Annotated in this window: 31 protein-coding genes and 3 pseudogenes (1 of these 34 running past the window's edge); 22 read left to right on the forward strand and 12 right to left on the reverse strand. The window is 51.8% G+C overall.

Translation table 11 applies throughout. The annotated features are described in order from the left end of the window. From WFP70_RS18955 to WFP70_RS18970, 4 genes are all read left to right on the forward strand, one after another. Nucleotides 1–3,281, forward strand: the 3' portion of a protein-coding gene (locus WFP70_RS18955; RefSeq protein WP_337024071.1) for a non-ribosomal peptide synthetase. 2,134 nt of this gene lie to the left of the window's left edge; only the last 3,281 of its 5,415 coding nucleotides appear in the window; its start codon lies off the left edge, out of view; the stop codon is at nucleotides 3,279–3,281. Beyond that, complete coding sequence (locus tag WFP70_RS18960) at nucleotides 3,278–5,044, forward strand: ABC transporter ATP-binding protein (RefSeq protein WP_337024072.1); 1,767 nt, start codon at nucleotides 3,278–3,280, stop codon at nucleotides 5,042–5,044. Before WFP70_RS18955 ends, WFP70_RS18960 begins: the two co-directional genes overlap by 4 nt. Beyond that, nucleotides 5,041–6,771, forward strand: a complete 1,731-nt coding sequence (locus tag WFP70_RS18965) for an ABC transporter ATP-binding protein (protein WP_337024073.1) — start codon at nucleotides 5,041–5,043, stop codon at nucleotides 6,769–6,771. The genes WFP70_RS18960 and WFP70_RS18965 overlap by 4 nt, the downstream gene beginning before the upstream one ends. A 251-nt stretch (nucleotides 6,772–7,022) precedes the next feature. Continuing rightward, the gene (locus tag WFP70_RS18970) at nucleotides 7,023–9,176 is read left to right on the forward strand and encodes a TonB-dependent siderophore receptor (RefSeq protein ID WP_337024074.1); all 2,154 of its coding nucleotides are present in this window, start codon (nucleotides 7,023–7,025) and stop codon (nucleotides 9,174–9,176) included. A gap of 830 nt (nucleotides 9,177–10,006) precedes the next feature. Here the strand turns inward: WFP70_RS18970 and WFP70_RS18975 are convergent. From WFP70_RS18975 to WFP70_RS26815, 7 genes and pseudogenes are all read right to left on the reverse strand, one after another. Further along, entirely contained in the window at nucleotides 10,007–10,276 is a 270-nt protein-coding gene (locus WFP70_RS18975) for a hypothetical protein (RefSeq protein ID WP_337024075.1), read from the reverse strand. A gap of 147 nt (nucleotides 10,277–10,423) precedes the next feature. Then, on the reverse strand, nucleotides 10,424–10,777 hold the full coding sequence (locus tag WFP70_RS18980) for a hypothetical protein (RefSeq protein WP_337024076.1): 354 nt from the start codon (nucleotides 10,775–10,777) through the stop codon (nucleotides 10,424–10,426). Nucleotides 10,778–10,825: 48 nt separating this feature from the next. After that, complete coding sequence (gene cdiI / locus WFP70_RS18985; RefSeq protein WP_337024077.1) at nucleotides 10,826–11,209, reverse strand: ribonuclease toxin immunity protein CdiI; 384 nt, start codon at nucleotides 11,207–11,209, stop codon at nucleotides 10,826–10,828. 496 nt (nucleotides 11,210–11,705) lie between these two features. Beyond that, a complete protein-coding gene (locus WFP70_RS18990) occupies nucleotides 11,706–12,194 on the reverse strand; it encodes a type II toxin-antitoxin system YhaV family toxin (protein WP_337024078.1) in 489 nt (162 codons plus the stop codon). Nucleotides 12,195–12,211: 17 nt separating this feature from the next. Continuing rightward, entirely contained in the window at nucleotides 12,212–12,553 is a 342-nt protein-coding gene (locus tag WFP70_RS18995) for a type II toxin-antitoxin system PrlF family antitoxin (protein ID WP_337024079.1), read from the reverse strand. Nucleotides 12,554–12,940: 387 nt separating this feature from the next. Beyond that, on the reverse strand, nucleotides 12,941–14,296 hold the full coding sequence (locus tag WFP70_RS19000; RefSeq protein WP_337024080.1) for an amidohydrolase family protein: 1,356 nt from the start codon (nucleotides 14,294–14,296) through the stop codon (nucleotides 12,941–12,943). A 409-nt stretch (nucleotides 14,297–14,705) separates the two neighbouring features. Beyond that, nucleotides 14,706–14,834 (reverse strand): annotated as a pseudogene (locus tag WFP70_RS26815) (IS3 family transposase); the annotation flags it as partial. A gap of 264 nt (nucleotides 14,835–15,098) precedes the next feature. Between WFP70_RS26815 and WFP70_RS19005 the strand changes: the two are divergent. Then, nucleotides 15,099–16,160, forward strand: a complete 1,062-nt coding sequence (locus WFP70_RS19005; RefSeq protein ID WP_442956358.1) for a membrane-associated sensor domain-containing protein — start codon at nucleotides 15,099–15,101, stop codon at nucleotides 16,158–16,160. 403 nt (nucleotides 16,161–16,563) lie between these two features. Here WFP70_RS19005 and WFP70_RS19010 read toward each other — a convergent pair whose 3' ends face one another. Continuing rightward, nucleotides 16,564–16,767, reverse strand: coding sequence for a hypothetical protein (locus tag WFP70_RS19010; RefSeq protein WP_283227517.1), 204 nt, complete (start codon nucleotides 16,765–16,767; stop codon nucleotides 16,564–16,566). Between the two features lie 1,155 nt (nucleotides 16,768–17,922). Here WFP70_RS19010 and WFP70_RS19015 point away from each other — a divergent pair. From WFP70_RS19015 to WFP70_RS19085, 15 genes are all read left to right on the forward strand, one after another. Beyond that, a complete protein-coding gene (locus tag WFP70_RS19015; protein ID WP_283227518.1) occupies nucleotides 17,923–18,726 on the forward strand; it encodes a hypothetical protein in 804 nt (267 codons plus the stop codon). A 24-nt stretch (nucleotides 18,727–18,750) separates the two neighbouring features. Further along, on the forward strand, nucleotides 18,751–19,059 hold the full coding sequence (locus tag WFP70_RS19020) for a YicS family protein (protein WP_282996464.1): 309 nt from the start codon (nucleotides 18,751–18,753) through the stop codon (nucleotides 19,057–19,059). A 45-nt stretch (nucleotides 19,060–19,104) separates the two neighbouring features. Next, the gene (locus WFP70_RS19025; RefSeq protein WP_282996465.1) at nucleotides 19,105–20,295 is read left to right on the forward strand and encodes an OmpP1/FadL family transporter; all 1,191 of its coding nucleotides are present in this window, start codon (nucleotides 19,105–19,107) and stop codon (nucleotides 20,293–20,295) included. A 101-nt stretch (nucleotides 20,296–20,396) separates the two neighbouring features. Next, complete coding sequence (locus tag WFP70_RS19030; RefSeq protein ID WP_282996466.1) at nucleotides 20,397–21,980, forward strand: arylsulfatase; 1,584 nt, start codon at nucleotides 20,397–20,399, stop codon at nucleotides 21,978–21,980. Between the two features lie 50 nt (nucleotides 21,981–22,030). After that, complete coding sequence (locus tag WFP70_RS19035) at nucleotides 22,031–23,326, forward strand: anaerobic sulfatase maturase (protein ID WP_282996467.1); 1,296 nt, start codon at nucleotides 22,031–22,033, stop codon at nucleotides 23,324–23,326. After that, nucleotides 23,323–24,324, forward strand: coding sequence for an AAA family ATPase (locus tag WFP70_RS19040; protein ID WP_282996468.1), 1,002 nt, complete (start codon nucleotides 23,323–23,325; stop codon nucleotides 24,322–24,324). Before WFP70_RS19035 ends, WFP70_RS19040 begins: the two co-directional genes overlap by 4 nt. Then, complete coding sequence (locus WFP70_RS19045; protein WP_282996469.1) at nucleotides 24,324–25,250, forward strand: DUF58 domain-containing protein; 927 nt, start codon at nucleotides 24,324–24,326, stop codon at nucleotides 25,248–25,250. Before WFP70_RS19040 ends, WFP70_RS19045 begins: the two co-directional genes overlap by 1 nt. Continuing rightward, on the forward strand, nucleotides 25,231–25,671 hold the full coding sequence (locus WFP70_RS19050; RefSeq protein ID WP_282996470.1) for a DUF4381 family protein: 441 nt from the start codon (nucleotides 25,231–25,233) through the stop codon (nucleotides 25,669–25,671). The genes WFP70_RS19045 and WFP70_RS19050 overlap by 20 nt, the downstream gene beginning before the upstream one ends. After that, on the forward strand, nucleotides 25,664–26,641 hold the full coding sequence (locus WFP70_RS19055) for a VWA domain-containing protein (RefSeq protein ID WP_282996471.1): 978 nt from the start codon (nucleotides 25,664–25,666) through the stop codon (nucleotides 26,639–26,641). The genes WFP70_RS19050 and WFP70_RS19055 overlap by 8 nt, the downstream gene beginning before the upstream one ends. Continuing rightward, a complete protein-coding gene (locus tag WFP70_RS19060) occupies nucleotides 26,638–28,158 on the forward strand; it encodes a VWA domain-containing protein (RefSeq protein ID WP_282996472.1) in 1,521 nt (506 codons plus the stop codon). Before WFP70_RS19055 ends, WFP70_RS19060 begins: the two co-directional genes overlap by 4 nt. Further along, nucleotides 28,155–29,171, forward strand: coding sequence for an oxygen tolerance domain protein (locus tag WFP70_RS19065; protein WP_283227519.1), 1,017 nt, complete (start codon nucleotides 28,155–28,157; stop codon nucleotides 29,169–29,171). Before WFP70_RS19060 ends, WFP70_RS19065 begins: the two co-directional genes overlap by 4 nt. Then, nucleotides 29,168–30,175, forward strand: a complete 1,008-nt coding sequence (locus WFP70_RS19070) for an HAD family hydrolase (protein ID WP_282996476.1) — start codon at nucleotides 29,168–29,170, stop codon at nucleotides 30,173–30,175. The genes WFP70_RS19065 and WFP70_RS19070 overlap by 4 nt, the downstream gene beginning before the upstream one ends. A gap of 96 nt (nucleotides 30,176–30,271) precedes the next feature. After that, entirely contained in the window at nucleotides 30,272–31,057 is a 786-nt protein-coding gene (locus WFP70_RS19075; RefSeq protein ID WP_282996474.1) for a hypothetical protein, read from the forward strand. 52 nt (nucleotides 31,058–31,109) lie between these two features. Further along, entirely contained in the window at nucleotides 31,110–32,711 is a 1,602-nt protein-coding gene (locus WFP70_RS19080; protein WP_282996477.1) for a mechanosensitive ion channel family protein, read from the forward strand. Nucleotides 32,712–33,291: 580 nt separating this feature from the next. Then, nucleotides 33,292–33,558, forward strand: a complete 267-nt coding sequence (locus tag WFP70_RS19085) for a hypothetical protein (RefSeq protein WP_283227520.1) — start codon at nucleotides 33,292–33,294, stop codon at nucleotides 33,556–33,558. Between the two features lie 180 nt (nucleotides 33,559–33,738). Here the strand turns inward: WFP70_RS19085 and WFP70_RS19090 are convergent, their stop codons facing one another. The 3 genes and pseudogenes from WFP70_RS19090 to WFP70_RS26820 form a co-directional block, all read right to left on the reverse strand. After that, entirely contained in the window at nucleotides 33,739–34,608 is an 870-nt protein-coding gene (locus WFP70_RS19090; protein WP_283227521.1) for a hypothetical protein, read from the reverse strand. 85 nt (nucleotides 34,609–34,693) lie between these two features. Further along, nucleotides 34,694–43,897: an autotransporter-associated beta strand repeat-containing protein gene (locus WFP70_RS19095; RefSeq protein ID WP_442956359.1), complete on the reverse strand. Its 9,204-nt coding sequence runs from the start codon at nucleotides 43,895–43,897 to the stop codon at nucleotides 34,694–34,696. 282 nt (nucleotides 43,898–44,179) lie between these two features. Continuing rightward, nucleotides 44,180–44,269 (reverse strand): annotated as a pseudogene (locus WFP70_RS26820) (ESPR-type extended signal peptide-containing protein); the annotation flags it as partial. A 507-nt stretch (nucleotides 44,270–44,776) separates the two neighbouring features. Here WFP70_RS26820 and WFP70_RS19100 point away from each other — a divergent pair. Next, complete coding sequence (locus tag WFP70_RS19100) at nucleotides 44,777–45,043, forward strand: YdgH/BhsA/McbA-like domain containing protein (protein ID WP_283227523.1); 267 nt, start codon at nucleotides 44,777–44,779, stop codon at nucleotides 45,041–45,043. Nucleotides 45,044–45,093: 50 nt separating this feature from the next. On the opposite strand, the gene WFP70_RS19105 is transcribed toward WFP70_RS19100, so the two are convergent. Then, the gene (locus WFP70_RS19105) at nucleotides 45,094–46,116 is read right to left on the reverse strand and encodes a DUF481 domain-containing protein (RefSeq protein ID WP_337024082.1); all 1,023 of its coding nucleotides are present in this window, start codon (nucleotides 46,114–46,116) and stop codon (nucleotides 45,094–45,096) included. A 258-nt stretch (nucleotides 46,117–46,374) separates the two neighbouring features. Between WFP70_RS19105 and WFP70_RS19110 the strand changes: the two are divergent. Further along, nucleotides 46,375–46,579, forward strand: a pseudogene (locus WFP70_RS19110) (MipA/OmpV family protein); the annotation flags it as partial.

The raw sequence follows: 46,579 nt of genomic DNA on the forward strand, positions 1-46,579 counted from the left end.
AGCTTGGCTTTGACCTCGCGGTCTATGATCTCTTTGGCCCGCTGAGTGTAGGCGGCGCGGTGGTCTATCCCGATGCGGCGCGCGCCACCGATCCCTCGCACTGGATTGAACGCATCGAAACCCAGCAGGTGACGCTATGGAACAGCGTACCGGCATTGATGCAGATGCTGGAAAGTGCATTACAGCAGCAACCGCTGAATAGTCTGCGGCTGGCCTTGCTTTCAGGTGACTGGATCCCGCTGACGCTACCAGAAACCCTCGCTGAACGCCTGCCGAAAATGCAGCTGGTGGCGCTGGGCGGCGCGACCGAAGCGGCGATTTGGTCTAACTATCACCTTTGGCAGGGGCGCGATCCGGCATGGCGCAGCGTACCTTACGGCGTGCCGCTGACGAATCAGGGCTTCCGCGTGCTGGATGAGAACATGCAGGACTGTCCGGTCTGGCTGCCAGGTCATCTCTACATCAGCGGAGCAGGACTGGCACAAGGCTACCTGAATGATGCAGCTAAAACCGCGCAGCACTTTATCCATCATCCGGTCGATCAACAGCGACTCTACTGGACCGGCGACCGCGCCTGCTATCTGCCCAACGGCGAACTGGCGTTTTTAGGGCGCGCCGATAATCAGCTTAAAATCAAAGGACACCGTATTGAGCCGGGTGAAATCGAAGCGGCGCTGACCGCCTTACCGGGCGTAGACAACGCCTGCGTGGTGCCACATGGCGAAGGCAATCAACGCCAGCTGCTGGCGCTGGTGACGTCACAACAGCAGGCGGCTGTCAGCGCAGACTTTGCCCGACTCAGTGATGTGATTGATACCACCACGGTTGGGCTGACGCACCACATCACCGCCGAACAGGTCCAGCAGGCGATGAATGCGCTGGATAGCGTTGTGCTGCAACGTATGCGCGACACACTCCAGCATTACGGCTTGCACGCGGAGTCGGATGAAGCCGAATTAGCGGAATCCGCTGTCGATGCCCGCTTCTACTGGCTGGTGCGCCGCTGGCAGTCGATGGTGGAGCAGAATGCATTACCGGAATGCGACTGGCTGCAGGTGGAAGCATTATGGCAACCGCTGCTCGATCGCCCGGCCTTCCTGAATTACATTCGCAGTAACCTCGATAACCTTACGGGCCTGCTGGAAGGACGCGTCGAGGCGCAGAAGCTGCTGTTCCCGCAGGGCGCGTTAACCTGTGTGCAGGCGCTGTATCGTGAAAACCTGATGGCGAAGTATCTGAATCAGGCGGTCAGCACCTTGATCGGCCAGATTGCGCAGCAGCATGGCACGCAGCGACCAGTGAGGATTCTGGAAGTGGGTGCGGGGACCGGGGGCACCACCGCCGATGTGCTGGCCGCATTGGCTGACCGGGCGATTGAATATCACTTTACCGATGTAGCGACGTTCTTCCTGCCCGAAGCGCGTGCCCGCTATGGCGATCGTGTCGGGATGCAGTTTGGTGTACTGAATATTGATGAAGATATTCGCGCGCAGGGTTACGCGCCGGAGAGTTTCGATATTGTGCTGGCCGCAGGGGTACTGGAGAACGCGCGCGATCAGAAACGTGCGCTGGAAAACCTGCGCCTGTTAACTGCGCCTCAGGGATGGATGATTCTGACCGAACCGACGCGGGAATGTCCGTGGATCATGGCCTCGCAGGCGTTCATGATGACGCCGCCAGAAGATCACGCGCGCCAGCAGGAGAGCTACCTTGACCAGTACGAATGGCAAACGCTGATGCAATCGGTGAACGACGATCCGGTGCTGTGTCTGCCGCAGACGGGCCATGTATTGCAGCAGCAGGGATTCCACCTACTGGCGCAGCAAATCAAACGCGATCGGGTGCCGCTCTGGCCGCAGGAAATGCTCGCCGCGCTCGGGAAAAAGTTACCGCGTCACATGATACCGGCGCAAATTCAGTCAGTGCCCGCGTTACCGTTAACCGCAAACGGCAAACTGGATCGTAAAACCGTTGCTGACTGTTGGGTGGAAGCGGTTGAGAGTCATGCCGCCCAGGCAACTTCACAGCCAGTCGGTGATGAACTGGAGCAATTATTGAGCCAGTACTGGGCGGAAGCGTTGGGGATTAAGCATATCGGGCTGGATCAGGATGTGTATAACCTCGGCGCCGATTCGCTGATCATGGCGCGTATGGCGGGCAAACTGCGTCAGGTGCTGGCAGAAACACCGTGGCAGATGGGGGATATCCCGTTTGATGCCCTGCTGCGCCATATGCTCAATGGCCCAACGGTACGGATTTTAGCGCAGGCGATTCGTAGCCAGCATGCGCCACAGCCAGTGGAGCCCGTTGCCGCCACCCGACAAAACCAGCCAGAAGGGCAGCAAGACGGCAGAGCCGCAGGCAGCAATGGCATTCTGATGCCGTTCGGCGGCGGCAGTGAAGGCCCGCTGCGCGTGGTATTCCATGCCGGTCTCGGCACCATGGACTGCTTCCGCCCGATGCTGGCGGAGCTGGAAAACGATCCGCTGGGGCCGGTCATCGGTATTGTGATTGCTGATACCGCCCAATACTGCGCTCTGTCACCGCAGCAGGCAGTGGAACAAATGGCGGATGACTATGCGCAGCGATTGCTGGCGACCGGGCATCGCCGTTTCCAACTGATTGGCTACTGCCTTGGCGGGCTGTTTGCGGTGGAAGTGGCACGTCGTCTGAGTGAGCAAGGCGCAGACATTGCCGATCTGGTGCTGATCAGCAGCCATCCGGTGCTGTTTGAAGTGCAGGATGACCTGATGATTGAGTCGCTGTTTATTCCCAATTTGCACATCAGTCTGGCGCAGGCGGGCTTTGGCGAAGTCGACGGCGATGCGCTGGTGAACGGCTTTATGCAGGTGATCGAGCAACATCAGGGCTGCATTCCGCCAGGTGCGCTGGCGCAACTGCCAGGGAGTGCGGGGGAATTCTTCCAGCAGATGCAAGCATTGCCGATTGAGCAGCGTTTTGCCCGTTATGTGGCGGGTGTGGAGCAGGTGACCGGACAACAGATGCCGGCTGAGATGGCGCTGGGGCTGTTCCGTGTGTTCCGCCAGAGTTTCCATGCGGCGCATTTTACTCCCAGCGCGTATGTCGGAGATATCCGCTTCCTGTTGCCGAACCAGGGGTCGGGTTTCGCACCGGGCATGGACGACAATACGTTGAATTTCTGGCGTGACGTCTGCCTGGGTGACCTGCAAGTTACCTCAATTAACGGCAACCACTTCAGCTGCATTGATACACCGAACGCACAGGCCGTGGCTCGTCTGGTGAATGAGGGACTTAAATGAAACTGCTGGGTGAACCCGGCCAGTTAGTTGCGCGCGTGCCCAGGGTGGCACGCGCGCTGCGTCTGGCCCTTGGCTGTGGCAGCCTCGCGGGATTACTGAATGTCAGCGGCATGGCGCTGCTGGCGTGGGCGATCACGCCGTTGCTGCACTCATCACAACTCTCATCATCAACGATCATCGCGCTGGCAGGCAGCGCGCTGGCGATTGCGCTGGCGTTTTATCTGCGTTTGCAGGCGGATGAGCGGGCGCATGAAGCGAGCTATCAGCTGGAAGAAGCGTTGCGCGAGCAATTGGTGGAGCATCTGAGTCGCGTACCGCTCGGCGTGGTGCAGAGTTGGGGCAGCGGGCGACTGCGAAAAATCATCCAGGATGATGTGAAAGCGCTGCATATCGCCGTCGCTGACGCGGTGCCGTTTGTCGGTGCCAGCCTCAGCCAGCCGCTCGCGGCGCTGCTGCTGTTAGCCGTAGTGCAGTGGCGGTTGGCGCTGGTGGCGCTGCTGTTACTGCCTGTCAGCCTGATTTGTATGGCGCTGATGGCGCGGGAAAATCCGCAGCAACGTGCGCGTTACAATGAAGCCAGTGAAGCGGTGAATGCCGGGGTGATTGAGCTGGTGCAGGGCATGGCGGTGATGCGCACGTTTGATAACGGTGCGGCTGGCTGGCAGCGCTTTAGCGCGCGGCTACAGCAGTTCACTCAGGCAGTGGAGGCCTGGATGGCAGGCAGTAAACTGCCGTGGAAAATCAACCGTCTGGTGGGTGCCGCGTTGCCCACCGCCACAGTATTGATGGTGGCGGGGCTGGCGTTGTATGCAACGGGGCAGATTACGCTGGCGCAATGGTTGCTCGCCTTGATGGTGGGGACTTTGCCGGTTAAGGCGCTGGAACCGTTGGTGCATCTGGCGAACTATCTGAATGATGCCGGAGCCGCCTCGCGACGTATCAGCGACGTGCTGGCACAGCCGATATTACCCGAGCCACTGCAACCGCGGATGCCTGAGGGCCACACGCTGAGTCTTAAACATGTCAGCTTTAGCTACCCCGGCCAGTCACGGCCCGCCTTGTGGGATGTTACCTTAACGCTGACGCCCGGCACACATTGCGCCATTGTCGGTGCCTCTGGATCGGGGAAATCGACGCTGGCACGGCTGATCCCGCGCTTTTACGATGTTACTGACGGCGAGATTACGCTGGGCAGCTGCGATATCCGCCAGATGCGCAGTGACGTCCTGTTGCAGCAGATGGCGCTGGTGTTACAGGAGCCGTTTTTAATCAGCGGCACGCTGGAGGAGAACCTGCGGCTGGCCGCGCCGGATGCCAGTGAGGCAGCTTTACAGCGTGTGATGGCTGCGACCGGGGTAACAGAGATTGTCACCCGGTTGCCACAGGGACTTAACACGCCTATCGGCGAACGCGGCAGCACGCTATCCGGCGGTCAACGCCAGCGCGTTACCCTGGCGCGAGCGTTGCTTACCGATGCGCCGATTCTGGTGATGGATGAAGCGACGTCATATCTGGATGCGCATAATGAGCGGCGCATCCAACAGGCGCTGGCGCAGTTATCACCGAACTGCATTGTGATCACCATCGCCCATCGCCTGCAGAACGTGGTTGAAGCCGATGTGATTGTGGTGATGCATGAAGGCCAGGTGGTGGAACAGGGCAGTCATGCGGCGCTGTTAAGTCAAAACGGGCATTACGCCCGGCTGTGGCAGCACCATCAGCTTGCCAGCCAGTGGACCTTACAGCGTGAGGTGACGGCATGATTCGCACATATCACAACATGATTCTGGTTGCAGGCGATTACGCTGCACCTTTTCGCAGAACCCTGCTGTATGCCGTGACGGCGGCAATTTTACAGGCGGCAGGCTGGATAATTACTTTGCCGCTGTTTTCCCTGCTGCTTTCACCCGGCGCGCTACCGATCGGTGAGATAGCCCACTGGCTTCTGGTGCTCACGGCCCTGCTGGTTGTGGAAGGTATTGTGCGCTGGCATGAAATGGCGTTTGTGTATGACTACTGGCACCGGGTAACGGAAGCGCTGCGTCTGCGGCTAGCTGGCCGTTTACGTGGCATGCCACTGGAACGGCTGGCCCTGCGTAAAAGTGGCGATCTGGCAACGATCCTCGGTAATAACGTGACTTTTGCCGCCACCGCACTCTCCTCGCTGGCGACGCTTGCGATTCAGCTAATGGTGGTGCCTGCGGTGCTGTTGTTGCTGATTTTCACGCTCGACTGGCGTTTAGGTGCGCTGTTACTGGCGGGCTGTTTACTGGTATTTCCCATGATGCTGAGGGTGCGGCGCGAAGCCAGTCAGGATTTTCAGCGCGTTGACGAAGCCGATGCCGCTGCCAGCGCCGCCATCGTAGAATATGTGCAGGGGCAGGCGATGTTGCGCGCCAGCGGACGAGCGGGCGCTCAGGCTCCGTGTTTACGTCAGGTGTTTTCTCATCAGCATCAGGTGCAGCACCAGAGCAGCGGCACGGCACGGCTTATTGCCAAAGCTCAACTGATTATCCAGTTCACTTTAGTCGCGACGGTAGCGCTGGGGGTCTGGCTGTATGCCAGTCAGCAACTGCCGATGGCCTCGTTACTCTGCCTGGCGGTGTTGGTCGCGCAAATGGTTGAGCCGCTTACACTGGGACTTGCCATGGTTCGCCTGTTTGAACTGGCTGACGCCGCCCTGTTACGGGTGAATGCGCTGCTAGCGGAAGTTGAGCAGAAGACGCAACTGCCGGCACAGCAGCCAGGGCACTTCGCGATTGAACTGCAAAATCTGGGTTTCCACTATCATCAGCAGAGTCAGCCAGCAATCAAGGATTTGACGCTACACATCCCGGAGAAATCACTGACCGCGTTAGTCGGGCCTTCCGGCGGCGGGAAAACGACGCTGACCCGACTGATGAGCCGTTTTGCCGATCCGCAACAGGGCAGTATTCAACTGGGCGGCGCAGAGTTGCGCCATATTTCAGCTGAGCAACTACTGGCGCAGATCTCGGTGGTGTTTCAGGACGTGTGGCTGATGGATGATACGCTGTTCAATAATATTGCCCTTGGAAAACCGCACGCATCTGAGGAAGAGGTGATTCACGCTGCACGTAAGGCGCATATTCATCACGTCATCGAAAAATTGCCGCACGGTTATAGCACATGCGTGGGTGAGGCTGGCAGCGCGTTATCCGGCGGGGAGCGGCAGCGGGTGGCAATTGCGCGCGCCATTCTGAAAGATGCGCCAGTGGTGTTGCTGGATGAACCAACGTCCTCTCTCGATAGCGAATCGGAATATCAGGTGCAGCAGGCGATTAATGCGCTGGTGGCGGATAAGACCGTGGTGATTGTCGCACACCGCCTCTCAACCATACGCGCTGCCGATCAAATCGCTTATGTCGATCGGGGACGCTGTGTGGAGTTCGGCGATCATGCGACGCTGATGGCACTTGAAAACGGGCATTATCGCGCTTTAGTTCAGGCGCAGCAGGGTAGCGAGGTGTAACCCTCGCTACCCCAAGTAAGGTCAGCGATTGCAGGATTGTTCAGGCCGGAACCTGATATACCTCTGGGTTCCGGCTTAACCACACTGATTTTTTGTGCCGTAAGCCAAACCTTCCGTTTCACAACTCCTCTTCTAATCCCAATCTCCATTAATCAGAGCCAGAAAAGCGGAATTCATTATCGCGATTTAAATGTTATGTTATAACATATCTAAACAAGAATCATTTCACCTCTCAGGGAGTTTGGGACGTTATGCACAACAGTGTAAAAGGATTGCCAGCGCTGAAGCCACTCAGTCTGGCGTTAATGGCAATATTAATGGCAACACAGGCAAAGGCAGAAGAGACGCTCAGCGTGACTGCAGCGTCATCAGACAATAGCGGACTGGTGGCAACACGTAGCAAAAGTGCCACTAAAACCGATACGCCGCTGCTCGAAACGCCACAGTCGATCTCGGTGATTACACGCCAGCAAATGGATGCACAGAATGTGCGTTCCCTCAACGAAGCGCTTCGTTACACGCCAGGCGTAGCCGCTGAACAGTGGGGCGGCGTCAGCGCGTTTGACCAGTTCTCAATTCGTGGTTTTAACTACGGCTCCACCGGCTTTAACGATCAGTTTCTCGATGGCCTGCGTATGAACAACGGGCTGGTGTATGGCTTCCAGCAGGTCGATCCTTTCCTGCTGGAAAATATCAGCGTGGTCCGGGGGCCTGCCTCAGTGCTGTATGGTCTTGCCAGTCCTGGTGGGATTATTGCCATGCAGAGTAAGCTGCCGACGGCGGAAAGCATTCATCATGTTGAACTGGAAGCGGGTAATCATCAGTATCAGCGCGGTTCATTTGATCTCGGCGGTAAAGCCAATGATGAGGGCACTGTGCTGTATCGTATTGTCGGTACGGCCACCACCCGAGAAGGACAAGAGCGTGGCACGGAGATGCGACGCTGGGCGTTAGCGCCATCGGTGACGTTCCAGCCAGACTACTACAACCGCCTGACGCTGTACGCCCGCGTGCAGAACGACCCAAAAATGGGCGCGCAAACCTCGCTGCCGGTGGCCGGCACGGCACAATCAAATCCTAACGGTAAATTGCCGACAGATGCCTATCCGGGGGAACCTGATCACAACACCTTCTCACGTAAACAGGCGGCTGTTGGCTATAGTGCCGATCACTACTTTAATGATGACTGGTTTTTCAGCCTTAACGGGCGTTACAGCGAACAGACTTCAAACTACAATGCAGTGATTTTTGCTGGTCTGGAGCCGGATCAACGCACCATTAGTCGGACCATCGCAGCGTCAAATGAGCATTTCAATACGCTTAATCTGGATAATCAGCTGCACGGGCACTTCAGCACTGGCGACATCGATCACCAGTTGCTGCTAGGCATGAGCTGGGATCGCTTCACCGGGCACGCCAACTACGCCAATGGCACTGTCAGCCCACTGGATATCTTCGATCCCCATTACGGTCAGGCGGTTTATGGTAGGTTGCAGGATTATCAAAATACCCGGGTGATGAATACCCAGACTGGCCTTTATGCGCAGGATCAGCTGAGTTATCAGCAGTGGCGAGCCACCTTCGGCGTGCGCCATGACTGGTCGAGCATTCGCACCACCGATCTGATGGGATACAGCGACGATATTAAACAGCGCGATGAGGCGACCACCTGGCGAGCTGGGCTTAACTACCTGTTTGATAATGGTATCGCCCCTTACTTCACTTACGCGCAGTCCTTCCAGCCAACCACCTCGGTGGACAGCAGCGGCCAACCGTTTGATCCTTCGCACGGTGAACTGTATGAAGCGGGCATCAAATATCAGCCAAAATCCCTGCCTGCGCTGTTTTCTATCGCGGCGTTTAACCTTACTCAGGACAAAGTGCTGACCACCGATCCGGTTCATGCCGGTTATTCGGTGCAGGGTGGGAAAATTCGCTCGCGCGGACTGGAGTTAGAAGCGCGCGGTAACCTGACCGAACAGTTCAGTGTCATCGGGTCGATGACATGGCAGGATGTACAGTATGTGCAGGACAGCGACCCGGCTGTAATTGGCCGAACGCCGCTGCGTATTCCCACTCGTTTCGGCTCATTGTGGTTGAACTGGGAAGCACCTGCGACCAGCGTGGTTGCTGGACTAGGGGCTGGGGTCGGTGGACGCTTTAGTAACGGCACCAAAGGCGGCACCATGGATGATCAGTTCAACACTGCCGGGTATGGCGTGATGGATGCAGAGGTGCACTACGATCTCGGCCATCTGGCGCACAGCCTGCAAGGCGGTAAAGTGCAATTTACCGCGCAGAACCTGACCAATCGGCAGTACGTCACCAGTTGCTTCACCGCGTCACAAGGCTGTTTCTATGGTGCGGAGCGTGCGGTGATAGCGAAGCTGAGCTGGGATTTTTAAATTTGGTGGTGTTGCCGAGATGTTGGGTGCCGACGCGATATGTGTCGTCTCCAAACCCAACAAGCTCACTCAAGCTGTGTGTTGTCATAGGAACACACAGGCTTGATATGATTTAAAAACTTCCTGAGAAAGATCTTAATAAGAAATCGGGTTGCGAGCGCGATAAAAATTCTGCGGTTGATCGGGCAGAGAATATGGGTGCCAATCGCGATACAGCCAGGCTCGTCGGTAAAATGGTGGGCCTGGCTGTTCTCATTTCTTCTTGTTCCGGCAATTCGCGGTGTCATCATTGCTGTAATTTGTGCTGCCCGTATAAGTTTGGCAGATCGGTAAGCTCTGTCTGAAAAGGCATTGTCGGCCACTCTGCAGTGCTAAGTGATAACCGAAGTCAGATTGAAATGTAGGGCAAATACATACTGTCAGGATGCGGATAGTCGCTGAGCTTAGCGCGGAATACCAACATGAGTCGCATGCTTGATGTGGAATAGGATTCAATTTAATTATATAAATATCAGATAGATAATGAAATGCGCTAAATGTATCTTATGTTAAATTGGTTGTGCGGGCCTGCATTTTGTTCTTTACGATGCTGTCACCTGCTCACCACATTCATGACTGATGGCATCTAATCCTCCCTTGCCACTCTCCATTAGAAGCAGTCACCGGCTAACGGGGGTGCAGAGTGGTGCAAGATTTAAGATCACTAATTTTTATTTTTTAATTTCCAGAATTTCATTCAGTCAACGATCCAATATTGTCCAAAACCGTGAGCGAATAGTCCAAACATAATTTAAGACAACCCGGCATAAAAAGGGTTTTTTTAATTGTTTTTAAAGATACTCAATAGGGATATTCTTTAGCTGCTCATCTATCGACCAATCCTCCGGCCTCATTTTCAAGTTATTCCATTTGGCACCATTAGCTAGCCATTTATTCCTGTAGCGTTTTAATCCCTCCAAGGTCGCATCCTCATACCCAAATTCAGCACCACAACAATCACAGATATCAAAACTGGCATTTTTTCCATCATCTCCCCATGGAGGGCCTGATTGCTTAGCGCCACATATCCGGCATATGTAAAGATCGTTAATACTGTACATTAAAGTTCCAAGTTTATTTTGTAACCATGATCAGATGGGGCTGGTTTAAACATCTTTCTAGGGGCTCCATCTATCCTTTTGATTGCAAATTTATTATTAGTTAAAAACGAAAGACCCTTATAGTTGATTTTGGCCGGGCTATTCACACTAACGTCCCTGTTGATAACGTTCATCTTGTTGAAAAAGTGATCCTATCTCATCATCCCACATTCGTTTCTCATAAGATCGCCATTCAGTTGGTGCTTTTAGGCTATGGATACAGTTTTGAATCTCATTTACAGCTAAATTAAACTCTTCTTTATTCAACTCGCTAAAACTTATCTGATCTAAAGGCAAGTACTTCATGATTTTTTCATGTATATCAGGATGACGCTTCTGCAAGGCCTCATCGAACAATGCTTCTAAAGCATTGGAAGCTGTTCTGTTAAGTCCTACTGAAAGCCCCCTTTCGCCAGAGTTGTTGTTATATGGCTTACATCCTATATCAAAAAAAGAGCCCATAATCTCCTCATAATAATAATTTTATCTTGTTAATTTTTTTGGAATTTATTAGTTGGATGGGAGCCTATATAAACCTGAAAGCTTAGCTAATAAATCGTTCAACTTCCCAGCATTTTCAGGGTGGATTTTTAAATACCTTTCACATGCCATACGACAATATTGAAAACAAATCTCTTCGCTGACATTGATTGTATCCGCTTCTGCAGGGGGATATCCTACAGCAAATTCCACACCTTCAAAATGCTCACTTTCATCGTAACTATTCATATTAGGAAAAAAGCAATAGACGCCATCTCTTATGAATGATTGTTTTTTCATTATACTCTCTGCAGCATTTAAAAAAAGATCATCGTTATACATGAGATCAAAATAGCTTTTTATCACCAAATATTGGTCAGATTTTAAATAAGGTAAATCAAATAAAAATTTCATCTATTAAATCCTATTTCGGGTGAACGTTAGTGACTATACCTGTTTCTTTATCAAAATAGAACCTGAATGTCACATTGCTAGCCATAGCATCATATGCTATAGAATCCTTATAACCTACCATCGCTGCCAGCTGACCAAGATCTAGCATTACTTTATCAGTATCTACCTTTAGATAATATAGGGTTTTGTTTTTTTCCTTGTTAGATTGCCAGTTTTACCATAGTAGGTATTAAATAATTAACCTTTATAGTACTTTTAAAGCTAGTTGGTTTTTCGCTCACAATTTTCACATTGTATTGTTTCACTGCATCATAAAATGCATTCTCATTAAACCAAGGTCTATTGATAAAAGATCACGAAGTACTTATTATGTTAAATTACGAGGCGGTAACTGGTACACCTTGCTCTAAAGAACTTATGGTATCTTGCTACATTTTACAGAGCCCCTGTTTGAACCGAAATTTAAATAAGGCCCGATTAAACGAGCCGAGTCTAATTACTCTGCGAGAAAACCCGAAATTGACGATCCTTCAGTTGCAGATTTTGCCTGACGGAGAAGTTTATCCCAGTCATCCGGAGGATGGCCCGCATTGAGCATCCCGGTAAACACCTTATATGCATCCGTCTTAGAACCATAGGCACGTAGCGTGTCAAAGCCATTTACCCAGCCAATCACAATGGTTTTGTGTTCAGCACTGCAACGATAAAACAGGCGGAACTGCTGCAAAAATTTTGCACGGAACCAGTGTTTATACTCATTGCCCAGCGTACTTCCCTGACGGAACTGCGTGTGTAGAGGATCGACAACGATACGCTCTTCAATGACTTGCTCTATTGCTTTCAGGAGCTTTGTTTCTTTCTTCCGCTGATACTCATCCGGTTTGGCTGCCTTTAGCTCGGCCACAGTTTGCACAAGCTGACCAATTTGCTCTAGAAAGCAGTTGTGAAAGCATATTTTCCAGCCGTTAATCTCTAAAACATCCATGCAACCTCACTTACACTTTAGTCGTCTGTAAGCGGCGCATCTAAATCGACTTCAACTCCGGCAGTCAGAGCTTTAATGCCCGCCCAGAACGCTGTCGGCACCTGGTGAATATTCTGCGGATTTTTTCTCATGTCGCTTTCGAGAAAAGTGAGAAACTGTGAGATTACAGCATCGTCCTGCTCTTCTTCTTGCCGGGACATGATGACTTTTCCGCCAGCCAGGAGTGTATAGTGGATATACTCACCTGGCTTCAAATGCAGGGCATCGCGTATTGCTGCCGGGATCGTGGTCTGACTGCGTTCGGTGAGCCGTGACTCAGCGCGCAGTGATACGTCCGCCATATTTAAGTTAGTCGCCATCGTTGTACCTCTTTACTTCCATCCCTCAGCGTAAGGGGGCGAATATGCTTCGCCGGAAGATTTGTTCCATCGCTACCCAGCACACTATCTATGACAGTGCTTGGATTACCAGTCCGCTAGGATTTACACATTGTGAGTGATTTTATTTTCGAACAAGAGAAGAATAATGCACTTGCATTATGTAATGCAAGTGCATTGCATTAGAGATATGCGCAAATCAGGTGTGAGTCCACAAACAGGAAGGTCTGGCAACCGGAAAATCAGGTGTTGGTCAATCCGGCGGATCGTTTCATGCCGCCGGTGGCGTCACCAGAAAATGAGGGTTCACGTTAAATAGTGGTCACAAACTGCAATTTCAGCAGCCAATAAAGTGGATAACAGACCTCATTACATCTGTGGTTCACTTCGCTCCAATAGCTTTTTTGCAGAAGCATTCGCGGCTCTCATTTGCTGCTCCAGATTGATACCCTGCAGTTTTCCATCCGCTTTGATAATGCGGCCGTCGACAATGACCGTCTCCACATTTTCTGGCTGAGCCGAGTAGACGATGAGCGCAGCAGGGTCACCTCCGCCAAATGCTGCCATGTTTAGCGTATTGGGATTGATTATCTGAATATCTGCCCGCTTACCCTCTTCAAGCGAGCCAGTTAATGAACCCTGGCCTATTGATTCAGCAGAGCGGCGCGTGGCCAGCGTGAGAATTTCACGCGGGTCTGGCAGCGCTTCATCTTTAGCTTCACCGCTTTCAGTCAGCGCTGCGGTGCGAAGTGCTTCGAACATGTTAGCTCCGCCAGATAATGCATTGCCATCTATGCCCAGCCCCTGCCTTCCAACACTCTTAAAGTGACTGAGCAGCGTCAGTCCATAACCGACGCGTTGCTCGCTAACCGGTGTTAAAACCAGTCCCCCGCCCGCTTTCTGCAAAGCCTGCAACTGCTGCGGGAGCGCATCACTTGCGTGTACCACCGTCAACGATGGCGATAAATATTGACGGTCTATCAGTGCATCAAACATTGCGCGGGCATCGCCGCTGACATGCACCTGAATCGGCAATCGGTGCTGAACCGCAAACCTGTATTCTTTATCACGCATTGCCCAGTTCTGCTGGCTGGATAAATCCCGAGGGATTCGCCAGCCGAGCCCGAGCTGAACACGTTCGGTTGACTGCTTTTGGAGTTCAGCCAGGTGCGTCAAATCAATCGTGTTTTTCGTGGTTTTGTCAGGACCACCGTAATACATGATGGCGCGTATACCGCTCTTTTGCAGCGCCTTGAATCCAGCATCACCCCAGGCTGGACCGCGAATGTTATCGAAGAAGTCGCCCGTCGTAGTAACGCCAGACTGTAGCAGTTCAAGCGAACCAAAATACATGGCCTGCCAGGTGTCATCCGGCTGCATGGCCTTTGCTAACTTGTTACTCACAGGGAAAAATTTTCCCTGTTTGTTTCTGAACTGGCCACGCATGGTGGTGACCCATAAATGATTATGTGCATCGACGAACCCCGGCATTACATACTTGCCGCGGGCGTCTATGACCTTTGCATCCGAAGCGACGAGATTTTTACCAATCTTCACTATCCGGTTATTGCGGACCAGTATGTCGGTAGAAGGCTGGTCTTCTCCGTTGGTTGTCATGGGTAACAGGTAACCCTGGCGGATGAGCAAAGTGTTGTCAGGGGCGGCGCTAACCGAAGCAGAGAAACAACTGGCGGTAAACAATGCGACTCGAAGTTTACAGGACATACCTACTCCTTTGTGAGTTAATGGGAATAACTCAGAGTATAGGCGCAGCCATTATGATGATTAGATAGCGGTGAGTCTTAACGCCTGATTTCATTGGCAATGTGCGCATCTTGTCGAAGATTAAGTAGCAATCTCAGTTACTTGTCATTGAGCGAAAAACAACGCGGTTCTCTTACTGGATTAACGGCGATTAACTTTCTGATTGATAATCAGCCCTCCCGGCCGATTGCCTGGAATAAGTTCTAGCCTCACGTCTATATAAAAGCTTTATCTTTCAGTTTGTTAGATCAAAAATCGCGAAATCATAATTATGTTAAATATAGTTTTGGTTATGCATTTTGTACTGCGCTTTGCTGTTACCTGCTGCTGAGGTTTTTATCATTATCCTATGTTGTGCGCACCTTTAACCCAATTCGTCCTTCAGAATGGCCTTGTCGAGGCTCAGGTCGGCAACCAGTTTCTTAAGGCGATGGTTTTCTTTATCAACTTGCCGCATGTGCCTCAGTTCTGGAGGAATCCTGCGGTACTTTTTTCGCCAGATTTAAAACGCAGCGTCGGAGCTGCCCGGCTCCGGCAGACTTCGGGCTGACCTACCCATTTCAGCCTGCTTAGGGGCAAAGACTATCTGCGCTTCGGTAAAACGTATTTAGATATAACAGGCCAGATTTAATCGCCTCTGCTCACTTATCTGCCTGCAGTGATATATGCTCATTTTAATTCCGGATAAAACGAGGCGGCTATGAGCACTGGTATAGAACGCAGGCGGGTTAAGGGGCTGGAACCATGGACGACACGGGATGAAATGATAAGGCATGCATTCAGAAGGAGTCTGCCCTGGTTCGCCTTCGTCAACGTGAGCTTTGCGCTCATGGTGTTAATGAGAAGCAAACTGTTCGACACAATTCCCCAAACGCCCATGGAGCGTGAAACGCTGCTTTCATGGATTGACCTCTCGATGTCCCTCATTATCACCGCCTCTCTCGGGCTGCTTTCACTAATTTTTCTTTTACGTAAGCCGGTCAGACTGCTGGCAAAAGTGTTTCTGCTCGCTATCAGTGTGCTGTGGTCAGTGACCGCGTACTACTTTGTTGCCCATTGGCAGCTCCCGTTTGGCTGGCCACTTATCTGTGTGCTAATGTTATCCGGTCTTGCCGCGCTCTATTTTCATCTGTCCAGCCTGCTCTGCTATTTAATGCCGATGTGGCTCTCCATGCCAGTCATCAGCTTTGAGCTGAATCTCGGACTTATTCCACAGTTCATTGTACTGTGGCTCATTCTGACGGTAATTCTTGTATACGGACGGATAAACCTCAACCGGTGGTTCAGCGACGCCTGGCATCGTTTTGAATTGAATCAGCTACTGATTGGTCGACTGGACCTCATGGCAAGCCAGGACGCACTTACAGAAATTGCGAACCGCCGCACGCTGGAATCTTATCTGTCCCAGCTCTGTTCGCAGGGTGCGGCGTTTTCGCTCATCATGCTGGACGTGGACTACTTCAAGCGCTTTAACGATGCATACGGCCATCAGGCCGGAGATGACTGCTTGACCCGGGTAGCCCGTGTGCTGAAGTCTGCGGTACGCTCACCTGAGGATCTGGTCGCGCGCTACGGTGGTGAGGAGTTCACACTGGTTCTGACAAACGCAACAACGAAAGAGGCCATAATGGTGGCTGAACGCATACGTCAACAACTGGAACAGGCCGCCATAGCGCATTCCGCTTCGGATATCAGTTGCTGGGTCACGGTCAGCATGGGCATTGCTGAGACACGCGGCGGGCTGGCACCGGAACAGGTGATTACCCTGGCAGATGAGGCGCTATACCGTGCAAAGCATCAGGGTCGCAACCGCTGGGCGCATTAAACATTCGCAAATGTGGGCAGGATCTAAGCAAATCATGACATATCCGAGCAACGTATCTGAGAGAATTGCTGGCTGTAGTTTTCACGGCTTTTCATGCGTAAAGCATCTGCCGCAGCCCCCAACTTTGGTGATTTTCAGTTATCGCGAGGAAAGTGGAATTAATTTTCTCGTCAGATATCTGCTGCAGGATCCGGCACTGAGTGCGAAGGTCGTTAATCAGCAGTTGCTGCCCATTAAGTCTAGCAGTTGAGTATAGTAAGAAATAATGCCAAGACTGATGGGCTTCTTATCATCTTAAAGCCTCTTGAATAACCACGTGTTTAAAAAACACCTCAGCCTCTGCATCGGAGAGGAGTATGGCCTATTATTCTCCACCTAGTTGTTGCTTTTAAAAGGCTGGAGATCAACCGGAGGCACCTTTACGCATCCAGAAGAGCGCATCATCGATGATACGCGAGACAGAAGGAGCGCCGCATGCACGCTTTTTCTTTTCAAGCATAGTCACGATGCCTACGCTGTCGACAATTCTGCCACGATCAATTAACTCAAGTACAGCTTCCCCGATGACACCTGTTAGCAAAGGGGATGAAGTTACTTCTTCAGGCATGTGTCCCATTATCATTATCCACAATTAGAAAATTCTTAATTAAGTATTTATACTGATGTGACCTCTTACCTGCAATCAAACTTTGCATGAGTTCGACAGTTATACGAAATTTTCAGACAAATGCGAGAGTTTTGGAAAATCCCGAAGATTAAAGTTGGCCCACATTTTGCCTAACTGAGAAATTATTTAGTGCCAAATTTACGTAAGGAACTGGCTTACGTACCGATCCGATTAGTCGTGGCATAACATGCATAATTCAATGAAAAATCAGCCAAAGATTAGAGATAGGTTTAATAATAGATGCATGATTTTAACTTGAAACTCTTGGTTTTTTAGAAATCCTTCAAGAGTGACTGGAGTGGTACTCGATGAATGTGGCGATGAGTTTAGCCAATAACTTTTTTGACTGTGAAGACGATTTTTTATGTAAAATATATCTTATGCAGACAAAGCTTTTCGACTTGATTAAGTAACTCTCCTCCATTTACCCCAAAAACGTTATGCAGTTAACATTTTTTAACTTTTTATTCAATGCAATAGTGATAGGCCATTTATAATTTCATGGTGATAATTTAGCGCCAAATTAAACATAAGTGACAATAGCATATTGCATTGATTTGTAATGTTTTTTAAAGTAATTCGTGGTTTTTTATAAAGTCATGGAGCGTAATTATTAATTGGCGCTTTCCCCTTGCAAATGACTTTACCAATTCCAAGTAGAGATTGATTGGGTTTATATATTGCTTTTATTGTTATTTAATTATATTTCAGATAATTACAGTTTGAGCAACACTAAACTTAAGTGTTCCCTATTTTCATTGCCTGCATGTTTTGTGAGGAAAGTCTGATTTTTGAGAGGTTAAATCTACCTTTTTACTCAACCTTTTATCTAATTTATTTTATTATTTCAATGAGTTAAGTAAGCCCTGGGTTTTTTGTTGCTCAGGTTAGATTCTATTGTCTTTCCTACAGGGCAATATTACTGAGTATCGTCGAAATTTTTTTGAAATTTACTCTTGCGTCCGGGTACATTTGAAACTAAGGTTGTTTCAAAATATTAATATAATCAGTGCTTTCTACCTTTGAATTTCACCAGGTATAGCTTGTAATGGGGTTTAACTACTCCGTCCTTATTCCTAGAATATTGAGGGCGCTATGTTTATTGCGAAGGCTTGCTTTAATCGAGCACTGGTGATGGGTTTGTTATTTGTCCTGGCATTCAATGCTTCTTCAGCACAACCGCAGGGGGATTCCGCTCAGGCGAATAACCCCCTTGCCAATATGACTGCATTTAATATGCAGAATTATTATATTGGCGATGTAAGCGGAACTGATAAAGATGCTAACCAGTTCTGGCTGCGCTATGCACAACCTTTTTCTCTGAAGGAAAGCCACTGGCTGTTACGCGCCTCTCTCCCTGTAAATACCTATCCCGTTGGGCCGGGCGGCGGACATCAGACCGGCACCGGAGATTTGAACCTCTTCACCGCCTGGTTAATTGATACCGGCAATCCCTCGATCAGCTTTGGGTTTGGGCCGCAGCTTACTGCGCCTACAGCTTCTGAACATGCGCTAGGCAGCGAAAAATGGTCTGCAGGACTGGTTAACGTGCTGTTTAACGCCAGCTCGCCAGTATTTCAGTATGGCTATCTGGCTTCCTGGCAGCACAGCTTCGCCGGAGAGGGGAACCGCAGCGACGTCAATATCGGCGCCTTCCAGCCGTTCGCTTTTTATCAGCTGGGAGGTGGCACGTATCTCCGCTCCGCGCCCATCTGGAATTATAACTTCCAGAATGACAGTTACGGCATACCTCTTGGTCTTGGTGTGGGCCAGGTAATCAAGAGCGGCAAAACGGTTTATAACTTCTTTGTTGAGCCTCAGGGCAGCATTGCCGACCACGGTCCTGGTCAGGCGCGCTGGCAGATTTTCTTTGGGCTCAATCTGCAATTTCTTAACTAATTAAATTCACCTGGGAGCATAGCTATGCACCTATTTACAGATCCTAAATTTCGACGGTTTGCTTCGGCAGTGCTTGTTTTCATCTCTGCCGCCGGTTATGCAGCCCCCTATGACAGCGTTGGTTTTGCGCTGCGCCAGCAGGCGATGATTAATGATTTAAGGACCCATTGCCGCATAAGCCTACAAGTGTCGGATGAAAAAATCCGCAGCACCTTTATGGCCGATCCTGAAAACCATCAGACGCTTATTAAAGCAGCCGATGCTATGAAAGCGGGCGATCGGGTTCGTTATGCACGTACTCTGGCTGATATACGCTGCCCATCAATGCTGTAAGTCAGATCCGTTTTTCTTACCGGTCTGCATTGGAATGGAGACACGATGAAACTGTATCCTGCTTTGATCTTAAGTGGCTGTTTGTCCCTCCCAACTCATGCCGCGGGTCTTTACCTTTATGAAATTGCGACCGAGGATACCGGGCTAGCTGGTGCTGGTCAGGCGGCGCGTGCGCAGGATGCCTCCACGCTTGTCACAAACCCAGCAGGAATGACGCGACTACCTGACCGGATGTTTACGGGCGGCTTACAGGCTCTTTATGGTGATACGCCCTACCGGCTTGACGATGATGCTGGGCTACAGGGTAACAGTCCTGGCAATACCATCGGCTGGTTTCCCGGGGCCAGTATGTTTTACCATCAGCGCATCAACGATCAGTGGTCTGCAGGCATCGGGCTGTATGGAAATTACGGCCTGGGGCTCGATTTTGGGGAGTGGGCCGGTGACCGGCTCATTAAAAAAAGCACGCTGGTGGGGATGACCCTGAGCCCCGCGCTGGCCTGGAAGCTGAGCGATAAGGTGTCCTGGGGCGTAGGCGTGGGGATCAATTACGGCTACCTGTCTCTGACGCGTGACGTCGCGGGCTCAGATCAGAAACAGTCCGATCATGACTGGGCGCTGAATTTTCGCACCGGCCTGCTGTTTGATTTGACCGATGCGACGCGCGCGGGTGTCACTTATACCAGCAAAACCGAATATCACTTCAGTATCGACGGCGCAGCCCGTTTCCCCCAGCTCCCGAATCAGCAATACAGCCTGCCGATCACTGCGCAGGTGAATACGCCTGCTCAGCTGATGTTCAGCCTTGTCCACGATATTAATACTCAGTGGTCAGTGATGGGCGACTTAGGCTGGCAGGACTGGAGCGCCTACGGCGCCAATCAGGTCACCCTGGTGGATACCACACCTGAACGGAATAACCGCCTTAAAGATACCTGGCACACTGCGCTGGGACTGCAGTTTCGTCCTGATGATCGCTGGCGTCTCAACAGCGGTGTGGCTTACGACAGCAGTTTCTATCGTTCACAAAGTGATACGTCTCTGACCATGCCGTCCGGTGATGCGTGGCGATTCGGCGTGGGAGCACAGTATCAGCTCACCCCCTCCAGCAATATCGGCGCTGCCTTTGAATACCTGATGATGGACTCCTCACACGTAACGGCTCCGGCACTAAAAGGCAGTTATGACAATCCTGCCATTTACTTCCTGAGCATCAACTACAGCCAGACTTTTTAACCTGACCGAAAGGAGATTAGTGCAGTGCAGTTTGTTTAGTCGTAAAAGCGGAGCGGCTCACTTTTGCCGTTCCTTATGAGCCCCCACTTTGGAGCGCAGAAATGTTAAAAGTCCCTTTTTGCAAATCCCTGCTCGCGACGATGTTGACGGTCGCCTGCTGTTCCGGTAGCGCTCTGGCTGCGGATAACAGCACAACGCCGCAGACAGCACCGGAGCAAAACAAAAGTAAACCCAACATCGTGGTGATCTTTGGTGATGATATTGGCTACTGGAATCTCAGCACCTACAACCAGGGAATGATGGGATATAAAACCCCGAACATCGACAGTATTGCCGCTGAAGGGGCGAAATTCACGTCTTACTACGCCGAACAGAGTTCAACCGCCGGACGCTCGTCCTTCATCACCGGACAGATGCCGTTCCGTACCGGAATGAGCAAGGTGGGCATGCCAGGTGCGCCACAGGGTCTGCAAAAAGAAGATCCCACTATTGCCAGCATTCTTAAGCAACTTGGCTATGCCACTGGTCAGTTTGGTAAAAATCACCTCGGTGACCGGGATGAATTTTTACCCACCGCGCACGGTTTCGATGAGTTTATGGGTAACCTTTACCACCTCAATGCAGAAGAGGAGCCTGAAAACCCTGACTATCCTAAAGACCCGGCCTATCGTAAACAGTTCGGACCGCGCGGGGTTATCAAGTCTACTGCTGACGGAAAAATAGAGGATACCGGTCCGCTGAATACCAAGCGTATGGAGACCGTTGATGAGGAGACTCTGGCGGCAAACAACGACTTTATGGAACGGCAGGTCAAAGCCAACAAACCTTTCTTCACCTGGTATAACACCACGCGCATGCACAACAAAACGCATATCAAGCCGGCCGATAAAGGGGTGACCGGGTTGGGTGATTATGCGGATGGGATGGTTGAGCATGACAAGATTATCGGTGAGGTGCTGAAGAAAATTAAAGATCTCGGCATCGAAGACAACACCATTGTCGTTTATACCACAGATAACGGCCCGATGATCGCGACCTGGCCTGACTCAGGGATGACACCGTTCAGGGGTGAGAAAAACACCGGCTGGGAGGGCGGTTTCCGTGTACCGGCGATGATCAGATGGCCGGGTCACATCAAACCTGGTACGGTCATCAACGATATGTTTGGCAGTAACGACTGGTTCCCTACCCTGGTTGCTGCGGCTGGCGTACCGGATATCAAGCAGCAACTGCTTAAAGGCTACAAAACCAATGCCATGACCTACAAAGTGCATCTGGACGGTTATAACCAGCTGGACTTCCTGCAGGGTAAAGGTCCGGACCAGCGCAAAGAGTTCTTCTACTGGAGCGATGACGGTGACCTGCTGGCGATGCGCTACGGTCGCTGGAAGGCTCACTTTATGATTCAGGAACATACCGGCCTGGATCTGTGGAAGTATCCGTTCGTCAAACTCCGTACTCCGCTAATTTTCGATCTGGAAATCGACCCGCTTGAACGCGGTTCTGATGGCATGGACTACAACCACTGGTTCTATGACCGTCTGTTCCTGCTGGGTGGGGCGCAGAAATACGCCGCTGATATGTTGCAGAGCTTCAAAGAGTTTCCGCCACGCCAGAAACCGGGTTCTTTCACGGTTTCTGACGTGCAAAAACTCATTGATGAAGGCAGCCCCGCGACCAACTGATCCTGCTCACCCCTACCGGGCAAAATACTGCCCGGTTTTCGGAGGCCAAGATGAAATACAGCACTACATTGCCCGTAAAACCCTTACCCTCCGCGGAGAAGTACAACGGAAAAGGGCCTGTATACAAACGCCGCTTTCATGTCATGGCCAAACCCTCGGGCTCCACCTGTAACCTTGACTGCACCTATTGTTTTTACCTGTCAAAAGAACAGCTGCTCCACCAGGACCGGCACACCGGGATGAGCGATGAAGTGTTAGAACAGTTCATCCGGCAGTATATCGAGGGGCAGGATGGCGACCAGGTGGTGTTCTCCTGGCAGGGAGGCGAGCCCACGCTGATGGGCCTGGAGTTTTTCGAAAAAGTGGTCGCTTTTCAGAAGCAGTACAAAAAGCCTGACCAGAGAATTGAAAACGATCTCCAGACGAACGGCGTTCTGCTCAATGACAAATGGGCAGCATTCCTTAAGAAACATCATTTCCTGGTGGGCATTTCGATTGACGGGCCGCGGGAATTACATGACCGGTACCGCGTAACGCGAAGCGGCAAACCCACTTTTGATAAAGTCATGGAGGGCGTGGATGCGCTCAAGCGCCATGATGTGCCATTTAATGCACTGGTCACCGTCAACAGAACCAATGCGCGCTTCCCCCTGGAGGTTTATCGCTTCGTGACCCGCGAGCTGGGTGCCACTTACGTGCAGTTCAACCCCTGCGTAGAGCCTGTTGACTTCAAAAGCACGGCACCCCAGTTCTGGCGTGATGACACCATTCCTGTCACCGGTACGCGACGCGCGCGGCCGGGCGATCTGGACTCCATTGTGACCGACTGGTCCGTTGACCCCTATGACTGGGGGCAGTTTCTGATAGCGGTTTTTGAAGAGTGGGTTAATAACGATCTGGGACGCGTGCAGGTTAACCTTTTTGAAACCGCGGTAGCCCAGACGATGGGCATGCCGGCGCAGATTTGCACCGCGTCAGAATTTTGCGGCAAGGGGCTCGCCATTGAAAAAAATGGCGATATTTACTCCTGTGACCACTACGTTTACCCGGAATATCAGATAGGCAACATTGAATACAGCAAGCTTTCTCACCTGGCCTTTTCTGAACGTCAGCAGTCATTCGGTATGGGTAAGCGCGACACCCTGCCAAAATATTGCAGGGAATGCCCGCATCTGAAGCTCTGCTGGGGTGAATGCCCCAAAAACCGTCTGGTCCGGACCCCCGATGGTGAACTGGGCTTGAACTATCTGTGCCCGGGGATCAAAGCGTTCTTTAATTATGCCGAGCCCATTCTGGTGGGGATCACCACGTTACTGAAACGTGACTTTGCAGGAGTGCGGAAATGAATGCCACCGAAAAGATGCTTCAGCTTGAACAAAGTATGAATACTCAGGTGCTGGGTCAGCAGGAACTGGTGCGGATGTTGATTATTGCCCTGCTCTGCGATGGCCATGTCCTGCTGGAGGGCCTGCCGGGGCTGGCAAAGACCCGTGCAGTAAGGGAACTCGCCCGCCATGTTGAAGGCGTCTTCAGCCGAATTCAGTTCACGCCCGACCTGCTGCCTTCTGACATCACCGGCAGTGAAATTTATCAGCAGCATGCCACGCGAGAAGAAGATCAGTTCCGTTTTCGTCCGGGTCCGGTATTTGGCAATGTAATCCTCGCGGATGAGATTAACCGTGCCTCAGCCCGCGTGCAGTCTGCTCTGCTGGAGGCGATGGAAGAGCGCCATGTAACTGTTGCCGGTAAGAGCTGGCCCCTGCCAGGCGTGTTTATGGTGCTGGCTACCCAAAACCCGGTGGACCAGGAAGGCACCTGGCCTTTGCCGGAAGCGCAATTAGATCGTTTTCTGATGAAAGTGCTGGTCAGTTACCCGACGAAAGAGAATGAGCAACGCGTGATGCAGCTGGTTCGCGGCGAACAGCAGGAGAAATACCGCGCTGAACATGATGCATCGGCGAAACCGGTCGTTACGCCGGACGTAATGCTCACTCAGGGAGACATTGCAGATTGCTGGCGGGCGATTTCAGACATTTACGTTGCCCCCGCCATGGAGAACTACATTGTTAATCTTGTGGAGATGACCCGTCAGCCGGCACAGCTAAGTGAAACCTTCGCCAGCTATGTTGCGTTAGGCATCAGTCCACGCGGTACGCTGGCACTGGATCGGGCTGCCCGTGCGCAGTGCTGGCTTGAAGGCCGCGATGCGGTCCTGCCTGAGGATATAAAACGTATTGCACCGGCGGTACTGCGTCATCGTCTGATGCTGAGTTATCAGGCCAGCGCCGATAATCAGAGCGAGGACGACGTAATTCGTCTGCTGCTTGACGCCGTGGTGGCCTGATGGACGCGCGTCTGACCGTGACGTTACCCCAGCTGATGCATCTGGCGGGTGCGGCACAGCAACTGAGCAACCTTCCTGCGCAACTGCCGCCTGGCGCCATGGCCGGAGAGCGGACCTCGCGTCAGCAGGGGCGCGGGCTGAACTTTGACAGCCTGCGGCGCTATCAGCCGGGTGATGACGTAAGGCTGATTGACTGGCAGGCCACGGCGCGCCTGCGCGCGCCCTGGGTCAGGCTCTACAATGAAGAGCGGGAGCGTCCGGTAATTCTTTTAGTCGATCAGCGGCTGGACATGTATTTTTCCACCCGCGGTCAGACCAAGTCGGCAGCGGCAGCCGAAATCGCTGCACTGCTGGCCTGGCGGTGCTGGCACGATAACGATCGGCTCGGGTCCGCCGTGTTCAGTGATGATGAAATCGCTTTTCAGCGCTGCCGTTCACCAAAACGCTCGCTTCACCCTCTGTTTGCAGATTTGCTGAGGCTGAACCAGTCGCTGGCATCACGTTACCCGCGTGAACCGGCGCAACCTCTCAGCTTCACCCATTTGCTGCAGCAGATGAGCCGCCAGATTCCCGCCGGCAGCTGGGTTGCGATGATCAGCGACTTTCATGACATGGACGCTGAGTGCGAGGCACTCCTCGCACGCCTGCGCAGGCGGTGTGAGATAAGCGCCTTTGTCGTGCTGGATGACGTTCACCTGCGCCTGCCTGCTTCAGGTGAGCTTGCAGCCAGCTACCAGCAACAGCGCGTTGCCCTATCCCTTTCCCCACAGCTACAACGCCAGATTGCGGACGTGACCAGCGGTCGTCTGGCACGCCAGGAGAAGCGGTTACTCAGTCTGGGGATCGAGGTTCGTCAGATTAACGTCGGTGAACCAATACTTCATCAGCTTCAGACCGGAGGCGCACGTGCTGGAAAAAGGCTTTAGCGTTCCGCGTTTGCAAAATCCTGCGCTGCCCACAGAGCTCAGCTGGCTTCCACTGCCAGAAGGATGGTACTGGCTGGCCGCCATCCTGCTGATGACGGCCAGTCTGTGGCTGCTGCTGCGCATTGCTCGCTGGCGACGAAATGACTGGCGTCGTCAGGCTACGCGTCAGCTTGCGATGCTGGCCGGGGCAGACCAGTGCCTGAACTGGATTAAACAGGTCAAGCTGATTCATCAGCCGCGAATAACGGTAAGCAGCCAGCATTATGTCATCCAGTTGCTGCATGACTTGCCTCTCAGCAGTGAACTGGTCGAAAAGCTGAACCAGCGCTACTGCCAGCGGGATGACACTCTGGCTCCGGGGGAGCTAATTTCACTCAAACAGCAGCTTAAGCGCTGGCTGCAGGGGCTTCCCGATGTCTGAACTCATCGCTCAACTGGAGTTTGCCTGGCCGTGGATTGGGCTGTTACTGCCATTACCACTGGTCATGCGTTTTCTTCTGCCCCCTGCCCCCGAGGTCGCCGAGCAGGTTCGGGTGCCTTTCCTGCCCACGCTCATTGCTGAATTGTCGCTTCGCCGCGATCCCCCGGCATTACCGATCGCCCAGCGTGGCGTGTTCTGGCTGATATGGATTTTGCTGCTGACCTGCCTTGCTCGCCCGGAATGGCGGCTGCCGCCCACGCTGGTGACGCAGCCGATGCGCAATCTGGTGTTGATTCTGGATGTATCCGGGTCGATGGAGAAAAATGATGCCGGCCCGCAACTTACCCGGCTGCAGGCGGTTCAGCAAACGGTCAGAACCTTTGTCGCTCAGAGAAAAAGCGATCGCATCGGTCTGGTGATTTTTGCCAGCAGCGCCTGGCCGTTTGCGCCTCTCAGTGAGGATAAGCAGGCCCTGCTGACACGTATCGATCAGTTAACGCCCGGCATGGTAGGACAGCAGACTGCGATTGGCGATGCGCTAGGGGTTGCCGTCAAAATGCTGGACAGCAGTGAAGACAGCGACGCGGGGCGGATGGCCATTCTGCTGACGGACGGCAATGATACCGCATCGCAGCTTTCACCCGAACTGGCTGCACAACTTGCAGCGTCACATCATGTTCAGGTCGATACCATCGCCTTTGGCGATCCACAGGCCAGCGGAGAGGACAAGGTGGATAATGCGCTGCTGGCAAAAATCGCCCAGCTGACCGGTGGACGGGCCTGGCAGGCGAGTACTCAGGGTGATGCGCTGAAAAATGTCTGGCGTGACATTGATGCTCAGACACCTGCACAGGTTAAGACGCTCGGATATTCCACCAGAGTCCCGTTATTTGGCTGGCCGCTGGGGATGGTGATTGTGCTATTGCTGATCACGGCTGGTTGGCGACGCTTGCGGGAGACAAGAAGATGACGTCATTTCATTTCCTTCAGCCATGGTGGCTGCTGACGTTGCCACTCTGTCTGCTTTTAGCATGGTGGCTCAAAGCGCCGCGAAGTGTCTGGCACCGGATAATGGATAAACCCTTTGCGCGAGCGATGATTATTCGCCGTTCAAACCCGCCTCTGCGGCTGGTTCCATGGATCATCGCGCTGGCCGGAATTGCGCTGGCCGGGCCGAGCTGGCACAAGCAACTACCGGATGGCGTGACGCCGCAAAGTAATGTGATGATCATTCTCCAGCAGGATTTCAGCATGCTGGCGCAGGATCTGCCACCTAATCGTCATCAGCGTATGCAACACAAACTGATGCTGCTGATGCAGCAGATGCCCGGCAGCCGGTTCGGGTTAATCGTCTACCGCAACGGTGCCTGGCTGACAACGCCGCTGACGCGTGATCCAGCGTTTTACGCCCTGTTTCTGAACGCCCAGCAGCCAACACTGATGCCAGAGGGGGAAGGCGAGGGTTTACGGGCAGCACTGGCCCTGGCTGATAAAAGTCTTCCGGCCACCCCTCGCAGCATGGTTCTGGTGGCAGATACTCTTGCCCCCGATGAAGCGGCATGGCTGGGCCAGCAATCCTATCCCCTTCAGCTCTGGGTGCCCGGCACAGCGCGTGGCGGAGCCTTACCGGAGACCTATGCTCAGCGTGGTATTGATACGCGGCTCAACGTATCACGCTTTAGTCAGATCCGTGACAACGGCATTCCCGTGACGCTTGCGAGTGGTACTGACGACGATGATATTTCTGCCATCCGTAAGCATATTCAGACCAGCCTGACACAGCAGGAAAATCACCGGCACGATTTGCCCTGGCATAACAGCGGTTACTGGCTGGCGGTGCCGATACTGTTTCTCGTGCTGTTCTGGCGGCGACAGGGAATGCTGGTGGTTCTGCTTGCTTTCACCTTATCGGGACTTCCGTCGGATGCCCGTTCAGCATGGCTTGATGCCTGGATTTCACCAGATATACAGGGCCAGCGTGCGTTTAAAGCAGGCCACTATGCAGAGGCTGCACAGCATTACCAGGATCCTCTTCGCCAGGGGATTGCGTTTTATTATGCCCGGGACTTCAGCGCCGCCAGTGCCGCCTTTCTGCAGGCACCACTCACCCCGGAGAATCTGGTGTGGCTGGCCAACAGTCTCGCCCAGCAGAAAAAATGGCAACAGGCACTGAATACCTACGACCAGGCACTCAGCCTGCGCCCGGACTGGCAGATAGCGCAACATAACCGGGCACTGATCGCTGACATTATCATGAAGCTGCGTCAGCAGGAGCGCGATCGCCAGGCTGAGCAGGGAAAAGAAAAAAATTACGATCCTGATGAAGTGAAAAATGATCTGAAGAAAGATCAGGGTGCAGAACAGAAAGATTTGCAGCCAATCGCCCGTGCAGCGCTACAGGTCAATCAGTGGTACGAGAACCTGACAGTGTCGCCGGGTGGCTTGCTGGAGAATTTCTATCGTTCTTCCGGACCGGAGGCACCATGAGAATATTACTGCTGTGTCTGATCTTTGTTGCCTGTTCAGCACGGAGTGCAATGGACATCACACGCGAACTGGTGGCGCCTCCCGCAGCCGTGCCGGGTCAGCCGCTGCGCGTTGCCATCACATTCTGGACTGACAGCTGGTTTAATCCCCCGCCTGAATGGCCAGACATGACCATTGTCAACGGCTCGCTGGTACCGGGTAACATACCCAACCAGCTGGTCACTAAACAGGCGGCGGGCGTCAGCTGGAGCGGGGTGAGGATGGAGCGAGACCTCATGGCCTGGGACCAGGGTTCTTTACAGCTGCCACAAATGGTCCTGACGCTGGAGTCAGCCGGGCAACCGCCTAAAACAGTGTCACTGGCCGCTCTGGACATCCCGATTCACTGGCCCAAAGGCGTACAGCAACCCGATCGATTTCTGCCCGCGCAGACGCTGAAGTTGACGCAGACGCTGAATTTGTTTCGGGCCGGTGAGGATAAAAACCTGCATGTGGGTGACGTGGTTGAGCGCGAAGTGGTGGTTAAAGCGCAGGGGGTGATCCCCGCTCAGATACCGCCCATCCTTATTGATTTACCCGGCGCGTCCACTCAGCGCCTCACGCCGGTAACGCAAGCCCTGACGCAGGGGCGAGACGAAGTGATTGGTAGCCAGCGCAGTGAAAAATTACGTTATCTGCCTGATACCTCTGGCCCCCTGGTTCTGCCGCCGATCCAGCTGCGCTGGTGGGACACTCAACACCAGCAGTGGCAATTGGCTACCCTGCCCGGCAAGCGTTATGACATTTTGCCCGCACGGCAGGCAGGTAGTGAGAAGGTGCTTCGCGCGCAATCCGGTCTGGCCGGCTGGCTCTGGGTCATGCTGGCTGGCACAGGCGTTGTTCTGCTGATCTGCATCTGGTTCGCCCGCCATCTGCTGCTGCGTGGTATCTGCTTCGCCGCTCTGGCCTGGCGGCGACTTTGGACGATCACATCCCTTCCCGAACTCTATCCACAAAGCAGGAGAAGAAGATGAAACAAGCATGCGTGATAGCGGCATTACTGACGGTGTTATCCGGACCGGTGCTGGCGGCGGATACGCCGCTTTCAGGCTGGCGTGACGGCAAAGCCAAGCGGGCCATCGTGGAATGGGTGACTCAGTCTACAGAGCCGGGTAGCGCCACGTTTATCCCCGTTAATCAGCGCTACGTGGTGTTCGACAATGACGGGACGCTCTGGCCCGAAGCGCCGCTGACGTTCCAGCTGCAGTTTGCCTTCGATGAAATAAAGCGGCTGGCTCCGCATAACCCGGACTGGCGCAGTGATGCACTGGTACAGGCCGTGCTGAATAATGATGTTAAATCTGTGTCAGCGGCGGGAAAGAAAGGCTTAATGCATATTCTGGCGCTGACCCACAGCAACATGACCACCGAAGAGTTTGATGCGCGCGTGAGCGCCTGGGTGGATACGCAGAAGCATGCGCGCTTTGGCTGTAGGTACGATCAACTGGGTTACCAGCCCATGCGGGAGTTACTGGATTATTTGCGTGAGCATGATTTCAAAACGTGGATAATTTCGGGAGGTGGCGTGGATTTCATGCGCGTGCTCGCCGAAAAAATGTATGGCATCCCGCCTGAACAGGTGGTGGGCTCATTCTCACTCTCAGAGTTTTCACTCAGTGATAATGGCAGCCAGATACGTAAAACCATGAACGGTGCGTTTTATGATGATGAGACAGCCAAACCTGTCGCTATCCACCTCTTTATGGGACATCGCCCGGTTGCTGCCTTTGGCAACAGTGACGGGGACGTCCCCATGCTGGAATACACCTCGACCAACCCTGCGGCAAAAACATTTGGCCTGCTGGTTCATCATACCGACAGCACGCGCGAATACGCCTACGATGCTCATCCGCCCGCCAGCGGCACGCTGGTCAATGGCCTGAAACTAGCTGAAAAATATGGCTGGACGGTAGTCGATATGAAGCAGGACTGGGCAACGGTCTTTGACCCGGCATTGTGTCCTGCTATCGCGAAATAAACGGGCTTAAGAGTCGTACTGAATTCAGCAGGCTAAGCCGGAGCCTGATTCATCCGGCATCACAAGGCTGACACGGTTCAGAACCAGGTGAATAAGATGATGGGTAATCATAAAGGGGGTTTAACCGCACTGCTGCTTTGTTTGTTTTCGTCATTTTCACTGGCCGGGGAGGATAATCAAAAACTCGATGATGACCCCACCAAAGTCACCACCAAAGCGGGTGTCAGCTGGTCAGATACTTACGACATGGACGACAGCAACGTATCCTTTTCGGGCTCGGTGGCGCTGGATAAAGCCCGCAAGCTGAATGCACGCATCAACAGCGATGCCAGTGAATGGCGTGTAGGCGGCTCGTGGCTGTTTCCTGTCGGGATAGTGAATTTCAACTTCGGTAAAAACGAATACACCAATGGCGCAACACAGACGAATTATTCAGTAGGCACCTTTATCCCCCTCAGCGTGTTTGGGATTGCGCCAGCAGGATTCCAGATATTCCCCATGGCGGGATACACCTATAACACCGGTGAAACCATAGGCTGTAAAAATGAAGGAGGCTGCATCGCGCCTCAGTTTGCGGATTCGCTATCTCCCGAGTTTGGTTATGACACTATTACCACCTCCGGCAGCAGCGGCTATCTCGGCGTCTTCACCCTCAGGCCACTTTCCCCGTCGCTGACGCTCATTGCTTTTGCGGCGGGATCTTATGGCTCCAAAAATGACGACGGGGATAACTATAAAGGCTACTTCGGCGGAGCCGGGCTGGGCATCAAGCTGACTGAGCATCAGTCCTTCAACCTGCTGACGTTCGTCATGGATAACAATACCTATCTGGACAGTCCTGACAGCCGTTTTGTGCTCTCTTACAGTTACCAGTTCAACTGATACATCCACGTTCACGCGCGGGGAGAGATTCATGTCGATATTTGCCCGTTTTATGCTTATTGGCTGCGCAATGCTGGCGTTACCGGGGACGTTGCATGGTGCTGAACCTCGTCACTCACCCACGGCCAGAGAGAATGCACGAACACTGGTGCTGCTCAATCAGCCGGTTGTCATGTTACAGGCAACGTATGGTCAGACGACCCCGGAAGAGCGTGTGAACCGCATCGTTTCTACCTTGCGCGATCTCAGCGCCGAAGATCTCCGCCATCCGGTCGAAACGCAGATGCTTAAACGCTATCAGCAGCAGGCGGTGCTCTTCATCATCAACAAAAAGCCCTTCATGCTGCTGTCGCAGAACGATTTAGATGAGGGTGACGATTTGACCCTGCCGCAGGCCGCGCTGCGGGTGCAGCAGCGGCTGGAAGATTTGCGTGCTGCGTTGTCGGAGCAGTATTCAAACCGCTATCTGCTGCTGTCAGCTGTGAAAACGGCCTTCGGCCTGGTGCTGCTTATTGCACTGTGCCTGGGGCTGCAGCGTGGTTGTCAGGCCGTCAGGCGGTATTGTCAGGCGCGAGAATTGCGCAGCGATCGCTCCGCTCGCTCGCAGCTCCGCAGGTTAACCGGCAATATTGAGGTGCATCTGGCAACGGCGTCAGCGATGCTGATTGGCACGCTTGCCGGCTGGTTTTATCTCAGCTGGGTGCTGCGACTCTTCCCCTGGACGCGCATCTGGGGCATGGAGCTTGGCGCTTACACCCTCATGCTGTTGCAGCGTATAGGTCTGGCTGTCCTCTCCGCTCTGCCGGGTTTGTGCGTGGTGCTGGCCATTGTCTTTATCACGGCACTGCTGTTGCGTCTGCTGAGAATGGTGTTACAACGCGTGGAATCAGGCAGCTTGCAACTACCCGGCGTCCACCGCGATACTGTCGGCGTCACGCGCAGGCTGGTGAGCATAGTGATCTGGCTTTTCGCACTGTCAGCTGCCTATCCATTTCTTCCGGGCGCTGACTCACTGGCCTTTAAGGGCATCAGCGTCTTTCTGGGATTGATGCTGACGCTGGGATCCGCCGGCGTGATGAATCATGCCATGAGCGGGCTGGTGTTAACCTATTCGCGCGCATTGCGGCGCGGCGATGTCATTCGTATTACCGACCATGAAGGCAAAGTCAGTGAGGTGGGCATGCTGGCCACCAAACTCCTGACCCGGGAAAACTATGAAGTGACGATACCAAACGCCGTAGTAGTGAGCGGAAAAATTGTTAACCTCAGTTCACAGTCTCGCGGCCGGGGTGTTCCTGTCACCACTTCTGTGACCATTGGTTACGACACGCCGTGGCGTCAGGTGCATGCCATGCTGGAGCTGGCCGCCAGCCGCACGGCGGAAATTCAGAGAGACGAGCCCGTTATTGTCAGGCAGCTGTCGCTGATGGACTGGTACATCGCCTATGAGTTGCAGGTGATTATTCATCCGGGCGCGTCACTGGCCGGCGTGCGCAGTGAGTTGCACGGACACATACAGGACGTGTTTAATGAGTTTGGTGTACAGATCATGTCACCCAATTTCGTGGGCCAGCCGGAAGGAGCGGTGTTGGTGCAGCCGGAAAACCGTTTCAGGGCACCGGCGGATCCTCCTGAGGGTAGTACTTCACGATGACCTGCAGTTACATTCGTTATATAACTCGTAAACATACTATAAATGCAGAGTTAGTAGTTGTCTGCATGGCAGAATCTGACCGATTAAAATAACTCTCAGTTGGCATAATAAAGATGCTTTTACTACTTAGTATATGTATCGTCGGCGTGTTATCAGGAAAATATGACTTAATTACGAATGCAGTTTGAAGTCATGCTCATGTGCGTGTAGCAGCACCGGAACATAAAATTATCTCAAGAGCATGGCCAGATCAGTATCTGAAACTACCCTCAACTCACTCAGTAGCCTTCAAATATACATATTAATCAATAATGAGAGTTGTTTTATCCATATAATTGACGGTAGGGTAATCTCTGTTAATTATCATGTTATTCAAAAATAATGATTTTAACTGTGTCTTTAATTCATTAATTTTGAATTGAAAGTCCTGTTAGGTTGAACATTTATGCTAAGCGTTTTCAACGCTAACAGTTTACTTAACTGTTCATGCGGTGTAGATTTGTGTTCTAACAATAAATTTTGCTTAACAAAACTCAATCTCTGAGTCGTCAGCTTTAGCTTATCGTTAAGGATAATTATAATGAAATACACTTACTACATCAGCATCTCTAAAGTAGCCAATACTCATCATGTTCTTCATAACGGAACATGCCAGATTTATCTCAGTCATAAAGAGGACATGATAGCAATTGGCCGCCATGAACAATTTATCGTCGCACTAAATATGGCGAGAAATAATTTTAAAAAAGTCACGCCCTGTCCTAAATGCATCTTAAAAAGAAGGTTATACAATCTGGCTTCATCCAAACGCGGCCCTGTACCCATAAAACATCTTCCAGATATGTAATATCACCACTCTGTTTATTCCTGTCTCGGGAAAAGATAAAAATGCCGGATGACCTCATGGAATTCGGCAGATCTTATTAAATATGGTATTTGCCCTCTCGATAAATTTGCCTCATGACTTTTTTAAAGTGAAATATGATCTGATTATCTTATTTTTTCTACAGGGGTGTTGTTCATCTTTTTAGATAAACTTCATCAGAAATCTGACGGGTTTGATTTCAAGTACTTTATGCCAGATGCTTTCGAGATTCACTATGCCCGCCAGTGATAGCAGTACTAATACAATAACAGTCAGCAAGGCAGTGATCACAATGGTCAGCCGGAAAATATTTTTGCGAATTTTTTCTTCACTTTCCCTGAGCGCCAGGTCCTTCTCATAGTCGACAAGGGTGTTAATTGATTTACTCTGAATCCAGTATGTTCCTTCAGACTGACTTAAATCTCCTGTTATGACAAGGGAATCGAGTAGTAATCTTAGTTTGATACTGTATTCTTCCTGCCGGATGTGTTTGTACCACAAACGTCCATGAATCATGCTCAAAATATCGTGTTCACTGAAACCTGTTTTTTCCCTGCTTGGCCTGAGAAGGATATACTCATTCAGCATTAATTTGAGTATAGCGTAACGGTCATGGCTCAGACTTCTGGTATCTGTGACAACGAGTGAAACAATACTGCCTTTGAACTTAGAGAAAATGTTTTTCAGATAGAGCAGTTTCGTATAGCGATCTACCAAAAAAAGAAAAATATTTTTGTAACTTAACGCGCTGTTTTTGCGGTAGTTTATGATTTCACTTCTCAGTTCAATCAGGGTTGCCAGGTCTGCATGCAGGACTCTTTTAGTACCTGTGTCCATAAGAATGCCATAGCGCTTTCCATTGTCAGGGTCATCAATGAAGCCATTGAGAAAATATTGAGTACCCTTAATGTCCTTAAAATAAACAGAAAAGTAGTTGTAAGGATCCTCAAGGTCTTTGTCTTTCCCGCTAAGTTCGGGCAGATATTGAGTCCAGAGCCTTTGTTTAATTGCTTTTATTGTGTCAGCAAACATTGCGTTATCTCCGCAGAACTTCCTGAGTTTAAATGCGCGCAATGCCTCTCTTCAGAGCAAAGCGTCATGCACTGCTGGCTGTTTCTCAGAACCGCATTTTCACGCCGAGAGAAGCAGAGATGTTTGCTTCTACATGGGCATCACCGCCACTGCTCCATGCCCTTCCAACCTCTGTGTAGGCCTGCACTTTTTTGCTGACAGCCCAGGTCGCACCCATAGCGGCTTCTGTCATGTTGTACTGCTGGTCGGCATATAGGGTCGTTGTACCCGCGTTGTTCGCCGTGTTGGCAAATTTAACCTTATCTTCCCCGTTGCTGAGCATCGTCCAGTAATTGATGCGCACATAGGGTTTGACCTGGCCATAGTCTGTGTCGTAATCGGCTGTAACCCTTGCGCCGATGCGACCAATCAGTGCCCCATCAGGATTAACATCCACGCGTGTTTTAGAGACACTATCGAGGGTAACGCTGTCGAAATCACTGTATTGATAAATCAGCTGTGCCTGAGGCTCAATTTTAAGGGCGCTGTCGCCCAGTTGCCAGGGCCTGCCGATCTCTACTGAAGCTGCAAACGAGTTGCCGTCAGGATGAACCGTTTCCCTGCTGAGTCCGTTTTTTAGATCCACAGCGTGATAACCGTACTGCAGCACGTTATCAACGTAGAAGCCGCTTTCATCGGTCCAGGTGGCGTACCCACCGATATAAGTTGAGAACGTCGAATTATAGGCGAGACTGTTGATGTCACCATTTTTGCCCGAAATCGATGTGTCGTTATCGAGGAAGGTGCCATAAATGCCGGCCCGCCACTGGGCATCCTGATACAGGTCTCCCCCCACCTGCATGCCGTTGTAATTGGATGAGGTACGGCTTTGCAGCGGATCGTTGATTTGCTGATCAACGGACTTGACCAGATATCGCATCCAGAAACGACTCTGTTGATCCTCGGCAACGTCTGCACGCCAGGGTTGCTCATCCCCCACGCGCTGATGCAGCGTACCTAGCACCGCTAAGTCAGCCTGGCGTATGATGGCGCCCAACGTATCGAAACCAGGAACGTCAGGGCGATAGCCAGCACGCAGGAACCAGTCCTCCCCTGCGCCTTCTGCATTACCCGCAAACAACTGGTATTGGTAAGCACCTGATAACAGGACATCAGCGCCAATGGTAAAGGCATCTTTAGTTGTCTGTGCGGTGGTGGTACCGCCGTTGAGGGCTTCCACCACCATGATGCCATCGCCCTCGGTCGGTTCGCCTAGCTGGCTGACGTCGATGTCTAACAGTGTACGTCCGCTCGCGGTCCCTCCATCAATGACCAGCCTGTCGGCGACACCTGGGCTGTGTTGCTGTGCCGCAATTTTCAGTGTCCCGTTACTGCCCACATAATTGCCGGTGACGGTGAGCGTTGACCCCACATCCCCACCGCGCAGATTGACTGTTCCCTGATTCAGCAGGCTGGCGACACGCTGGTTGTACCCGCCCGTATCGAGGGTGGCGTTCTGACTCACCACATGTGTCGATGCAGCACTGAAGGTATTTTCAGCCGCCGCCTGCAACGTGCCCTGTTCAACCAGCGTCAGGCCACTCCAGCTGTTCGCGCCCGCCAGCCGGGCAATACCGGTTCCTTGCTGCCACACCTGGCCTGTACCCGAAATGTCTCCTGCCAGCGTGAAGGTATCAACGCGATCCAGCGCCAGCGTACCCTGGTTATCAATATTGCCCACCAGATTGCCGCTACTGCCTGCATTACCCAGCTGCAAAACCCCGTCACTGATATGGGTGGTTCCCTGATAAACGTTATCGCCTGACAAGGTCAGCGTGCCGCTTCCACGCTTGGTTAACTCACCCTCGCCCGAGATGACATTGCTCAGGCCGGCATTGAATGCCTGGGTATCAATCGTGCCGCCCTCCTCAACAAGAGTGACACGCCGATCGCTGCTGAAGCCTTGGGTGTAACGTAGCGTACCGCCAGCCAGGGTAATGCCACCTTCACTGGCACCTAAATTGGTGTCCTCAGACACCTGCACGGCTCCCGCGCTGATCACTGTGCCACCGCTATAACGGTTATTGCCGTTAAGCTGTAGCGTGCCGAGGTCGGTTTTGTGCAGTGCACCGCTACCGACCAGCGAGGCGTTGATTGTGGCGAGATAGTCTACGCCAGACGATGTGCCATCACCGACCCGAATCTGCGTGTCATCTGCCGTCAGGGTCAGATCATCCCCGTTCAGCACGTAGCCGTCGCGGGTAAATTGCGCACCGGTTATGCCCACAGCACCCAAAGAATTGTCGATAGTGACGTTACCTGCTTCACCGCCAAACACTGCGAAGGAGGCATTACTGTAAGGAGAGTTATAAAGGCCAGCGGGTGACGTCGTGTCAGTGGTCCAGTTGTCATTTCCTCTGCCGTTTTGCCAGACGCCATCGCCGCCTTCAATAATCCCATTGTCCTTCATCTCTCCTGAGCTGCCGCCGGTGCCATCCCAAAACCGCAGCTCAGTCCCTGCGTGATTGACCAGGTTGACCTGACCTGCGATTGATGTCTGCACATAGAGATCAGAAGCAGCCTGCGGTGCCGTTCCAATCACCAGTTGATTGTTGGTCAGCCCCCCGCTGTAATTCAGAACACGATAAACACCGACATCAAAAGTACCGCCACTGGTTTGGGTGATATTGAGCTGGCCATTAAGGTCCAGATCGCCATTAACATTGATTAAATCGTTGTAGGTTCCGCCAGAGGTGTAGGCCTCTCCGAACTGGTAATCCAGCTGAGATCCTTCATTCAGTCTCAGCGATCCCATTGTTAGCGTCCCGACACTGCCTATCTCCGATCCAGCAGCCAGTCGGCCACCGTTATCCACGATTACAGCACCGCCAATGGTGCCATTGCCCCCAAGGGTTGCACCAGTATTGACCGTGGTTTGTCCGGTGGCCGCCGATTGATCCCCATTGATCAGCAGCACGCCTTGCGATACCTGCGTTATTCCGGTGTAGATGTTGTTGGCAGTCAGCGTAAGGGTACCCGTTCCGGTTTTCGCCAGACTGCCGCCGTTGCCGCTGATAACGCCGCTGATGGTGTCATCGCGTCCCATGTTGCCTTCCTGCATTGTGGCCGAGCCCAGCACGACATTTCCCGCACCAGAAAGAGATCCAACGCTGGTTTGGTTACTCACTGAGGTGATATCGACGGTGGCGCCACTGGCATTGCTGATGGTGGCATTCTGTGCCTGAGCAGTATCGGCAAAGAGGGTCTGCCCACTGTTATTGATCTGGGCATTACCTGCATTCGCACCGTTGCTCAACTGCAGGACAGAAGTTGCGTCAGTATTGATGGTGGCATTTCCACCGTTGCTGTTATCAGCCAGCTGCATGCGCCCACCGCTGGTGAGATTAAACAGATGATCCTCGGCCAGCGATGCGTTGTTGAAATTGAGTTGTGCCTGATCGGCCACATTAATAGTGCTGTTCGTCCTGCCTAATGCGCCGGTGACATTGGCATCAACAACCAACAGCCCGTTGCCCGTTTTGCCCCGGATAGTCGTGTTGCCCTGATAAGGGTTGGTCTGATTCAGTGCCAGCGTGCCGGTTGCCGGTGTGGCAGAGGTATCAACAAGGGCTAAATCGCCCTCTCCCGCAATGACAGAATCCACCGTCAGCGTATGTCCGTTAGCATCAAATGTGCCGCCACCGGTGGTATCCAGGAACACATTCCGGTCCAGAGAAAAATCAGCACCGGCTTGCAGTGCACCTGCATTTTTCAAGGTTAGACTGGTCGCGGGGGCGCCCAGACTGGCGTTATCTGAAACCTGTAATGTCCCTCCCCAAACCTCGATCCCGGCAGAGAAATCGTTGATGCCATTGAGGATCAATCTTCCCGCATCAGTTTTCAGCAAACGTATGCGATTGGTGTCGAGCGCGTCCTGACGCAGGCTGGCGTTAATAGTTGTGGTGACATCACTCCCGCTTGCGCCATCACCAACGCGTATGACGTAGAAGGTGTCAGCGACCGATTCCCCTTGGCCCTGGTAAGTGTTAGTCGGCACTGGCACGCTTTCCGGGAAAGACTCGGTGACTGTGCTGATGTAATTGAGCGCAGAGGCGGGGTTGAGCTGATTAAGAACATAGTTATCGGCGGTGAACTGCATGCCTGAATTCACGACGCGGCCATTGATATTACTGATCTGGACTTCACCGCCCGTTCCCTGAAAGACGGCAAAGGCCGTCTGAGACCAGGGGGCATTGCCTACACCACTTGCCTGCGTCCAGTTGTTGGTATCGCCGGCAATATTGGCTTTCCATATCCCATCACCGCCGTCTACCTGACCATTACCTGTGGTCCCATCTCCGTGATTTGCCGTATCTTCGCCATCCCAGAACTGCAGTTCACTGGCAGGATCAACAAAATTCAGGATGAGGTTTACCTGGTTTGCGATATTAGTCTGAATGGCATACGTACCGCCGTTATTGGGTGGCAGACTATTGATGTCCAGCGTATTGTTGACCAGCGATCCAGCATAGTTAAACAGGCGGTAGACACCTGGCAGGAAGCTGCCGCCCGGCGTAAGTGCCACATCCAGCAAGCCATCCAGCAGTAAATTCCCTTTTACATTCACAAAGTCGTTCAGGCTGCCCCCGGGTGTATAGGCTTCCCCCAGTGAGAACTGACTGTTTGTCGTGGCGTTCAGGTTCAGATTGCCATTAATGGTCAGTGTACCCGTGCCGTTATCGCCGGGCGTCAGAACGGTATCATTAGCAAAGATGACATCCCCGCCAACAGTGCCGTTTCCCCCCAACGCAGAGAAAGCCGCAACATTGGTCAGCCCTGTGGCAGCAGACTGATCGCCGTTAATCAGTAACGTGCCCTGGTTTACTGTCGTGCTGCCTGCCCAGCTGTTATTGCCGCCGAGTCGCGTGAGCCCCGAACCGAGCTGTTGAAAATCGCCACTCCCTGAAATCACACCATTCAGCGTCACCTCATCGCTGCGGTTAACCGTCAGTAACCCGTTATCAATGATGCTGGTGCTGGTTGAGAGCCCACCAACGGTACCGCCATTGCCCAGGGACAGTTCGCTGCCGTCAATCAGGGTTGTACCGGTGTAACTGTTATTCCCCAGCAACACCGTGCTACCACCGCCGGTGCGCGTCATACCGCCGCTACCGCTGATAACGCCGCTGTATTGTTGATCTTCACTGCCATCGAAAACCAGCTGGCTGCCGGTACCTGAGGTAGCGACATCATAGTTGCGTATCGAGGCGTTGCCTGCGGTGTTGATGTTGTTGCCACTGCGCAGAATGGCGCCATTGTTTAGGTTAATATCGGGCGTACCCGACAACGACAGATCATCAAGTACTCTGACCTCTGCCGCATTGAGGGTCAGGCTGCTCCAGCCACTGCCAATATTGGTTCCTTTGCTCAAATCATCTGTAGCAAAGGAACCGACAGTTGCAGCCGTCGTGCCGTTGAATGACAGCGTGCTGTCGTTGCCACCCTCACTCAGAATATGGCGGGTGGTTGCCAGAGAGACGTTTCCGAGGGTGGCACTGTCAGCGCCATCGCTTCCGCTAAAATTGATCGCACCCGCAAAGGTGCCGCTGTTCCAGTTAAACTGATCGCTGCCGCTGCCAAGGATAATTTCACCCTGTGTATTTCCCCCATTGAGCGTGACATTATCGGCCCCGCTGCCGGTGAGGATTGCCAGCGCATTGCTGTCCGCTGCCTGAAGCGTACCACTGTTGGTCAGCGTGGTGTTGCCACTGCCTGATGCATCAATGACCGTAGCGTTACTACTGGCTGCACGGATGGTACCCGTGTTGGAAATTGTGCGATTCGTGGCGCTGCCATTGATGAGAATGAGTGAGTTGGCGTTAGTGGTGCCCACGCTGTTGATGGAGCCGCTGTTACTGAACTGACCGGCATTCTCCGCCAGTACGGTGCTTCCGGTATTACTGCTGGTTTCAATCTGCCCGCTATTGCTGACGCTGCTGGCGTTCGTTGCTGCAATAGCCGCACCGGCACTGCTACCCATAGTGATGTTGGCCCCGGAACTCACGCTACCATCCGTGTTTCCCAGGATACCGATACTGTCAGCTCCGCTGCCATTAATGGTATAGCCATTGCTAATCGTCAGATTTCCCGTAGTGGCATTGCCCGTGCTGTCCTCGAAAGCAAAGCCCTGTCCATTGCCGCTGACGTTCAGTACATTGCCGCTCCCCTGCGCATTAAAGGTCACGGCGGTGCGAATGGCCGGTCCATTGGAGGCATTAATGGTGACATTGTTGAGGTTGATATTGGCGGTGTTGGCGTTGTTATTAATGCCTGCACCGCTGTCTGCAATATCGATCGTGGTATTACTGGCCGTGAAGCTACTGGCACCATTGTCCATGCGGACGCCATCTGCACCGCCAGATGCGTTAATCTGATTTGCATTGCCATTCACCGTTAGAGCGGCACCACTGCCGGTGAGCTGGACGGCCGCCAGGCCGCCATTGGCGCTCACGCTGCCTAACCGGTCCACAATCGCGCCTGCGCCCTGTACCCGGATACCGACATTGCCACTGTTTACCACGCCACCGACGCTGATGGCATTGTTATTGGTCAGTACGCCACTGTTCTCAATATCAACGCCGATATTGTCATTACCCTGCACGCTAACGGGGGCATTCACTGTCGCACTCCCGCCATCATGCAGCCACAGTCCTTTACCTCCACTGCCATTTAAATTAATGCCATTGACACCATTTAAAACCAGATTCCCCGCATGCGAGATGTCGTAGCCGGTTATGCCACTCTGGCTGGACGATGTGGTGGTTGAAGCCGTTGAGGTGACGTTAGTCAGTCGTTGATCGCTGTCTAAAGTGCCATCAATATTGTAATTTCGGCCATCAATACGAACGGCAGTTGTATTGTCGTGGTCAAGCACGATACCGCCTTCGCTGATAGTGCCTGCCGCGCCGCCTGAAACCAGCACGCCTACCGCATTGTCACCGTTGACATGAATGGTGGCGGGTCCGGTAATGAGCGAGCTGGTAATATCGTCAGACTCATCTGCTGTACCGCGATCGTCAACCCCATTTGCAATAACCCCAATCGCACTGTTACCGCTGACGGTAAGCTGATATCCGCTACCGCTGCCATTATTGCCGTTAAACACGGCGCCGTTATCCACCGCAAACAACACGGAATTTGCCTGTCCATTATCATTGATGGTGGCGTTACTGATATTGATTTTTGCCAGATTACCCCAGGCGTAATATCCAATCTGATGGTCGTTTTCGAACGTCAGCGATGCCGCGTTGCCGATATCGATTTGGGCATTGCCTCGCGCGTGCACGCCAATCGCACCGGCTGACAACAAGCGGATCGTGGCCTGAAGGTCGACTTTCGCTGGCTGATTATTGAGTCCCTCGGCATAGACCGCGTAGTTTCTGTAGGTGTACACATTGCCGTCAGAACCACCGGTGTCGCCTGCACTTCCCACCGTGATATTGCTGGTTGCCGATGAGGTGACATTCGCAGCGGAATTTTGTGCCTGCAGATAAATGGCCACGTTGTTGTCACCATCAACGAAAATATTCCCGTTATTGGTGACGCTTCCCTGGTTATCGGCCACATACAGACCGTAGTTACTCGCCGCTGCGCCATTGACCAGTTTGCCCAGCACGTTGATGGAGCCGTTGTTTATCAGTGACCCCGTGGCACCGTTGGTGAAAATACCCACAGCATTGCGTGTGCTGTCACCGATGAAAATATTGCCATCGTTAAGGATGTTGCCACTGCTGGTGGAATAAATACCGGCGGTCAGCGCACTGCCGCCGGTTAAAGAGACAGAGGCTGGGACGGTGGTGTCTGTGACCGGCGCATATCCCAGATACAGGGTCCCCTGATTGATGACACTGGCGGCTTGCTCGGCATAAATAGCATATCCCGCGGCTTTCCCTGCGCTGTTTCGGCTGTTGCCTGTGAGAACCAAAGTGCCTGTGCTGGTGTTCGTGGCACTGCTGGTGCCTGATACTGACATGCCACGGGCATTGGCCGTTGTGTTATCTGTAATCGCAACATTGATATGACTATTGTTGGTCAGTGTGCTTTGCCCGAGGCCCTGCATCGCGATGCTGCCCGCGTTGCTGACGTTCTGATTGGTCCCGTCTTTTTCTAAAAACAGTCCGGCATTGAGGGTGCCATTGTTCACCGCAGTCGCGTTGGTGACCTGCATACCGATCGACGTCGGGCTGGCGCTGTCACTTCGCCAGTGGTTAATTGCCCCGGCATTAGTGAGTACCGCCCCTGCATCGCCACGCATCACTGCGCTTGCACCATCTACGGCAAGTGAGCCCGTACTGCTTACGGTGCCTGCGGCATTGTTTCCGGTCGCATAGATGACGTTCAAATCCCCTGTAGGCAAGGTCGCATTATTGCTGTGGGCAGCTTCGTCATCCCAGACATGATAAGTCAGGTTTATAGACGTCTGCTGCTGCTGATTCAGTAAGCCTGAGATGATGGCGTTGTAAACTGACTGAGCCTCAGGCGCGGAGTCAATAACCTCACCATTCACCGAAGCTCCGGCAGTCAGCCAGTACTGCACTTGCGGCTTACCTGCGTAAGCGTTTTGTCCTGTCAGGTAATCATTAACCTCAGCAATATCAGCTGAAGAGGTGATATTAAACGTCTTAGACCCCACCTGAAGCGCCCGCTGGCCGACCTGGACATAGTTAGGAATGGTCAGCGTGTAATCATATTGCGCACTCTGCGCAGAAACACTCTGGCTGTCCCCCGAGATAACGGAAGCCGGCCGGAAATGGATCAGATTATCTGACAACCAGTTGACCTGACTGGCAGCAGCCTCCGTCCCATCCGCTTTAGCCAGTACGCTATTTTTGGCCAGTAAATCCAGGGTGTTGGCGGGTGCCGAAATCGGGGTTGTGCCAGCGGTATCATCCCCCACATTGATATTCGCCGTTCCCCCTGCTGAGGCCACTGAAACGATGCCAAAATTGTTATAAATCCGGAAAGAGTCAGGGTCATACACTGAAAGCATCAGATTGCTTACAGGAGTATCGCCTGCAGAGACAAAGGTGGTTGAGTCATAAACGTTGATGACCTGATAGCTGCCTTCAAGGCCCGGAATTTCAACATTTAACTCCTGGTTTTGCTGAGGATTTGCGGGCGAAGGCGAGTACGTAAACTGATTGATATTATCAGCAGTAATGGGCGTGATGTTTCCCTGAGAGTCGGTGGCGGTAATGACTGTGATCCGTCCTGCTTCGGCGCCACTCCCCCCCGGTAAAGCGTCAGACACACTGACTGACGTGGCTGTACCATTGCTTCCCGCTGAAAATACCGGGAGCGGTCCAAGAATGTTGAGCGTCGTGCCAGGAGAAAAATGAGTGGGTAACGATTCATTGTCGATAGTAAACGCAGACCCAGTGGTTAAAACGGAGTCATAGTTAATTCCCTGATTATCAGGAAAACTGTAACTCGGGTACGCATCTGTCCATTGAATATCGTCTGCGTAAGCGAATCCTGTTGAAAGTATTACGAAAAGCAGTCCTGTTAACTTTATTGGAAGGTTTTTCTTATGTCCGGAGACTCGATGTCTTTTTGTGACTTCGGACACGGGTACAAAAACACTGCGTGACGCACTCCAGATAAGCCTATAAACAAAGTTCATAAACGCACCCGCCCATTAGTTTTCAACCGATTGTTTTCAAAGAAAAATCAAAGTTACAATTTGTACCAGCTCATAATAAAAAACTTACAATCAACATTAGTTCAAATATGAAAAGTGGCAGGTAAAATGTTTGTTTTATTTTTCAGGGGGAGTGACCACGGCGAGGGTATTATCATATGAAGAATATGCTGAATTTCATTCCTACAGTAATTTTCGGCACCAAAACATCAAGTATTTTGGGGGGGATAAGTTTCTACATAATGCTGATGCGTAGAGCATAAGCGTGTTAAAATCAAAAAAATATTCAGCTTTTTTTGATGTTAGTCTTAATTTAAATTAATTTGACTTTATTTTCAGTGGGTTACTGTAAATAATAAAATGTTTCGTTGATATTTAATTAGTTTAAATAAATACTTGGTTTGCTTCAGAGCACTATTGTCCTAATTAAGATGAAGAAATCATGATTGGGTTATCAGGTTGTTAATTTTAACAATTCGGAGTGTATAAATGAAAAATGTGATGATGAAAGCGATGATTCTGGCCGGTGCTGCCTTCGTAACGACCAGCGTGTTTGCGGCGCAGGAAATCAGTAAAGAAGAAGCTAAAAACTACACTGAAGTTGCCACCGTTTCGACATCGGGCACATTTACCGATCCAAAAGATGCTAAAGATGAGTTGTCAAAACTGGCAGATGAAAAAGGAGGAAAATACTACGTCATTACCTCTGCAAGGGTTGAAGGTAAGGTTCAGGGGACGGCCACAGTCTATAAGTGATTTTCGAACTGCCAGTTCATATGGCTGGCAGTACTCAATCAGCCAGGATGTCATTTCCACGTCATACCTAAACCCGCTGAAAATATACGTTCATCCAGCGTATCTCGTGTTCCTTCAACGATATTCCTGTGGTACCCAATATGAAACGTTGACCAGGAAGTCAGCGCATATCTTAGTCCAAGTTCTGCGTCCAAGGATATCACCCCTTCATTATCCAGAGAATGTCCGAGTTCACCATTACTGTATAGCGTCACGGTTTTATCGATCAGGAATCGCTGATAATCCCAGTGTATAGATGCACCTAAATGGCTGTCACGCTTGTCATCACTGTACCCATAACTGAAGGCGCCTCCTAAAAGTGATAATGAGAGAGCCCCGGTATCATCATCCCATAACTGATAGCCCGGGCCGGTGCCAATGAGCAGCTGTCGGGATAAATCTTCAACCCAGTCACGTTTATAACTGAGTCTTGACTGCCAGAAATATTGTTCCTCAAAAAGATAATCAATTGCATACCGGAAGCTGTAATTATCTGTATTAACACTGTCGTCCTCGACTTCGCGATTATAAGTTGCGGATATATCGTGCCTCCATTTTTCTTTCTTCAATTTTGTATTCAGTGAAAGGCTGTAGTCATCTGTTTTAGTTGAGGAATTTTTGAGATTGACGCCAGCATCAATATTTCCCAACCAGTCCCATTGATCAGTTCTCACTTCTGACTTCATGAACTCTTCTATTCGCTTGACAGAAACTATTTCCTTCTTATTGTCATGATTGATAACGACATACCCAGCGTTATAAGGGGAAACGGATACAGGATATTTTTCCTTGGTTTTGTTATTACCAATTGAAATCTGCGACTCACTCTCCATGGTGCTTACAGATGCCCATTTCATTTTTAAAAGACCAGCGTAGTCTGTCTTTAGCTCAAGTTCCCCATCACTCAGCGATTGAATCGTACCGCTCAATCGATCCCCATTGGTAAGCCAGAGCGTGTCGGCCTGAACAACACAGAGGGAAAGCGGTAAGTAAAAACACAAACAAACAGCACCATTTCTTATTGTTATACTCATGTTTATATTTCCCACAGTATTGGATTCCCACGGACGCCTTAGAAGATCCTTGCATCACACGGCCTCTTGAAATTCATCATGCATTCACATTTAACTGTAGTATATTTTAAGCATGTCTATTGAAATTACATGACCTCGGATTTGAGATAAAATGATTATAATCATTAAGTTAAGTCATGTGTTTTGAAAAATCATTTTCATATCTGTGTGAATGCATTTTAATGTTTAAACAGCATCGTTGACCAAAAGGCGGAGAGAATGAAATCTCTATATATTATCTGCACCTCAATATTAACATTATCATTCTGTTTTTATTCTCATGCGGAATCTGATCTTGGCTCATTAGGTTTACTGTCTGATGACCAGACTAAAAGTCCAATCCCTAAAGGAATAATAATAGGTGGCGCAGCGATATCTTCCCAGGCAAGGTATAATGAAAGCAGTAATGATAATTTAATCGTGC

Source organism: Pantoea sp. USMM079, from assembly GCF_037153115.1.
In the GTDB taxonomy this organism is placed as follows: Bacteria; Pseudomonadota; Gammaproteobacteria; order Enterobacterales; family Enterobacteriaceae; genus Pantoea; species Pantoea communis.

Coding starts and splice junctions, on each gene's coding strand:
- WFP70_RS18960 (WP_337024072.1), top strand. CDS start 3,278: ATGAAACTGCTGGGTGAACCCGGCCAGTTAGTTGCGCGCGTGCCCAGG.
- WFP70_RS18965 (WP_337024073.1), top strand. CDS start 5,041: ATGATTCGCACATATCACAACATGATTCTGGTTGCAGGCGATTACGCT.
- WFP70_RS18970 (WP_337024074.1), top strand. CDS start 7,023: ATGCACAACAGTGTAAAAGGATTGCCAGCGCTGAAGCCACTCAGTCTG.
- WFP70_RS18975 (WP_337024075.1), bottom strand. CDS start 10,276: ATGTACAGTATTAACGATCTTTACATATGCCGGATATGTGGCGCTAAG.
- WFP70_RS18980 (WP_337024076.1), bottom strand. CDS start 10,777: ATGGGCTCTTTTTTTGATATAGGATGTAAGCCATATAACAACAACTCT.
- cdiI (WP_337024077.1), bottom strand. CDS start 11,209: ATGAAATTTTTATTTGATTTACCTTATTTAAAATCTGACCAATATTTG.
- WFP70_RS18990 (WP_337024078.1), bottom strand. CDS start 12,194: ATGGATGTTTTAGAGATTAACGGCTGGAAAATATGCTTTCACAACTGC.
- WFP70_RS18995 (WP_337024079.1), bottom strand. CDS start 12,553: ATGGCGACTAACTTAAATATGGCGGACGTATCACTGCGCGCTGAGTCA.
- WFP70_RS19000 (WP_337024080.1), bottom strand. CDS start 14,296: ATGTCCTGTAAACTTCGAGTCGCATTGTTTACCGCCAGTTGTTTCTCT.
- WFP70_RS19005 (WP_442956358.1), top strand. CDS start 15,099: ATGATAAGGCATGCATTCAGAAGGAGTCTGCCCTGGTTCGCCTTCGTC.
- WFP70_RS19010 (WP_283227517.1), bottom strand. CDS start 16,767: ATGCCTGAAGAAGTAACTTCATCCCCTTTGCTAACAGGTGTCATCGGG.
- WFP70_RS19015 (WP_283227518.1), top strand. CDS start 17,923: ATGTTTATTGCGAAGGCTTGCTTTAATCGAGCACTGGTGATGGGTTTG.
- WFP70_RS19020 (WP_282996464.1), top strand. CDS start 18,751: ATGCACCTATTTACAGATCCTAAATTTCGACGGTTTGCTTCGGCAGTG.
- WFP70_RS19025 (WP_282996465.1), top strand. CDS start 19,105: ATGAAACTGTATCCTGCTTTGATCTTAAGTGGCTGTTTGTCCCTCCCA.
- WFP70_RS19030 (WP_282996466.1), top strand. CDS start 20,397: ATGTTAAAAGTCCCTTTTTGCAAATCCCTGCTCGCGACGATGTTGACG.
- WFP70_RS19035 (WP_282996467.1), top strand. CDS start 22,031: ATGAAATACAGCACTACATTGCCCGTAAAACCCTTACCCTCCGCGGAG.
- WFP70_RS19040 (WP_282996468.1), top strand. CDS start 23,323: ATGAATGCCACCGAAAAGATGCTTCAGCTTGAACAAAGTATGAATACT.
- WFP70_RS19045 (WP_282996469.1), top strand. CDS start 24,324: ATGGACGCGCGTCTGACCGTGACGTTACCCCAGCTGATGCATCTGGCG.
- WFP70_RS19055 (WP_282996471.1), top strand. CDS start 25,664: ATGTCTGAACTCATCGCTCAACTGGAGTTTGCCTGGCCGTGGATTGGG.
- WFP70_RS19060 (WP_282996472.1), top strand. CDS start 26,638: ATGACGTCATTTCATTTCCTTCAGCCATGGTGGCTGCTGACGTTGCCA.
- WFP70_RS19065 (WP_283227519.1), top strand. CDS start 28,155: ATGAGAATATTACTGCTGTGTCTGATCTTTGTTGCCTGTTCAGCACGG.
- WFP70_RS19070 (WP_282996476.1), top strand. CDS start 29,168: ATGAAACAAGCATGCGTGATAGCGGCATTACTGACGGTGTTATCCGGA.
- WFP70_RS19075 (WP_282996474.1), top strand. CDS start 30,272: ATGATGGGTAATCATAAAGGGGGTTTAACCGCACTGCTGCTTTGTTTG.
- WFP70_RS19080 (WP_282996477.1), top strand. CDS start 31,110: ATGCTTATTGGCTGCGCAATGCTGGCGTTACCGGGGACGTTGCATGGT.
- WFP70_RS19085 (WP_283227520.1), top strand. CDS start 33,292: ATGAAATACACTTACTACATCAGCATCTCTAAAGTAGCCAATACTCAT.
- WFP70_RS19090 (WP_283227521.1), bottom strand. CDS start 34,608: ATGTTTGCTGACACAATAAAAGCAATTAAACAAAGGCTCTGGACTCAA.
- WFP70_RS19100 (WP_283227523.1), top strand. CDS start 44,777: ATGAAAAATGTGATGATGAAAGCGATGATTCTGGCCGGTGCTGCCTTC.
- WFP70_RS19105 (WP_337024082.1), bottom strand. CDS start 46,116: ATGAGTATAACAATAAGAAATGGTGCTGTTTGTTTGTGTTTTTACTTA.